The organism is Promicromonospora sp. NPDC059942, assembly GCF_042731755.1.
In the GTDB taxonomy this organism is placed as follows: domain Bacteria; phylum Actinomycetota; class Actinomycetes; order Actinomycetales; family Cellulomonadaceae; genus Promicromonospora.
Genome location: NZ_JBHWLR010000002.1, coordinates 226128 through 282333, shown reverse-complemented (window position 1 = coordinate 282333; position 56206 = coordinate 226128). Strand labels below are relative to the sequence as shown.

50 protein-coding genes and 1 tRNA gene (2 of these 51 only partly in view) are annotated in these 56206 nt (G+C 71.3%); 22 read left to right on the top strand and 29 right to left on the bottom strand.

Features of this window, described 5'->3' with window-relative positions; translation table 11 throughout:
• Positions 1–1703, top strand: the 3' portion of a protein-coding gene (locus ACFV9Q_RS03800; protein WP_377233228.1) for a BTAD domain-containing putative transcriptional regulator. Its footprint begins 1543 nt before the window's first position; the window shows 1703 of its 3246 coding nt (coding positions 1544–3246); the start codon falls outside the window, past its left edge; its stop codon occupies positions 1701–1703.
• On the opposite strand, the gene ACFV9Q_RS03795 is transcribed toward ACFV9Q_RS03800, so the two are convergent.
• The 3 genes from ACFV9Q_RS03795 to ACFV9Q_RS03785 are packed head-to-tail and all read right to left on the bottom strand — an operon-like array spanning position 1687 to position 4210.
• Positions 1687–2436 carry an ABC transporter permease gene (locus tag ACFV9Q_RS03795; protein ID WP_377233227.1) on the bottom strand — a complete coding sequence of 250 codons (750 nt, stop codon included), beginning with the start codon at positions 2434–2436 and terminating at the stop codon, positions 1687–1689. The two genes, ACFV9Q_RS03800 and ACFV9Q_RS03795, sit on opposite strands and share 17 nt — an antisense overlap.
• Positions 2433–3401, bottom strand: coding sequence for an ATP-binding cassette domain-containing protein (locus ACFV9Q_RS03790; RefSeq protein WP_377233226.1), 969 nt, complete (start codon positions 3399–3401; stop codon positions 2433–2435). The genes ACFV9Q_RS03795 and ACFV9Q_RS03790 overlap by 4 nt, the downstream gene beginning before the upstream one ends.
• Positions 3401–4210 carry a CPBP family intramembrane glutamic endopeptidase gene (locus tag ACFV9Q_RS03785; RefSeq protein WP_377233225.1) on the bottom strand — a complete coding sequence of 270 codons (810 nt, stop codon included), beginning with the start codon at positions 4208–4210 and terminating at the stop codon, positions 3401–3403. Before ACFV9Q_RS03785 ends, ACFV9Q_RS03790 begins: the two co-directional genes overlap by 1 nt.
• A 169-nt stretch (positions 4211–4379) precedes the next feature.
• Between ACFV9Q_RS03785 and ACFV9Q_RS03780 the strand changes: the two genes are divergently transcribed.
• The gene (locus ACFV9Q_RS03780; protein ID WP_377233224.1) at positions 4380–4790 is read left to right on the top strand and encodes a zf-HC2 domain-containing protein; all 411 of its coding nucleotides are present in this window, start codon (positions 4380–4382) and stop codon (positions 4788–4790) included.
• On the opposite strand, the gene ACFV9Q_RS03775 is transcribed toward ACFV9Q_RS03780, so the two are convergent.
• The 9 genes from ACFV9Q_RS03775 to ACFV9Q_RS03735 all read right to left on the bottom strand — a co-directional run bounded on the left by ACFV9Q_RS03775 (position 4739) and on the right by ACFV9Q_RS03735 (position 15723).
• Positions 4739–6403 carry a cellulase family glycosylhydrolase gene (locus tag ACFV9Q_RS03775; protein WP_377233223.1) on the bottom strand — a complete coding sequence of 555 codons (1665 nt, stop codon included), beginning with the start codon at positions 6401–6403 and terminating at the stop codon, positions 4739–4741. The genes ACFV9Q_RS03780 and ACFV9Q_RS03775 overlap by 52 nt on opposite strands.
• Positions 6404–6521: 118 nt before the next feature.
• The gene (locus tag ACFV9Q_RS03770; protein WP_377233222.1) at positions 6522–8132 is read right to left on the bottom strand and encodes an FAD-dependent oxidoreductase; all 1611 of its coding nucleotides are present in this window, start codon (positions 8130–8132) and stop codon (positions 6522–6524) included.
• Positions 8129–9211: a LacI family DNA-binding transcriptional regulator gene (locus tag ACFV9Q_RS03765; RefSeq protein WP_377233221.1), complete on the bottom strand. Its 1083-nt coding sequence runs from the start codon at positions 9209–9211 to the stop codon at positions 8129–8131. The genes ACFV9Q_RS03770 and ACFV9Q_RS03765 overlap by 4 nt, the downstream gene beginning before the upstream one ends.
• A complete protein-coding gene (locus ACFV9Q_RS03760; protein WP_377233220.1) occupies positions 9208–10296 on the bottom strand; it encodes an ABC transporter ATP-binding protein in 1089 nt (362 codons plus the stop codon). Before ACFV9Q_RS03760 ends, ACFV9Q_RS03765 begins: the two co-directional genes overlap by 4 nt.
• Positions 10293–11438 (bottom strand): ABC transporter ATP-binding protein, encoded by a 1146-nt coding sequence (locus tag ACFV9Q_RS03755; RefSeq protein WP_377233219.1) that lies wholly within the window; start codon positions 11436–11438, stop codon positions 10293–10295. Before ACFV9Q_RS03755 ends, ACFV9Q_RS03760 begins: the two co-directional genes overlap by 4 nt.
• Positions 11438–12349 carry an ABC transporter permease gene (locus tag ACFV9Q_RS03750; protein WP_377233218.1) on the bottom strand — a complete coding sequence of 304 codons (912 nt, stop codon included), beginning with the start codon at positions 12347–12349 and terminating at the stop codon, positions 11438–11440. Before ACFV9Q_RS03750 ends, ACFV9Q_RS03755 begins: the two co-directional genes overlap by 1 nt.
• A gap of 5 nt (positions 12350–12354) precedes the next feature.
• Positions 12355–13425: an ABC transporter permease gene (locus ACFV9Q_RS03745; RefSeq protein WP_377233217.1), complete on the bottom strand. Its 1071-nt coding sequence runs from the start codon at positions 13423–13425 to the stop codon at positions 12355–12357.
• A 2-nt stretch (positions 13426–13427) separates the two neighbouring features.
• A complete protein-coding gene (locus ACFV9Q_RS03740) occupies positions 13428–15089 on the bottom strand; it encodes an ABC transporter substrate-binding protein (RefSeq protein WP_377233216.1) in 1662 nt (553 codons plus the stop codon).
• Between the two features lie 181 nt (positions 15090–15270).
• Complete coding sequence (locus ACFV9Q_RS03735) at positions 15271–15723, bottom strand: hypothetical protein (RefSeq protein WP_377233215.1); 453 nt, start codon at positions 15721–15723, stop codon at positions 15271–15273.
• A 165-nt stretch (positions 15724–15888) separates the two neighbouring features.
• On the opposite strand from ACFV9Q_RS03735, the gene ACFV9Q_RS03730 reads away from it, so the two are divergent.
• Both ACFV9Q_RS03730 and ACFV9Q_RS03725 read left to right on the top strand, forming a co-directional pair.
• Positions 15889–16494 carry a DUF6879 family protein gene (locus ACFV9Q_RS03730; protein ID WP_377233214.1) on the top strand — a complete coding sequence of 202 codons (606 nt, stop codon included), beginning with the start codon at positions 15889–15891 and terminating at the stop codon, positions 16492–16494.
• 84 nt (positions 16495–16578) lie between these two features.
• On the top strand, positions 16579–17409 hold the full coding sequence (locus tag ACFV9Q_RS03725; RefSeq protein ID WP_377233213.1) for a TIGR02452 family protein: 831 nt from the start codon (positions 16579–16581) through the stop codon (positions 17407–17409).
• Between the two features lie 70 nt (positions 17410–17479).
• Here ACFV9Q_RS03725 and ACFV9Q_RS03720 read toward each other — a convergent pair whose 3' ends face one another.
• Entirely contained in the window at positions 17480–17947 is a 468-nt protein-coding gene (locus ACFV9Q_RS03720) for a histidine phosphatase family protein (protein ID WP_377233212.1), read from the bottom strand.
• Between the two features lie 71 nt (positions 17948–18018).
• On the bottom strand, positions 18019–18720 hold the full coding sequence (locus tag ACFV9Q_RS03715) for a DUF4240 domain-containing protein (protein WP_377233211.1): 702 nt from the start codon (positions 18718–18720) through the stop codon (positions 18019–18021).
• A 168-nt stretch (positions 18721–18888) separates the two neighbouring features.
• Here ACFV9Q_RS03715 and ACFV9Q_RS03710 point away from each other — a divergent pair, with 168 nt between their 5' ends.
• Both ACFV9Q_RS03710 and ACFV9Q_RS03705 read left to right on the top strand, forming a co-directional pair.
• Complete coding sequence (locus tag ACFV9Q_RS03710; RefSeq protein ID WP_377233210.1) at positions 18889–19965, top strand: hypothetical protein; 1077 nt, start codon at positions 18889–18891, stop codon at positions 19963–19965.
• Between the two features lie 105 nt (positions 19966–20070).
• Complete coding sequence (locus ACFV9Q_RS03705) at positions 20071–20520, top strand: SRPBCC domain-containing protein (RefSeq protein ID WP_377229699.1); 450 nt, start codon at positions 20071–20073, stop codon at positions 20518–20520.
• A 7-nt stretch (positions 20521–20527) separates the two neighbouring features.
• Here ACFV9Q_RS03705 and ACFV9Q_RS03700 read toward each other — a convergent pair whose 3' ends face one another.
• The 5 genes from ACFV9Q_RS03700 to ACFV9Q_RS03680 form a co-directional block, all read right to left on the bottom strand.
• A complete protein-coding gene (locus ACFV9Q_RS03700; protein ID WP_377233209.1) occupies positions 20528–21613 on the bottom strand; it encodes a protein kinase family protein in 1086 nt (361 codons plus the stop codon).
• Entirely contained in the window at positions 21600–22112 is a 513-nt protein-coding gene (locus ACFV9Q_RS03695) for an SRPBCC family protein (RefSeq protein WP_377233208.1), read from the bottom strand. The genes ACFV9Q_RS03700 and ACFV9Q_RS03695 overlap by 14 nt, the downstream gene beginning before the upstream one ends.
• The gene (locus tag ACFV9Q_RS03690; RefSeq protein WP_377233207.1) at positions 22109–22534 is read right to left on the bottom strand and encodes an ArsR/SmtB family transcription factor; all 426 of its coding nucleotides are present in this window, start codon (positions 22532–22534) and stop codon (positions 22109–22111) included. Before ACFV9Q_RS03690 ends, ACFV9Q_RS03695 begins: the two co-directional genes overlap by 4 nt.
• Before the next feature lie 159 nt (positions 22535–22693).
• Positions 22694–24337 carry a glycoside hydrolase family 32 protein gene (locus tag ACFV9Q_RS03685; protein ID WP_377233206.1) on the bottom strand — a complete coding sequence of 548 codons (1644 nt, stop codon included), beginning with the start codon at positions 24335–24337 and terminating at the stop codon, positions 22694–22696.
• 45 nt (positions 24338–24382) lie between these two features.
• Positions 24383–25471: a LacI family DNA-binding transcriptional regulator gene (locus ACFV9Q_RS03680; protein ID WP_377233205.1), complete on the bottom strand. Its 1089-nt coding sequence runs from the start codon at positions 25469–25471 to the stop codon at positions 24383–24385.
• Between the two features lie 122 nt (positions 25472–25593).
• On the opposite strand from ACFV9Q_RS03680, the gene ACFV9Q_RS03675 reads away from it, so the two are divergent.
• Genes ACFV9Q_RS03675 through ACFV9Q_RS03665 form a run of 3 tightly spaced genes read left to right on the top strand, consistent with a single transcriptional unit; the run spans position 25594 to position 28816 of the window.
• Positions 25594–26979 carry an ABC transporter substrate-binding protein gene (locus ACFV9Q_RS03675; protein WP_377233204.1) on the top strand — a complete coding sequence of 462 codons (1386 nt, stop codon included), beginning with the start codon at positions 25594–25596 and terminating at the stop codon, positions 26977–26979.
• Positions 26976–27932 carry a carbohydrate ABC transporter permease gene (locus ACFV9Q_RS03670; RefSeq protein WP_377233203.1) on the top strand — a complete coding sequence of 319 codons (957 nt, stop codon included), beginning with the start codon at positions 26976–26978 and terminating at the stop codon, positions 27930–27932. Before ACFV9Q_RS03675 ends, ACFV9Q_RS03670 begins: the two co-directional genes overlap by 4 nt.
• Positions 27929–28816, top strand: coding sequence for a carbohydrate ABC transporter permease (locus ACFV9Q_RS03665; protein ID WP_377233202.1), 888 nt, complete (start codon positions 27929–27931; stop codon positions 28814–28816). Before ACFV9Q_RS03670 ends, ACFV9Q_RS03665 begins: the two co-directional genes overlap by 4 nt.
• Positions 28817–28859: 43 nt before the next feature.
• Here ACFV9Q_RS03665 and ACFV9Q_RS03660 read toward each other — a convergent pair whose 3' ends face one another.
• Positions 28860–29960 carry a LacI family DNA-binding transcriptional regulator gene (locus ACFV9Q_RS03660; protein ID WP_377233201.1) on the bottom strand — a complete coding sequence of 367 codons (1101 nt, stop codon included), beginning with the start codon at positions 29958–29960 and terminating at the stop codon, positions 28860–28862.
• Between the two features lie 155 nt (positions 29961–30115).
• Here ACFV9Q_RS03660 and ACFV9Q_RS03655 point away from each other — a divergent pair, with 155 nt between their 5' ends.
• Positions 30116–33040: a CBM35 domain-containing protein gene (locus ACFV9Q_RS03655; protein WP_377233200.1), complete on the top strand. Its 2925-nt coding sequence runs from the start codon at positions 30116–30118 to the stop codon at positions 33038–33040.
• A 106-nt stretch (positions 33041–33146) separates the two neighbouring features.
• On the opposite strand, the gene ACFV9Q_RS03650 is transcribed toward ACFV9Q_RS03655, so the two are convergent.
• Positions 33147–34772 (bottom strand): sulfatase-like hydrolase/transferase, encoded by a 1626-nt coding sequence (locus ACFV9Q_RS03650; protein WP_377233199.1) that lies wholly within the window; start codon positions 34770–34772, stop codon positions 33147–33149.
• Between the two features lie 152 nt (positions 34773–34924).
• On the opposite strand from ACFV9Q_RS03650, the gene ACFV9Q_RS03645 reads away from it, so the two are divergent.
• Complete coding sequence (locus tag ACFV9Q_RS03645; protein ID WP_377233198.1) at positions 34925–35929, top strand: LacI family DNA-binding transcriptional regulator; 1005 nt, start codon at positions 34925–34927, stop codon at positions 35927–35929.
• A 66-nt stretch (positions 35930–35995) separates the two neighbouring features.
• On the opposite strand, the gene ACFV9Q_RS03640 is transcribed toward ACFV9Q_RS03645, so the two are convergent.
• Positions 35996–38002 (bottom strand): ABC transporter ATP-binding protein, encoded by a 2007-nt coding sequence (locus ACFV9Q_RS03640; protein WP_377233197.1) that lies wholly within the window; start codon positions 38000–38002, stop codon positions 35996–35998.
• A 129-nt stretch (positions 38003–38131) separates the two neighbouring features.
• Between ACFV9Q_RS03640 and ACFV9Q_RS03635 the strand changes: the two genes are divergently transcribed.
• Positions 38132–38695, top strand: coding sequence for a TetR/AcrR family transcriptional regulator (locus ACFV9Q_RS03635; protein ID WP_377233196.1), 564 nt, complete (start codon positions 38132–38134; stop codon positions 38693–38695).
• Between the two features lie 61 nt (positions 38696–38756).
• Here the strand turns inward: ACFV9Q_RS03635 and ACFV9Q_RS03630 are convergent, their stop codons facing one another.
• Both ACFV9Q_RS03630 and ACFV9Q_RS03625 read right to left on the bottom strand, forming a co-directional pair.
• Positions 38757–39842: a Gfo/Idh/MocA family protein gene (locus tag ACFV9Q_RS03630; RefSeq protein ID WP_377233195.1), complete on the bottom strand. Its 1086-nt coding sequence runs from the start codon at positions 39840–39842 to the stop codon at positions 38757–38759.
• Entirely contained in the window at positions 39827–40537 is a 711-nt protein-coding gene (locus tag ACFV9Q_RS03625; RefSeq protein ID WP_377233194.1) for a ThuA domain-containing protein, read from the bottom strand. The genes ACFV9Q_RS03630 and ACFV9Q_RS03625 overlap by 16 nt, the downstream gene beginning before the upstream one ends.
• Positions 40538–40670: 133 nt before the next feature.
• Between ACFV9Q_RS03625 and ACFV9Q_RS03620 the strand changes: the two genes are divergently transcribed.
• Positions 40671–41693 carry a LacI family DNA-binding transcriptional regulator gene (locus tag ACFV9Q_RS03620; RefSeq protein ID WP_377233193.1) on the top strand — a complete coding sequence of 341 codons (1023 nt, stop codon included), beginning with the start codon at positions 40671–40673 and terminating at the stop codon, positions 41691–41693.
• A gap of 21 nt (positions 41694–41714) precedes the next feature.
• On the top strand, positions 41715–42623 hold the full coding sequence (locus tag ACFV9Q_RS03615; protein ID WP_377233192.1) for an alpha/beta fold hydrolase: 909 nt from the start codon (positions 41715–41717) through the stop codon (positions 42621–42623).
• A 32-nt stretch (positions 42624–42655) separates the two neighbouring features.
• Here ACFV9Q_RS03615 and ACFV9Q_RS03610 read toward each other — a convergent pair whose 3' ends face one another.
• The gene (locus ACFV9Q_RS03610) at positions 42656–42847 is read right to left on the bottom strand and encodes a hypothetical protein (RefSeq protein ID WP_377233191.1); all 192 of its coding nucleotides are present in this window, start codon (positions 42845–42847) and stop codon (positions 42656–42658) included.
• A gap of 127 nt (positions 42848–42974) precedes the next feature.
• Between ACFV9Q_RS03610 and ACFV9Q_RS03605 the strand changes: the two genes are divergently transcribed.
• Both ACFV9Q_RS03605 and ACFV9Q_RS03600 read left to right on the top strand, forming a co-directional pair.
• On the top strand, positions 42975–43847 hold the full coding sequence (locus ACFV9Q_RS03605; protein ID WP_377233190.1) for a hypothetical protein: 873 nt from the start codon (positions 42975–42977) through the stop codon (positions 43845–43847).
• A 105-nt stretch (positions 43848–43952) separates the two neighbouring features.
• Positions 43953–44026 (top strand) — tRNA-Pro (locus ACFV9Q_RS03600).
• A 36-nt stretch (positions 44027–44062) separates the two neighbouring features.
• On the opposite strand, the gene ACFV9Q_RS03595 is transcribed toward ACFV9Q_RS03600, so the two are convergent.
• The gene (locus tag ACFV9Q_RS03595) at positions 44063–45298 is read right to left on the bottom strand and encodes an IS481 family transposase (protein WP_377233189.1); all 1236 of its coding nucleotides are present in this window, start codon (positions 45296–45298) and stop codon (positions 44063–44065) included.
• Positions 45299–45580: 282 nt separating this feature from the next.
• Here ACFV9Q_RS03595 and ACFV9Q_RS03590 point away from each other — a divergent pair, with 282 nt between their 5' ends.
• Entirely contained in the window at positions 45581–46072 is a 492-nt protein-coding gene (locus ACFV9Q_RS03590) for a GNAT family N-acetyltransferase (RefSeq protein WP_377233446.1), read from the top strand.
• Here the strand turns inward: ACFV9Q_RS03590 and ACFV9Q_RS03585 are convergent.
• The gene (locus tag ACFV9Q_RS03585; RefSeq protein ID WP_377233188.1) at positions 46047–46505 is read right to left on the bottom strand and encodes a Pycsar system effector family protein; all 459 of its coding nucleotides are present in this window, start codon (positions 46503–46505) and stop codon (positions 46047–46049) included. The two genes, ACFV9Q_RS03590 and ACFV9Q_RS03585, sit on opposite strands and share 26 nt — an antisense overlap.
• A gap of 317 nt (positions 46506–46822) precedes the next feature.
• Between ACFV9Q_RS03585 and ACFV9Q_RS03580 the strand changes: the two genes are divergently transcribed.
• On the top strand, positions 46823–47533 hold the full coding sequence (locus tag ACFV9Q_RS03580) for a hypothetical protein (protein ID WP_377233187.1): 711 nt from the start codon (positions 46823–46825) through the stop codon (positions 47531–47533).
• Positions 47534–48483: 950 nt separating this feature from the next.
• Here the strand turns inward: ACFV9Q_RS03580 and ACFV9Q_RS03575 are convergent.
• Complete coding sequence (locus ACFV9Q_RS03575) at positions 48484–50979, bottom strand: choice-of-anchor P family protein (RefSeq protein WP_377233186.1); 2496 nt, start codon at positions 50977–50979, stop codon at positions 48484–48486.
• A 201-nt stretch (positions 50980–51180) separates the two neighbouring features.
• Here ACFV9Q_RS03575 and ACFV9Q_RS03570 point away from each other — a divergent pair, with 201 nt between their 5' ends.
• Both ACFV9Q_RS03570 and ACFV9Q_RS03565 read left to right on the top strand, forming a co-directional pair.
• A complete protein-coding gene (locus tag ACFV9Q_RS03570; protein ID WP_377233185.1) occupies positions 51181–52170 on the top strand; it encodes a hypothetical protein in 990 nt (329 codons plus the stop codon).
• 146 nt (positions 52171–52316) lie between these two features.
• Positions 52317–52772, top strand: a complete 456-nt coding sequence (locus ACFV9Q_RS03565; RefSeq protein ID WP_377233184.1) for a hypothetical protein — start codon at positions 52317–52319, stop codon at positions 52770–52772.
• 46 nt (positions 52773–52818) lie between these two features.
• Here ACFV9Q_RS03565 and ACFV9Q_RS03560 read toward each other — a convergent pair whose 3' ends face one another.
• Positions 52819–54663, bottom strand: coding sequence for a SigE family RNA polymerase sigma factor (locus ACFV9Q_RS03560; protein ID WP_377233183.1), 1845 nt, complete (start codon positions 54661–54663; stop codon positions 52819–52821).
• A gap of 265 nt (positions 54664–54928) precedes the next feature.
• Here ACFV9Q_RS03560 and ACFV9Q_RS03555 point away from each other — a divergent pair, with 265 nt between their 5' ends.
• Positions 54929–55747 (top strand): hypothetical protein, encoded by an 819-nt coding sequence (locus ACFV9Q_RS03555; RefSeq protein ID WP_377233182.1) that lies wholly within the window; start codon positions 54929–54931, stop codon positions 55745–55747.
• A 147-nt stretch (positions 55748–55894) separates the two neighbouring features.
• Positions 55895–56206 carry the beginning of a BTAD domain-containing putative transcriptional regulator gene (locus ACFV9Q_RS03550; RefSeq protein ID WP_377233181.1) on the top strand. 2538 nt of this gene lie beyond the right edge of the window, so 312 of the gene's 2850 nt are visible here — the first part of the coding sequence; it begins with the start codon at positions 55895–55897; the stop codon falls past the right edge of the window.

The window sequence follows — 56206 nt, the reverse complement described above, 5'->3', positions numbered from 1 at the left end:
GCAGCCGCACCGCCCTGCCCCGCCACCGCACGCTGCGCGCCATGGTCGACTGGAGCTGGGAGCTCCTGAGCGACGCCGAGCGCACCGTCCTGCGCCGGCTGTCGGTGTTCCGCGGCGGGGCGAGCCTGGACGCCGCCGAACGCGTCTGCGCGGACCCGGCGTCGGATGTCCTGCCGGACGACGTGCTCGACCTGCTCACCGCACTGACCGAGAAGTCGCTGCTCGTCGCGGACGGCACCGCCCACGCCCCGCGCTACCGCATGCTCGGCACCATCAAGGAGTACGCGGCCGGGCGCCTGGCGGAGGCCGGGGAGGACGAGCTCGCCCGCCGGGCCCACCTGGAGTGGTGCACCGAGCTCGCCGAGACGGCCGAGCCGCACCTGCGCCGCGCCGAGCAGCTCACCTGGCTCGCCACGCTGACCGTCGAGCACGACAACCTCACGGCCGCGATGCGCGGTGCCCTCGCCGCGGGCGAGGCGGCGGAGGCCATGCGGCTGGCCGCGGGCGCCGGCTGGTACTGGTGGCTCAGCGGGCACAAGGCCGAGGGCATGGAGCTCATCGTCGCCGCCACCGAGCTGCCGGGCGAGCCGGCCGACGACGTCCAGGCCTGGGTGTACGCCCTGCTCTCGATGTTCCTGAGCACCGGGATGGGCGACGAGCACACGGCCGCCGACTGGATCCACAAGTCCTACCGGCTCAGCCGGACCAGCGAGCGCCCGCACGCCGCGCTGCCGCTGATCGTCCCGCTCGAACGCCTGCTGGTGGCCCCCGAGGAGGGCCTGGCCGCCTGGGAGTCCGTGCTGGACGACGCGGACCCCTGGGTCCACGCGCTGGCCCGGCTGCAGCTCGGCAAGCTCAAGCTCATCCTGGGCCTGGACGAGCGGGAGGCGGAGGCGGACCTCGCCCTGGCGCTGGCGGAGTTCCGGACGCTCGGCGAGCGGTTCGGCATCTCGTTCGCCCTGTCCGAGCTCGCGGACCAGGTCGCGTCGCGCGGCGAGCTCGCCGCGGCGTGCGCGCTCCACGCGGAGGCGATCGTGGTCGTCACCGAGATCGGCGCCGTCGACGACGCCATCCTGATCCGGACCCGGCAGGCCCAGCTGCACTGGCTGCTGGGCGACGCGGAGGCGAGCGCCGCCGCCATGGCCGAGGCCGAGCGGCACGCGCGCCGGGTCACGTGGCCGGGCACGCTGGGCTCGCTCGCGCTGGCCCGCGCGGAGCTCGCCCGCTGGCGCGGGGACGCCGACGCGGCGCGCGAACACCTGGCGACTGCCCGGGACCTGTGGGGCGACGACGCGGACGGGGCGCACGTGCGCGCCGTCCTGCACGACCAGCAGGGCTACCTCTCCCCCGACCTCGACGAGGCGCGCACCCACCACGCCGCCGCGTGCCGGGCCGCCGCGGAGAGCGGGCACGCGCCGATGGTCGCGATCGCCCTGGTCGGCGTGGCGGACCTGGCGCTCCGGCTCGGGGAGCACGAGCAGGCCGCGCGCCTGCTCGGGGCGAGCGCCGCGGTGCACGAGCGGCGCGACTACCGCGCCACGCCCGACATCGAGCGGGTCGAGGGGGCGGCACGGAGCCGCCTCGGCGACACGGGGTTCGCCGAGGCGGCTCGGGCGGGACGGGAGTCGGGGCTGGCGACAGGGCCGGATTCGGCGCACGAGCCGGGCTGGGAGCACCTCGCCGCGGTCACGCTCGCTTCGTGAACGTGGCACCCGCCCACACGTAGCCCACCAGGGCGATCGCGACGCACCAGCCGACGGCGACCAGCGCGGTGCCGAGCGACGGCGTGCCGGCGAGCAGCCCCCGGACGGTCTCGATGATCGGCGTGAACGGCTGGTACCTCGCGAACTGCGCCAGCCCGGGGCCCATCGTGTCTGCCGGGACGATCGCGCTGCTGAAGAACTGCAGCATGACCAGCGGCACGGAGGCCAGGCCCGCCGTCTCGGGCGACTTCGCGGCCAGGCCGAGCGCGACGGTCAGCCAGCCGGTCGCGAACCCGAGCAGAACCACCATGCCGGCCACGCCCAGCCAGTCCAGGGGTCCCGCCGCGGGGCCGAACCCGAGCAGGAACGCCACCCCGAGCAGGGCCGCGACGGCCACGACGTTGGTGAGCAGGCTGGCCACGACGTGGCCCGTCAGCACGGCGCTGCGCGAGACGTCCATGACCTTGAACCGGTTGATGATCCCCTTGGTCATGTCGGAGTTCACCGCGGTGGCCGTGGACCCCAGGCCGTAGCAGACGGCCAGCAGGATCAGGCCGGGGGTCGCGTAGTCGATGTAGTCGACGCCGACGTCGAAGGCGTCGCCGAACATGTAGACGAACATCAGCAGGATGATGATCGGCATCAGCACGGCGTTGAAGACGGCGGTCGGGTTGCGGGCGATGTGCTTGAAGTTCCGGCGCAGCATGACGACGGCGTGGGGCGCGGCGCTCATCGGGCGGCCTCCTTCTCGGTCACAGGGGCGGTGGTCGGGGCGGTCGTCGCGGCGGCGTGTCCCGTCAGGGCGAGGAAGACGTCGTCCAGGTCGGGGGTGTGCACGGACAGCTCCTCCGCGCTCAGGGAGTACTCGTCGAGCCGGTCCAGCAGGGTGCGCAGCGACCGGGTGCCGCCGTCGCCGGGCACGCGCAGGCTGAGCGCGTCGTCGTCCCGCGTGGCGTCCGCCAGGACCCGGGCGGCGGCGTCGAGCTCCGCGACCGTGGCGAACCGCAGCCGCACGTGGGTGCCGGGGATCTGGCGCTTGAGCTCGTCGGCCGTGCCCTGGGCCACGATGCGGCCCTGGTCCAGGACGGCGATCCGGTCGGCGAGCTGGTCGGCCTCCTCCAGGTACTGCGTGGTCAGGAAGATGGTCACGCCGTCGGCCACCAGGTCGCGGATGATTGCCCACATGGTGCGGCGGCTTCGCGGGTCCAGGCCCGTGGTCGGTTCGTCCAGGAAGATGATCTCCGGGTCGCCCACCAGGGTCATGGCCAGGTCGAGCTTGCGGCGCATGCCGCCCGAGTAGGTCGACGCCGGCTTGTGCGCCGCCTCGGTCAGCTCGAAGCGCTCCAGCAGCTCCGCGACGGACCGGCCGCCGGCCCGGCCGTTGAGATCGACCATGAGCTGGAGGTTCTCAGCCCCCGTGAGCAGCTCGTCGACGGCGGCGAACTGGCCGGTCACGCCGATCGCGGCGCGCACTGCCTTCGCCTCGGTCGCGAGGTAGTGGCCGGCGACACGTGCCGTGCCGCCGTCGGGCCGGGTCAGGGTGGTCAGCAGGTTCACCGTCGTCGTCTTGCCGGCGCCGTTGGGGCCGAGCAGCGAGAAGATGGTGCCGGCCCGGACGTCGAGGTCGATGCCGTCGAGCACCACCTTGTCCTTGAAGGTCTTGCGCAGTCCCGAGACCGCGATCGCGAGGTCGCGCATCACATGACCCCCAGCATCAGGGCGATCGTGCCGCCGGTGGCCATGAGCAGCGTGGTGCCGGCGTGCATCCCGATGGACAGCCGCAGGTCCTGCTTCTTCCAGACGAACCACGGGCCGGGGAAGAAGAAGATCACGCGGGAGAGGAACACCCAGGGCGACCAGAGGTGGTAGAGCGAGAAGAGGACGGTGCTCAGCACCGGGGCCCAGGCGCCGAGGTGGGCCAGGCGCGGCATCAGGAAGCCGCGGAACCAGTACTCCTCGATGAGCGGCAGCGTGAAGCCCGTGAACGGGATGGACGCGGCGAGCGTGATGATCATGACCGTGCGGTCGTTGCCCTCCAGGTACGTGGTGGCACTCGCGCCGACGTCGTCGAACGGGAGCCACGTGAAGAAGGCCTCGAAGACGGCGGTGTCCAGGACGGTGAGCACCGAGGACAGCACGATGAACCAGGCCATGAGGCCGGCGATCATGCCGATCAGGCGGCCGCGCGGGACCGGCTTGTCCAGGTAGCCGAGCACGCCCCGCAGGGTGTACCGGCCGGTGCGGTAGCGGCCGAGCCAGAGCAGGCCGAACTGGAGCGGGTAGAGCACGATGACCAGGGCGATCGCCCAGCCGAGGAACGACGGGTAGTCGATGGCCCGCACCAGCGGCTGGGCGACGAGCAGGTAGACGGCGACGATCAGGACACCGGGCACGAGGTGCAGCGCGATGGACAGGGGCAGCGAGTGGCGCTCGGCGAGCAGCAGCTCGGCGACGCGGTTGGTACGCGTGTCTTCGACGAAGGCCGTGGGGCCGGACAGGTTCTCCATGCCGAGGATGCTGTCGGCACCCGCGGACACGACGCTGACACGGCCCTGACACGGCTGTCGGACCGCCGTCAGCACGTATCACCCGTTCGTTTGCACAACTCCTGGTGTGCAGTGGCACTATTTGCCCGGCCGGTCCGGCCGGACACTCTACGCAGAGGGGGCAGTGCGCGTGACGAACACGGGTGCGCGTCGGGCTGACGTCGCCAGGCTCCGCACCGCGTTGGCCGGGCTGTCGGACGACGCCGCACCGTCGAGCAGGACCGGGCCGTCAGCCGCCGGACGGTTGGGCGACCGGGCACCGCGCCCCGAGTGCCGCTCGACGCGGGCCTCGATCCACGACTACCTCTCGGGGCGGCTGCTCCCCTACCGCCGGCACCGGCTGGAGCGGCACCTGGACGGCTGCGCGGCGTGCATCCGCGCGTTCATCGACGTCCGCCAGGTGTCCTGGAACCGCAGCGCCCTGGACCGGCGGCTGGTCGCCGAGGACCACCGGGGCGGGCGGCACCGCCGTCCGCCCCGGCGCTCGGGTCAGCCCGCCCGGACCGCCACCTCGAAGACCCGGGCCACGTCCGGGGTGTAGTTCGACGGGTCCGTGATCACGAGCCGCACCTGGTCGACGGCGGCCGCCGGGCCGGACACGCTGACCAGGCCGAGCGTGTTGTCGTCGAAGGCGCCCGCCTGCTGCCACCCGGCGGAGGTGTGCACCTCGACCGTGAAGTCGCGCAGCACGTTCACCGAGCCGCCGCCGATGAACCCGCTGTACACGTCGACCTGGTCGACGACGGTGGGCGCGTCGAGCGTGATCGTCAGGGTGGGCGTGGTGTCCCCCGCCGCCGACAACCAGCGGCCCGCGTTGGTGCAGTCGCCGTCCACCGCCTTGGCCGCGCCGGTGGTGGCGCTGTTGGACGACGACGCGACCGCCGTGGCCCCGACCGCCGCGTGGTCCGCGCACGGCGACGCGTACGGCTGGTCGGCGAGCCACGCCTTGATCATCGCGCCCTGGTGCTCGCCCCCGAGCAGGTTCCAGTCGTGGTCGAACATCTGCGGCTTCCAGTAGTTGTCGAAGATCCACGCCGTCCAGCTGATGTGCGGCCGGGCGTCGAGGTACTGGCGCAGCGGGATGCCCCAGCCCGACGTCGTGCCCTGGGTGACGGTCGGGTCGGAGAACTCGCCGGGCGGGTTCCAGCCGAACTCCGTGAGGATCACCGGGATCTGCTGGGCCGCGTTGCCGAACTTGGCGTCCAGGTTCGCCGCCGTCGCGTCCCCCTGGTTGGGGTACAGGTGGTAGACGTACGCGATGTCGTTCCCGGCGATCGGGTCGGCCGCCGCCTGGTTGACGTACGTGCTCCACTGCGGGCCGCCCATGAGCAGCAGCGTGTCGGGCGCGACGGCCCGGATGTCGTCGACCACGGGCTGAATGTACGCCTTCCAGGTGGCCCAGCTCGCCGGGGCGACGGGCTCGTTGAACACCTCGTAGATGACGTTCGGCACGTCGGCGTACAAGGGCGCCACGTAGTCCCAGAACTCCGCGACCGTGGACTGCGGCACGCCCGTGCTGCCGTAGTCGGACACGTAGTGCAGGTCCACGATGATGTAGATGCCCAGGTCCACGGCCTGCTGCACGTACGGGTCCACGTACTGGGCCACGTTGTCCTCGACGCTGAGCGACCCCCAGACCGTGACGGGCAGGCGCACGACGTCGGACTGCCAGCCGTCGGACACGGTCATGTCGATCACGTCGGAGATCGGCCTCGGGTGGCACTCGGGGCACTCGGCGTTGTGTCGCGGCGCCAGCACGGACACGCCCCGGAGCTGGACGGGGGTGCCGGCGGCGTTGACGATCTTGTTGCCGGAGGTGCCCAGCCGCGAGACGGCGGCGGGGGCGGCTTCCGCGGCCGGGGCGACGTCGGGCGAGAGGGCGGCTTGCGCGACCTTGGCGCGCTGGACGGCAGCGGGAGCGATGTCGGCGGGCGCGGCACCGGCGGCTCCCGACGCCGGGACCACCAGGCCCAGACCGGCCACGACGAGCGCGAGCGTCGCGGCGGCGAGCGCGTGCCGCCGGGGCGGCCGGGCGGCGGGTCGGGAGACGGGCGGAGCAGGGCTGGTGGGCTGGGGCGCGCGGCCCCCGAACAGGATGTTTCGCAGCACGATGGTTCTCCGTTCTTCGTTGAACGAGCGGTCGAGCTCCGTCATGAAGAGCAGCACAGCTGAGATCGGTCGGATGCCTTGAGATCGGTCGGTCGATCGACCGATCTCAGGTCATCGGACCGATCTCGGCGAGTTCGGTCACCTGCCTCTGATCACCTCCCCCTCAGTCGCGGTGCGTGCGGATGTGGTCCGGCCAGGCGAGCGTGATGCCGAGGGTGTCGGTGAGCAGGCGCTGGTAGTCGGCGAGCCGCTCGGGGTCGCTGCGCACCTTGCGGGGCGGCAGGCCGCGGTCGAGACAGAACGCGACGAGCGCCCCGACGGCCTCGCCGATGCCCCACTCCACGGGATGCAGCCGGTAGCAGCCGTTGGTGATGTGCGTGGTGCCGATGTTCTTGCCGGCGGGGAGCAGGTTCTCCACCCGCACCGGCACGAGGGCGCCGAGCGGCACCTGGAACGGGTACGCCTCGATGTCCACGTAGGTGCGGCCGGCGGTGCTGGGGTGCAGGTCGATCCGGTAGCGGCCGAGCCCCACGGTGTCGGGGAAGACCTCGCTGCCCGCTCCGTCGGGCCGCGCCTGGACGCCCACGTGCTGCTCGGTGACGGTCAGCTCCGCCTTGATGCGGCGGGCCTCGCGGATGTACGGGGTCTTGGCCAGGCCGTCGGGCGTGCCGGTCACGTCGGGGCGCAGGCGCAGGCCGGGGTAGCCCGTGCCGCCGTCTGGCCGCGGGGCCTCGGTCTGGAGCCAGTGCAGGAACGAGAACGACAGCTCCCGGGAACCCGCGAGCGCCGCCGCGCGGGCGGCGTCGTCGACGCCGGGGCCGAGCAGGGGCGCCGCCCAGTAGTCGATCTGGGGCCAGTTGACGATCGTGACGTCGCGGACGGCGCCGTCGGCGAAGTTCTCGCGGGCCAGGACGCGGCGGAAGGTCCACAGCGGGAAGTGGGCGTTGCGGGCGTGGTCGGCCTCGAACAGGCGCGAGGTGCGCGGCTGCAGGGTGATGGGCACGACGTCGTCGAAGGAGAGCTGCGGGCCCGGCCAGAAGGGTGCGACGGCGGTGCGCCAGTGGGCGTAGCCGGCGGGGCGGTCGACGGTGTGGTCCTCGCCGGGCCGGTGCTCCAGGGCGAAGCACCAGGAGATGGCCTGCTGGTCCAGCGGGTCGGCGACGGCGGGGGCGTGCGGCTCGCCGGTCTCGTCGTGGCCCTCGGCGCCGACGACGTGCTCGACGTCGGCGAGCTCCAGGAGGTCGCCGAGCTCGGTGGCGTCCACGACGTAGTCGGCGTGCACGGTGGTCTCGTGGCCGTCGCGGGTGTCGCGCAGGGTGACGGCGTCCACCTCGTCGCCGGAGGTGTGGGCGGCGACGGGCTCGTGGCACAGCAGCAGCTCGATCTGCCCGCCGGCGCGCCAGGGCGCGATCATCTCCTCCAGGACGGCGGCCGCGACGCGCGGCTCGTGGCACAGGTGGCTGACGATGCCGAGGCCGGGGTCCAGCAGCGGGTCCGCGGCGGCGCGGGGGGTCAGGGGGTAGTTGCGGCGGTAGTAGTCGCGCACCCGACGGCGCAGCTCGGCGTACCCGGGCGGGGCGTACCGCTCCTCGATCCAGGTGTGCTCGTCCGGGGGCACGGCCTGCGCGGTGAGCTGACCGCCGAGCCAGTCGGTGGGCTCGGTCAGCACCACGCGCCGGCCCAGCCGGGCCGCGGTCAGCGCGGCGGCCACGCCGCCCATGCCGCCGCCCACGATCAGCACGTCCGTCTTGCGCTCGCCGTTACCCGCGCTCATCCAGGGTTCCCCTTCGTCGGTGCTGCTGGTCCGGCCGGCGGCGCGGCCACGGTCTCTCCGTCGACGACGACGCACTCCACGAGCACGTCCGCGACCGGCTCTCCGGGCTCGTCGAGCATCCCGACGAGCGTGTCGATGGCGACGCGGCCCACCTCGCGGCGCGGGATCTGCAGGCAGTCCCAGCGCACTGCGGCGTCGGGGGCCACACCCTCCAGGACCGCGACGGAGACGTCGCGCGGCACGGTCAGCCCGCGGGCGGCGAGCTGCTCGGCGAGCGGGTGGGCGAGCCACTCGGCGTCGGCGACCACGGCGGTGACGGCGCCGGCGGCGACCGCGTCGAGCCAGACGGCGTCGAGAGCGCCGTCCTCCAGGCCGGGGCGCGCGGGCGAGAGGTCCCGCAGGCCGCGCCGCGCGACGGCGGACTCGTAGCCCCGCCGCCGGTCCGCGTACGACTCCTCCTCGATGCCGGCGCGCAGGTAGGCGACCCGCTCGTGCCCGAGGTCGGCCAGGCGGTCGACGATCGCGGCGGCGGCCGACTCGTAGTCGGGCACGACGCACGTGATGCGCGTTCCGGGCACCTCGCGGCGGCCGATGTGCACGAACGGGTAGCCGTCGGCCTCCAGCCGGGCCAGCTCCGCACGGTCGGCGGCGACGCCGAGCAGCACCGCGCCGTCGGCCACGTTGAGGCGGTTGACGCCGTCGCGGTACACGCGGCGCCGTCCGTCGCTGCCGCCCGTGGAGGTGAACAGCACCAGGTCGTGGTCGATCTCCTCGGCCCGCTCCTCGATGCCGAGCAGGAACTCGAAGTAGAAGTCCTCGCGCGCCCGCGGGAACACCGCCTCGAAGGTGTGCACGCCGAGCAGGCGGTTACGGCCGGTGCGCAGCTTGCGCGCCGTCGGGTTGGGCACGTAGCCCAGCTCCTTGATCGCGTCCTGGATGCGCCGGACCGTGGCCTCCGGGATGCGCGCGGCATCCGTGTCCCCGCCGATCACGCGGGACACCGCGGACTGCGAGACGCCGGCCAGCCGGGCGACGTCGGACTGGCGGGGCGCCCGGGCGCGGCGCGGGGTGGTGGTCACTCGTTCTCCTGGGTCGGCTCCGGGGTGGCTTCCGGAAGGGTGCGGTCGGCGGCGTGCAGCCAGCAGCGGGCCCAGCGGCCCTCGCCGAGGTCGGTGCGCGGCGGCGCCTGCGTGCGGCACACGTCCATGGCGAACGGGCACCGCGGGTGGAACCGGCAGCCGGCCGGCGGGTCGATGAGGCTGGGCGGCTCGCCCAGGCCGTCGGCGTCGGCGTCGAACAGCGCCTCCCGGTCACGCGCGCCCCGGCCCGGGTCGGGCGACGACTCCACCAGCAGCCGCGTGTACGGGTGCTGCGGGTCGGCGATGACCTGCTCCTTGGGCCCGCCCTCGACCATCTCCCCGGCGTACATCACCACGATGTCGTCGCACAGGTAGCGGGCGCTCGCGATGTCGTGCGTGATGTAGAGCAGGGCCAGGCCGTCCTCGGTCCGCAGCCGGTCGAGCAGGTTGAGCATCTCCAGGCGGATGGACACGTCGAGCATCGAGATGGGCTCGTCGCCGAGCAGCACCTTGGGCTCCACGGCCAGCGCGCGGGCGATGACGACGCGCTGCCGCTGCCCGCCCGAGAGCTCGTGCGGGAACTTGTCCACGTACTGCTCGGCGGGCGTCAGGGCCACGCGCTCCAGCAGCTCCCGCACCCGCCGGTCCAGCTCCGCCTTGCCGCGCACCCCGTGGTGCAGCCTGAGGGGGCGCTCCAGGTTGTGCCGCACCCGGTGCAGCGGGTTCAGCGAGCCGAACGGGTCCTGGAAGACGATCTGCACGTCCTTGTGATACCCACGCTCCACGCGCCCGCGCCGCTGCCGCACGGGCTCGCCCTCCAGCGCGATCTCGCCGCTCGTGGGCGTGTAGAAGCCGGCCAGCAGCCGGGCCAGCGTCGTCTTGCCGCTGCCCGACTCCCCCACGAGCGCGACCACCCGGCCGCGATGCAGCGCCAGCGAGGCGCCCTCCACGGCGCGCACCACCGAGCGGGCGCCCACGGCCGAGCGCACCTCGAAGTGCTTGGTCACGTCCACGGCCTCCAGCACGGGTACGTCGGGCGCCCCGGCGCCGGTCGCGGACGGCGTGGGAACGGTCGTCGCGGTCATTGGGATCCTCCTTCGGTGCGGACGGTCACTGGGTCGGACGCCGGGCCGGACGCGACGCCGGTCGGCCCGGACGCCGAGTCAGGTGCCGGGTCCGGTCGCGCGGTCGGGTCGTGCAGCCGGCAGGCGACGGCGTGCCCGCCCGTCGTCACGAGCTCCGGCAGGTGCGTGTCGCACCCCTCGAAGCGGTCCGCGCACCGCGGGTGGAACGGGCAGCCCGACGGCGGACGGCGCAGGTCGGGCGGCGTGCCGGGGATCCCGGTGAGCCGGGTCAGGGGCGCGTGCAGCGGCGGGAACGAGTCGCGCAGCCCGCGCGTGTAGGGGTGGCGCGGGTCGTCGTAGAGCTCCCGCGCGGTGCCGAGCTCCACGATGCGCCCGGCGTACATGATGGCGATGCGGTCGGCGAGCTCCAGCAGCAGGGACAGGTCGTGCGTCACGAAGACGACGGCGAACCCCAGCGTCCGGCGCAGCCGCAGCACCTGGGCCAGGATCTGCCGCTGCATGACGACGTCGACCGCCGTCGTCGGCTCGTCCATGACCACCAGCTCCGGGCCGCACGCGAGCGCCAGCGCGATGCTGGCGCGCTGCCGCATGCCGCCCGACAGCTCGTGCGGGTAGCTGCGCGCCCGGTCCCCCGAGATGCCCACGGTCGCCAGCAGCTCGGCGGCGCGCGCCCAGGCGGCGTCCTTGCTCAGCGTCCGGTCGTGGGTGCGCAGCGCGTCGGCGAACTGCGCGCCGAGCCGCATCACGGGGTTCAGGGCGTCCATGGCGCTCTGCAGCACGATCGACAGGGAGGTCCAGCGCAGCGCCCGCAGGGCCTTGGGGCTCGCGGTGACCAGGTCGACGGCGGCCCCGCCGTCGCGCGGCTGGAAGACGATGCTGCCCGCGGTGGTGACGGCGGGCGGCCGCTGCAGCCTCGTGAGGGCAGTGATCAGGGTCGACTTGCCGGAGCCGGACTCCCCCGCCACGCCGAGGATCTCGCCGCGGCGCAGCGTGAAGGTGACGTCGGCGCAGGCGCGCACCGGGTCGCCGTCGGTCACGTACTCCACGGTCAGGCCGGTGACGCGCAGGACGTCGCCTGTGGTGCCGGTGGTGTCCTGCTCGGCGTCGGACTGCTCGGTCTCAGGCACGAACTGGGTGACCATCAGGCATCGCTCCCTACGGACGTCTGCTGCGCGCGGCGCACCACGGAGCGCCGCACCGTGCGCAGCTTGGGGTTGGCCAGCTCGTCGACGCCGAAGTTCACGAGCGTCGCCGCCGTCGCGACGAGGGCGATGCACAGGCCCGGGGGCACGAACCACCACCACATGCCGCGCAGCACCGCGCTCTGCTGCTGGGCTGCCTGGATCATGGTGCCCCAGCTGATCGCGCCGGAGTCGGAGATGCCGAGGAACGCGAGTCCCGCCTCGGCCATGACGCCGCCGATGACGCCCGACAGGAACATCGCGGCGATCCAGCCGGTCAGGTGCGGCAGCACCTCGTGGAACAGCAGCCGGTGGTGCGGTTCGCCGAGGGTGCGCATGGCGAGCACGAAGTCGCGGTTGCTCACGCTCATGGCCTGGGCGCGGATGGTGCGGGCGCCGCCCGACCAGCCGAAGAACCCGATGATCAGCGCGATCACCCACAGCCCCGTGCCCTGCATGTACCCGGCCACGATGAGGATGAGCGGCAGCACCGGCATGACGATGAACAGGTTGGACAGGAAGTTGAGCCAGGAGTCGGTACGACCGCCGAAGTACCCGGCCGGGAGCCCGACGAGGATCGCGAGCGCCGTGCCGATCACCGCCGAGAGGAACCCGACGAACAGCGAGCCGCGGGCGCCCTCGATGGTCTGGGCCAGCACGTCCTGGCCGAACTGGGTGGTGCCGAGCCAGTGCTCGGCGCTGGGCGGCAGGCCGATGGCCGTCAGGTCGTTGGCGCGGGGGTCGAGGCCGGGGATGCTCGACGTCAGCCACGGCCCGAGCAGCGCGAGGAGCACGAAGAAGCCGATGACGGAGAGGCCGACGCGGACCTTCCAGCCTCTGACAAGACCTGCACCGAGGAGTCCTGATCTCATGGCGCTCACCCCTGTTCCCGGATGCGCGGGTCGAGCACCACGTACAGGGAGTCGGCCAGGAGGTTGGCGAGCAGGGTCGCGAGCGTCACGATGAGAAAGACCCCCTGCATCATCGGGTAGTCACGCTTGTTGAGGGACTCGAACAGCAGGTAGCCGATGCCGGGATAGCTGAACACGGTCTCGGTCAGGAGCGCCCCGCCGATGACGCCGCCGAGCGCCATCGCGAAGCCGGTGAAGCTCGGCAGCATGGCGTTGCGCGCGGCGTAGCGCAGGATGACGCGGCCGCGGGAGAGGCCCTTGGCCTGGGCGAGCAGCACGTAGTCCTCCCGGACGGTCGTGACCGTCATGTTTCGCATGCCAAGGAGCCAGCCGCCGAACGCGGAGAACACGATGGTCGCGGCGGGCAGCGCGCCGTAGTGCATGACCGAGGCGAGGAACGGCAGGTTGAAGCCCTCGGCGAGGTTGGCGTCGTAGCCGCCCGACAGGGGGAACCAGCCGAGCACGAACCCGAACACCCACAGGGCCAGCAGCGCGACCCAGAAGTACGGCACGGACGACAGGAACGCCGTCAGCGGCGTGAGGATCGAGTCGAGCCGGCTGCCCGCCTTCCAGCCGGCGATCACGCCGAGGCCGGTGCCGAGCACGAACGCGAGCACGGTGGTGGTGCCGACCAGCAGCAGCGTCCAGGGCAGCGCCTCCAGCACGAGCTCACTGACGGGCACGGGGAAGTTGACGACGGAGACGCCGAGGTCGAACCGGGCGAGCTGCCCCAGGTAGCCGAGGAACTGCTCGCCGAGATTCTGGTCGGGGTCGCCGAAGATCGCCCGGATGCTCTCCAGGGTCTCCGGCGGCACCTGCTGCCCGCTGACCCGCTGCAGCTCCTCCACGATCGCGGAGGACGGGTCCCCCGGCATCAGGCGCGGCAGCAGGAAGTTGAGCACGATCGCGGCGGCGGCCGCCGCGACGTAGAAGCCCAGCCGGCGCAGCAGGAACCCCCAGCGGCGCACCGCCCGCACGGCCGCGGGCCGGCCGACCGGCGCCGGGCGAACCGGCGCGGGCGCCTCCGTCGTCGTCATGGTCAGCCCTCCGCCGGCTCGAGGCCGAGCAGCGTGAGGATGAGGTCCGGCCCCATCCCGACGAAGGGGATGTGGTCGAAGTTGTCCGGCGTCGGCCAGCCAGACCAGCGCGTCGCGTTGATCTCGACGAAGTAGAAGTTGTCGTACAGCGGGCTGAACGGCACCTCGTCCACGACGAGATCCTGCATCCGCAGGCCCAGCTCCTTGAGCTCCGCCTCGTCGTCGGTGCTCTCCATCGCCGCGATGATCTCGTCGGCCTCGGGGTTGGAGAAGCGGCCCTGGTTGAGGGTCGCCTTCTCCCCCACCGGCACCACGAAGTCGCCGTCCAGGAAGCCGTAGACGCCGTAGATGCCGGCGCCGCCCGTGGACGCCGCGGTGATGTCGAAGTCGCCCAGGTTCATCGCGTCGTAGTAGCCCGCGGTGGGCTGCCCTGCGGGCTTGACCTCGACGCCGAGCGTGTCGCGCCAGCCGTTGATGAGGATGTCGGCGTAGCTGCCCCAGGCCCAGTCGTTGTTGAACAGGATGGTCGGCTGGTAGCTCTCGCCGTCCTTGACCAGGGCGCCGTCCTTGACGGTCCAGCCGCCGTCGGCCAGCTCGGCCTTCGCGGCCTCGGCGTCGACGGGCCACGGGTCGGCGAGCTCCGGGTTGATCCAGTCGGCGTAGACCGTGGCGTTCAGCCCGGTGGGTCCGGCCTCGGTGCCGGGACGCTGGAGCGTGGTGGTGATCGCGGTGCGGTCCATGGTCATGGCCAGCGCGCGGCGCACGTGGACGTCGTCGAACGGGGGCCGGCCGGCGTTGAACATCGCCGACATTGCGCCGCCGTTCGGGTAGAGCTGATACAGGTTGTGCTCCGGGTCCTTGGCCGTGTACTCCTGCTCGCCGTTGGCCCAGGAGCCCTGCGCGATGTCGATGTCCCCGCGCAGGAGCTGCGCCTTGGCGGCGTCCGCGCTGGTGGGGATGATCTTGTAGGTCGACATGGGCAGCTCGCCGCCCCAGTAGTCGTCCCGCGCGGTGAGCGTGACCTGCTGCGGCTTGAACTCGGTGAGCGTGAACGGCCCCGTGCCGACGGGCTCCGGGTTGGTCCAGGTGTTGAGGTCCTGGTCGCGCCAGATGTGCTCCGGCACCATGGGCAGCAGGATGTTGGCGAACTGCTTGACGGTGGCGAACGACGGCTCCACGAACGTGACCGTGAACGTCAGGTCGTCCACCTTCTCGGCCTTCTCGTAGGTGACGCCGGCGATCGAGAACTCCGGCTGCTCGATCGGCAGGTTCAGCGAGAAGACGGCGTCGTCGGCCGTGAAGGGCTCGCCGTCCGAGAAGGTGACGCCGTCGCGCAGGTGGACTGTCAGCGTGGTGCCGGCGTCGTCGAACTCCCAGCTCTCCGCGAGCCACGGCTCGACCACGGCGCCGTTGCTGTAGTCGACGCGCATGAGCGGCTCGTAGACCAGCTCCATGTTGGGCGCCTTGTCGACGGCGGGGCCCACCACGTTGTAGTTGTGGACGAACGTGGTGCCGCCGTCCGTCTTGCCGTAGATCATCGTGTCGTCGCGCCCGCCCGCGGTCCCGTCGCCGGACGACGAGCCGCCCGCACAGGCCGAGGTGAGCAGGACGAGTGAGACGACCAGCGCTGAAACGCGCCGCCCGAACGATCGTGCGTGTCCCATGCCAGATCCCTTCCGCTTCGTCGAGGTGGATCACCGCGCATCTGCTGCGCATGTCTGCTCATACGTATGAGCAGCGGCTCGCAACGGTGCGGAGGGTTGCTCTTACGTATGAGCGAGGACATTAGGGGCGGGTCGGGCGGGGTGTCAACACCCTCGTGCTGGAGGTTTTGGAACGCGAGGTTCAGGGGAGCTCGCGGGCCTCGGGCGGCAGCTCGTCGTCGACCGCCGCCCGGACGAACTGGACCAGGGAGTGCTCCGGACCGAGGGTGAACCGCTTGGAGACCTTGAAGACCGGGTAGGCGCCGAACTGAGGGCTCTGGACCGCGGCGGTGCGCTGGTCGGCGTCGTAGGTCCAGTGCGCGTCCGTGCCGTGGCGCACGATCACCTCGCCCACGTAGGCGCCCATGCCGAGGCTGAAACCCTTGTCGAGGTCCGCGGGGGACGCAGACTCCAGGAGGGTGCCGATCAGGACCTCAAGCGCGGTGATCGACTCGACGGTGTAGTCGAAGAGGTCGGCGGCACGAGAATTCACGACGAACTCGTCCGCGAGACGGCGCATGAGCTCCGCCGTCTCCGCGTCGCTGGGCGGGCGGACGTGGCCGGATGCCTTGGGTTTCCTGCGCCACCATGCCATGCGGTCATCATGTCAGGGCGCCGGCGAGGTGCGCTTCTAGCCCGTCATTGGGCCCCGAATCAGCGTGATTTCGGGCCCAATGACTGGGTAGAAGCGCACCTCTTCGCGCACGCGGTGCCGTTCGGCGGGTGAAAGTTTCCTGTTCTGGAAAACTGGAATCTTGACATGACGCTCCGCCAGGCGGAAGCATTGAATACGCCGCGGATCGACAACCACAGGGAAGACTCAATGCAGGCCACTTCCGTACTGAAAGGCTTGGCATTCGGCCGCCTTTTCGAGACGTTCGAACGGAGTGCCTTTCGGTTGGAGACCCTGGCCGAGTACGACGTCGAGGACGAGCCGGAGGAGATGGCCCGGTTCCTCGCCGGCAAGGACATGGGTCCCCACTGGCTCGACAATCCCTGGGTCCGCTCGATGACGAACAAGGGCAAGGCGATCTCTCGCGTCCATGTCCTGCGGTCTCCGCTGACGGATTATCTGCGCTACGAGCTGTCCACGTACCCCGGAAACATCAGGGCCGGCGAGACGATCGGCATCATCGACCTGGCCGACCAGCAGGTGACCGGCCTGCCCGACCACGACTTCTGGATCTTCGACGACCGCACCGTCTACCGAATGCACTACACGGCCGACGGAAAGTTCCTCGGCGGCGAGCTCTTGCCCGAGGAACGACTCCAGGAATACCTGGCATGGCGAGATCTGGCACTGGCCCATGCCGTGCCGTTCGCGTCCTACTGGGACCGAAAACTCATGACCACAGATCCGGTCTGAAATACCTCGCGGACCTCCCCCGGCCCGACAGCTCGCAGACAAATTGATTGACCGGCTCCGTTTCCGGCAGCCAGGATTACAGCCGTGACCTCGTCGAACAGGAGCCGGGACCGGTTCCGCGCCCTCGCGGCCGAGACCATGGACGCCGTCCGCGCCGGAAGCTACAGCGCACACGGACAGCGCGTCGACATCGCCGACCAGGTCGTGACCGCCGTCGCGGAGACGCGCCTGATCCTCCCCGACACACCGGTACTCGAGGGCGCCGCCTGGTCCGGCCCCACCACGGTCGAGGTGCGCGACGAGTCCAGCCTCGCGGCGGCCCGGCGTCTCGGCCCGGGCACCGCCTGCCTGGTCTTCGCCTCCGCACGCAACCCGGGCGGCGGGTTCCTCAACGGCGCCCAGGCTCAGGAGGAGGCGATAGCGCGCAGCTCCGCGCTGTACGCGACCCAGACCACCGTGCCAGAGTTCTACGAGCACCACCGCCGCGAGACGTCCCTGCTCTACAGCGACCGGGTCATCCTCTCCCTCGACGTCCCGGTCATCCGGGACGACGACGGCGCCCTGCTCGCCGAGCCCTACCCGGTCACCTTCCTGACGGCGGCGGCGCCGAACCGCTCCGCGATCGAGCGCAACCAGCCGACCGCGGTGGGCGACGTCACGGCTACCCTGGCCCGCCGGGCCGTACGGGTGCTCGACGTCGCCGCCGCCCACGGCAGCCGCCGGATCGTCCTCGGCGCGTGGGGCTGCGGGGTGTTCGGCAACGATCCCGCCGACGTCGCGTCGACGTTCGCCGAGGCGCTGGCCGAGCGACCGAGGTTCGAACACGTCGTGTTCGCGATCCTCGACTCGCGGCCGGGGCAGCCGGTGCTCGGTGCTTTCAAGGGGCGCCTGCAGACCTCGGTGGCCCGGCCGTGAGCCCAGTGCTCGTGCGCCGCGTCGTCTACTCCACGGTGATCACGTCCGGCATCGCCAGGGCACGCCACCGCTACAGGTCTGGGTCGGTCCCGGTGAGCTCGGCGGCCAGCAGCGTCCACGCCGTCCCGTGGCCGACCAGCACGACGTCGCGCCCAGGATGCTCCGCGACGATCTGCCGCACGGCGTCGGCCACCCGTGACCGCGTCCGGCTGATCGGCTCCCAGCCCGGACGCACCTCGGAGTACGGAGTCGCGAAGGCCTCACGAATGACGTCCACGAAGTCCGGTACCCATCCGGTGCCTGAGCGGTCGTGCTCCCGCAAGTCGTGCATCACCGGAACGTCCCGCCCGGTCAACAGAAGTGCCGTGCGCGCTGCCTTCGGCTCGGGCGAGGTGAACCAGACGGCGTCGTCAGACCACGGCGCCCGCGCAGCCAGGTCCGCGATCTGGTGCTCGTGCTCAGGGTCCAGGACCCACGTCGACGCCGGGACGGTCGGGTCGAGGATCGGGCGGCCGTGCCGGACCAGGTAGAGAACCACCGCGCAAGGCTATGCCGCGCTCCGGAAGCGCTCCGACGGCGCCGCGCCCGGATGAGCACGGCCATCGCTCGCTAGGACAGGGTTTCACCGGCGGCTTCCCGGCCACGAGCCACGCCCTGATGGAATGCGGAAAGTCCCGTGGTGCCGCGCGTGGGCCGGCAGGTTGCTTCGGGAAGCCGAACCTTCGGCGTCCTTGGCTTCAGCCGATGAGAAAACCGTTCTGCCAGGCGAGGGAGTTGTCGACGAATCGCAGCGGCGTCGATGAGATCCCATGACTCGTCTGGCTGTACTCGCTCGATCCCCACCGTTGGGATGTCGTTCTCGGCATCAGACATCACGTCCCAGAAGTCGTCCTCGTCCGCCCCGCCTGTGACACGTGACCAGGCCTCGACAGCACACGAGGAGATCGACTCGAACGAGATCTCCGGATTCGAACCGTCGACGAGCGGGTGCTCGACCAGCAAGTCCGGATCAGCCGTCGCCGCCTCGAAGGTGCTTCTGCCCAGAAGGATCAGTCCGTCGCGGAAATCCATGAACGTGTCGTCACTGACATAGCCCTCGATCAGGAACATCGCCGCCGCCATCGTCTGCGTGTCCGCCTGATGTGAGAGGGCGGTGGCCACAACGCAGAACGCAACGATCTCCGGTGCGCTCAGACTCCCCGCCAGTACGTCAACGACGCACTCACTCAAGGTCTCGTGGTCCCAGGCGCCATCTGCCTCAGCACGCGCTCGGACCTCATCAACCACCCGCCAGACCGTCTCGACATCCACGCGGTGAACGGTAGCCAGGCTCACTGACATGCTTGGCGTGACCACACCTCCTGCATTGCGGCCAGGCGCAATCGATCCCAACGGATCATCCTGTTCGGGTGACACCGACGCGGCAGTCGTCGAGCATGCTGGCTCCGGGCCCAGCGGCGACGAGGCAGGAGAACCACCATGAGTGAGCCGACACCGATCAACCGCATCTTCCGTCGCCCCGCCGACACCACGGAGTCGCGCGAGTCGTCGGCGCTGCTCGCCGGCGCGGTCGCCTTCGTGCTCGGGTTGCTCGTCGGGCTCATCGTGTTCCAGGGTCGCGACGTGCCGATCTCCGGACGCGGCTCGATCGGCGACTTCGCCGCGATCGGCGGGGCACTGGTCGCGATCGCGGCGGTCCTCTTCGGCTGTGTGTCGCGGCGCGGCCAGATCCGGCGCGAAGCGGCCGACGACAGGGAGCGACCGCGCCTGCGCTGGTTCGACGTCGCGGCCCTTGCCCTGGCGCACGCCGTCATCGCTCTGCTGGGGTGGATCGGGCTCGCGTCGATCGTGAGCAGGAGCTTCGTCGGAGCGACCGCCTATCCGACGTCGGCCGCGGTACTTGCCGGTGTGGCCCTGGCCGTGACCACCTACCTGACCTTCCTCTCCGCCGTGAACCTCACCCCGATGACACTCTCGCTCGTCCTGGCGGTCTTCCTCACCGTCGGCGCCTTCGCGAGCATGCTCAGCGCCACCGACCCGTTGTGGTGGCAGGAGAACCTCAGCGCTCTCGGGATGACCGACGACATCTCCGCCATGGCGTTCAACCTGACCCTCATCGTCGCCGGCGTGCTGGTCACGACCATCGCGCACTACGCGACCGCGTACCTCCCGCACTCGACGCCCGCGGAGGCGCGGGGCCGCAGCCGCGTCCGGACCGCGCTCGTACTCATCGGCATTCTCCTGGCATGCGTGGGTATCTTCCCCGTCGACGAGTTCCTGGCCGTGCACAACACGTCCGCCACCGGAATGGTCGTCGTGTACATCACTCTCGTCGTGAGCCTTCGCCGCCTGCTCCCGTCGATGCCCCGGGTGTTCGTCCTGCTCGGCTACACCTACGTCGCGGTCATCGTGGTCCTGGCGGTCTTCTTCATCACCGGGTACTACAACCTGACGGCCGTCGAGCTGGTCGCGGCCATCCTCATCTTCAGCTGGATCATCGTGTTCCTGCGCAACACCGGTGCGGTCGAGAAGGATGTCCACCCCGGCGGCCGGTGACACGCCCGGCCCGCCGTCGTCATGCGCCCCGCCGATTCCCGGGCACGATAGGGGTGCCGACCGACACGCTACGGTCAGATCCGAGAACCAGCACGGAGGACAGCGATGAGCATCGAGACCCCGCGTCACACCGCCACGGCGACCACCCACATCGCCGAGCCACCCGGGCGGGTCTGGGCCGAGCTCACCCACCCGGGCGCGCGGTGGATGCTGGGCGCCAACGTCGAGACCGACTACCAGCCGGGCAGCCCGATCGTCTTCGAGGGCCACTTCTTCGGCCGGGTCTTCGCCGACAAGGGCACCGTCATCGCCGTCGACCGGCCGCGGCTGCTGCACTTCACGCACTTCGCGCCGCTCAGCGGGCTCGCGGACGTCCCCGAGAACTACCACGAGATCCGGATCGAGCTCACGCCCGACGACGGCGGCACCCGCGTCACCGTGACCCAGGAGAACATCGACACCGCGCAGCACGCGACCGCCTCCGAGGGCCACTGGAAGGACGCGCTGGCCACGCTCGCCCACCGCGACGACGGGTCGGGCCCGACCCACTGGTGAGCCCGGCCTACCCCGGCCGCCCGATCCGGTCCCGCCCGATCCGGCTGACTGCCTCCAGCGGGTACGGCGTCTCCCGGCTCTGCCGCTGGAACGCGCGGTAGAAGTCCCCGACCACCGCGGCGACCGGCGCGTGCCGGAGCAGCGCCGCCGCGAGCGCCGGTGGAACTCCCTCCGGCGGCACGCCCTCGGCACACGCGCGGACGAACGCCCTGCGCTCCTCGGGTCCGTGCCCGTACAGCGCGACGGCGAGCCAGTTCACCAGGTGCGTGGCGGCGTAGTACCGGTCGTAGTCCTGGTGCTCGTCGAAGAAGGCCGACTCGCCCGGCGTGAGCTCGAAGCCGGAGGAGATCGCCAGGCCGTAGTCGGCGAAGTAGAGCCGGTCGCCGTCGGTCAGGATGTTCTGGAAGTGGGCGTCGAAGTGCAGCAGCCCGCGGGCGTTCATGAACGCGATGCCGGCCGCCAGCTCGTCCTCCACCAGGGCGCAGGCCCGCTCGGCGGCCTCGTCCCCCGCCCTGACCTGGACGTCCAGCCAGTCGTGCAGGTTCTGCGGGATGTACTCCAGGAACAGCACGAGGCTCGCGGAGGACTGCTGCACGGCCTCGATCCGGTGCCGGATCTCGGGCCCGCCGCCCCAGTAGGCGACGGCGTGGTCGACGTCGGCCAGCTCCTCGGGGAGCGGCTGGCCGGCGTCGGGCAGCTCCCGCCAGTGGTACATCAGGGGGAAGCCCTCGTACTCCCCGGCGAGCACCCAGTCCGTCGTCATGACCTGCGCGGCCAGCTCCCGCCAGGCGCCGAAGCCCGGGCCGCCGATGATTCCTACCCCGTAGTGGCAGAAGTCCGGCAGCCCGAACAGGTTCGCCGTCGAGCCGACGTTCTCCGGGCGCCGTTCGAGGTCGGTGAGCCGCACCTGCTTGACGAACACCGGCATGCCCTCGACGTCCAGCAGCACGGTCGCGCCGCCGATGCCGGAACCGATCGCCGTGCCGGCGTCGACGAGCTCGCGCAGCCTGCGGTCGCTGCACCGCGACAAGGCGGCGGACACGGTCCCGTGCGCGGCCAGGCGGGCGCCGCGCGACCGGTCAGGAGTCGTCAACTGCGCCGCCCGGCACGAGCGCGGCGTAGCCCGTGCTCATCGGCATGTAGTCGGTGTCGAAGCCGGCGAGCGTCGGCGGTTCGCTGCCCTCGATCGCGGCGACGAGGCGGTCCAGGTACCACTCCCAGCCCGGCCCGGTCTCCGGCAGGGTCTTGGGATCGAGCTCCTTCTGCCGCAGGGTCAGCGTGGTGCCGCCGTCCACCTCCGCGAGCTCGGCGCTGAGCCGCCAGTTCCCGAACTCGTCCTCGGCGCTGACCGCGAGCAGCCGCGGCGGCTCGCACGCGTCGACACGAAACTCGGCCGGTGCGCCGGGCTCGGCCTCGGCGTTCATAGTCACCAGCACGCGGCCCGACGACGGGTCGCCGGTCCACGTGCCGAACCATCGGGCCAGGCGCTCCGACTCGGTGACGCTCGCCCACACGTCGTCGATCGGCACACCGAACCGGCGCACCAGCACCAGGGTCCGGCCGTCGTCCTCCAGGGTTCCGGTCAGGTTCATGCGATCCGCTCCTTCGCGCTCGTATCCGGTGTGGTCGTTGCTTTCGGGGCGGACGGCGCTTCCGGGGCGGACGTCGCTGCCGGGGCCGACGCCGCCCGACGGCGGTCCCGTGCTGCCCGGCGCACCTCGGTGTCCAGCGCGTCGAGGTGGCCCGCCGTGATCGGCGCCGGCCGCGCGGCGAGCGCACCCAGCAGCGCGCTCACCTCCGACAGCGGCCCGGGTTCGAGCGCGTACCGCCGCTCCCGGCCGTCGTCGGTCCCCCGCACCAGGCCGGCATCGCTCAGCACGCGCAGGTGCTTGCTGATCGCCGGACGCGACACCGCGTGCTCGGCTGCGAGATCCACCACCCGCGCCGGGCCGTCCGCGAGCCGCAGCAGCAGGTCGCGGCGGATCGGATCAGCGATGGCCCCGAAGACGTCCACGGAGCAATGGTAACCGATGGGTTACCAATTTTCGAGCGCCCCACCGCGCCAGACCGTCGCCTCGGGGCAACGCCTACGCCCCTGAGGGGGTAACGCTGAGCTAGCAATGTTTGCTCAGCGTTACCCCCTCAGGGGAGTGATCCTTGCCCGCCAGACAGCTCAGTCGCTCAGGCCCTGGGGCACGAGGTCGGCCAGCCGCACGTCGACCACCGCACCCCCGCCCTCGGCGAAGACCTCGACGCCCACCGCGTCAGAGCCGGGGAAGACAAGCTCGCTGACCACGACCTCGCCGTCGTTCGCCAGCACCTCCACGCTCATGGAGTCGGTCAGCACGTCGAGGATGAGCGCCCCGTCGACCAGTCGCACCGGCACGCGGCGCGGAGTCGCGAACCCCTCGTGCGCGACGACCCCCGACGCCGAACGGTCGAGCACCAGCTCGCCCGTCGTCCGGTCGTAGCCGATGCGCGTGCCGCACGCGTCCCCCACCAGCACGCGGATCCCCGCGAGCGACGCGGATCCCGGCACGATCCGGGCCCGCACCCGCTGCTGGAGCCCGCCACCCCGGCCGACGACGACGGTCGCCGTGCCGTCGGACGCGGCGCCCTCCTCCGCGGCGCCCTCCTCCGCGGCGCCCTCCCCCGCAGCGCCCTCCCCCGCAGCGCCCTCGCCCGCAGCGACCTCAGCTGCCGCACCGACCCGCACGCCGTCGGCCACCGCCACCTCCCGCTCGGCCCGGCCGATCTCCGGCGAGAACCGGCTGACCAGTCGCGGGACGCCGCCGACCGCGCGCAGGCCGAGATCCCGCGGCGCCGACATGATGCCCTGCCACGGCGACGTCGGTGCCCGGAAGGCCTGGCCCATCCAGCCGATCAGCACCCGGCGGCCCGCCGGCTCTTCCGTCAGCCCGACGCCGCCCGGCTCACCCGCCAACCCGTTGAACGACGCCGCGGCGTAGAAGTCGGCGCCGTGGTCGACCCGGCCCGTCGGGACGGCGGCGTCCTCGACGAACCGCTCGCCGTCGAAGTCCCCGACCACGTAGTGCTGCCCCGGCCCGCCGGTGCTGAGCACCAGCACCCACCGCACGCCGCCCTCACCACCGGCGAGGGCAACGCCGGCACCCTCCACGACCAGCGGGAACAGGTCCGGGCACTCCCACATCTCCGGCAGCCGGGCGCTCTCGAAGGTGCTCGTGGTGCGCCACCGCAGCAGGTCGTCCGAGACGTTCACGACCAGGCGCGAGGCGTCGGCGTCCACGGCAACCATCACCCAGTGCCCGCCCTCGGGCGGCCCGAACCAGAACACCTTGGGGTCGCGGTAGTCGGTGCGGTCCCGGTCGTGCACGGGGTTGCCCGCGTACTTCTCCCAGGTCTGCCCGCCGTCGACGGAGAAGGCGACCGACTGCGCCTGGTTGTCCCCGTGCACCGGGTGATCGCGGTAGGCGCTGGTGTAGATCGCGACGAGCGGCCCGTCCCCCGCGACACCGGTCCCCGCAGAGCCGGCCCCCGCAGCACCCAACCCCGACGTGTTCGCGGCGTCGACCACGGCGGAGCCCGAGAAGATCATCTCGTGCTCGGTCGCGGGGATCGCCACCGAATGCTCGGTCCAGGTCAGCAGGTCCGACGACGTCGCGTGCCCCCAGGCGATGTCGCCCCACTCCGGGCCGCCCGGGTTGTGCTGGAAGAACAGGTGGTAGGTGCCGTCGTGGAAGAGCAGGCCGTTGGGGTCGTTCATCCAGTTCCGGGCCGGCGAGAAGTGCAGGCGCGGGCGGTAGGGCTCGGTGACGACGGGTTCGCTCGTGGGCATGGACGCTGAGGCTAATCAGCGTCCATGCGGGTCGTCAATAGGTATTTATCGTGGGCGCGCGGTCGACTCCCGGACCACCAGCGGGCAGTCCACCATCTCCGCGTGCGGCGTCCCGGCCGGGTCCTTCATGAGCAGCTCGGCCGCGCGCAGGCCCATCTCGCGGTGCGGCAGGCGCACCGTCGTCAGGGCCGGGTGGATCGCGTCGGCCAGCGCCTCCTGGTCGTCGTAGCCGACGATGCTCACGTCGTCCGGCACGCGCAGGCCGCGCTCGTGCAGCGCGAGGAGGGCACCGAGCGCCATCTGGTCGTTGCCGCAGATCAGGGCGGTCGGCCGGCCGGCGTCGAACAGCTCGTCGGCGAGCCGGTAGCCCGACCGGGAGCCGTAGTCGCCGTTCCGGCGCACCACGCGGGCGGGGTCGACGCCGGCCGCGCGCAGGGCGTCGTCGAGCCCCGCCTCACGCTCCCCGGCGGCGAAGTCGGCAGCGGGGCCGCCCAGGAACGCGATGTCGCGGTGCCCCAGGTCGAGCAGGTGGGCCGCGGCCCGCCGTCCGCCCTCGCGGTCGTCCGGCAGCACGGTCCCCTCCCCCGTGCCACCCGACTCCGGCCAGCACCCGACGAACAGCTCCCGCGTCTCGCCCAGCGCGCGGTTCACAATCACGGGGCCGGTGCCCGCGGAGGCGTGCACGATGCCGGTCACCCCGCGGTCCAGCAGGTCGGCCACGGCCTCGTCGCCGTCGTGGCCCTCGACGTCGATCACCATGCAGACGTGCCCGGCGGCCCGCGCCGCGCTCTGCATCCCGGCGAGCAGCGCGCCGGCGAACGGGTGGGACGCGACGCCGTAGGAGACCACGCCGAGCGTCGTCGACCGGTTCAGGCGGAGCTCCTGCGCCCGCCGGTTCAGGCGGTAGCCGAGCGACCGGGCCGCCTCCAGGATGCGCTCGCGCGTCTCGGCCGCCACCGGGATGTCGCGCCGGTCGTTGAGCACGAACGAGACGGTCGACTGCGAGACCCCCGCGGCACGGGCCACGTCGTTCATCGTCGGCCGGCCGACCCTCGCCGGCGTCCCCGCCCGCTCAGCCTTCGCCGTCGTCCCCGCCCCGCCCACCTTCGACCCTGCCCCTGGCACTTCTGTCATCGGTACCTCCCGCGTGCAGACTACCGCCGCCCGAATCGGTCAATACCTATTGACGACGCCGCGACGGCTCTGCTTCACTCATCGCCCAATAGGAATTGACCACCTCAGAGAGGAGGGGACGGATGCCATTGCCGCCACTGTCCCGACGGTCGCTGCTCCGGGCCGGGGGTGTCGGACTCGCGCTCGCCGCGACGACAGCCCTGGCCTCGTGCGCACCGCCGTCGGACCCGAAAGCCCTGAAGATCGCGTTCTTCGGGGACCAGAGCGGGGCGGACGAGCTGCGCGCCCGGCTGGAGGAGCCGGTCCGCGCGCTCGACCCGACCATCCGGCTGGAGATCAACGCGACGCCCGGCACGGACTGGAACGAGTTCTTCGCCAAGCTGCTCACGCAGATCGCCGCGGGCAGCCGCCCCGACATCGTGAGCGTCGCCACCGAGGGCGTGCAGCTCATGGCGGGGCGCGGCCTGGCCGCACCGCTGGACGACCTCGTCAAGCGCGACCTGGACGAGCTGCGCGACTACTTCGACGACGTCTCCCCCGCGCTGGTCGAGGCGATGATGTACGACGGCAGCCTGTTCCTGCTGCCGCTCGACTACAACGCCGGGAACATGTACTACAGCCCGCTCCTGTTCGAGCAGGCCGGCCTCGACCTGCCCGACCCGCACTGGACCGTCGACGACTTCTACGACGCCGGCCGGGCCATGGCCCGCATCCCCGACATCAACGCCTACGACTGGGTCGTGCGGCTGTGGGGCAGCTGGACCTCGTTCCTCTACGCGAACGACGGCAACCTGCTGGCCGAGGGCCGCGCGCCCGGCGGCGAGTGGTTGTGGGACGCCGCCTACGCGGGCAACCCCGCGGCCGCGGGCCGTGGCGGCGGCTGGGCCTGGGGCGACCCCGTGGCCAACTCCCCGGCCGCGGTCGAGGCCCTGGAGCTCATGATCGAGCTGCGCAAGGAGGGCATCGCGCCCTCGCCCGACGTCGGCGGCGGCCAGACCTCGCAGGCCCTGTTCGCCGCGGGCCGCGTGGGCATGAGCGTCGGCGGCGGCTTCTGGGCCGGCGGCCTGCACAACGCCGGCATGGCGCCGGGCTCGTTCGACGTGCAGTACTTCCCGCGGTGGAAGTCGCAGCGGCACCTGTTCGGCACCGCCGGATACGCGATCCTGGAGACCTCCGACAAGAAGGACCTGGCCTGGGAGGTCGTCAAGCGGCTGACCTTCCCGGACGCGTTCGACGTGCTCTTCCCCGGCAACGTGACCACGCCCGCACGGCAGTCCCTGTCGACCGCGAAGCGGTACGAGAGCACCGGCCCCGAGCACTGGGACGTCTTCAGCACCACGCTCACCGAGTTCCCGGAGACGGCGCCGATCCCGGCCCCGATCTACTTCAACGCCCTGTCCACCGCGCTCAACCAGCGCACCACCGAGGCCATCGCCACGGGCGACGCCCGGGCCGCCCTCGACGGCCTCCAGATCGACCTGGAGACAGCGGCGGGAGCGGTCGGATGAGCGCCGTCGCGCCCACGCGGCGTCCCGCACCCGCCCGGCCCGCCGACCTCGTCCGGCGCACCCCCGCCGCGCGCCGCAGCCGCCGGGCCGAGGCCGCGTTCGGCTTCGGCATGATCGGCCTGGCCGGGGCGGCAATCCTGCTGTTCACGATCGGGCCGATCCTGGCCTCGTTCGGCCTGTCGTTCTTCGCCTGGGACGTCATCACGCCGCCGCGGTTCGTCGGCCTGGACAACTACGTCGCGATCGGCAGCGACCAGCGCGTCGTGCACTCCTTCGGCGTCACGCTGGTCCTGGCCCTCTCGATCGTGGTGCTCCAGGTCGCGATCGGGCTGTTCCTGGCCCTGCTCGTGGACCAGCGCCGCCGGGCCTCGACCAAGGCCGTGTTCCGCACGGTGTTCTACCTGCCGCTGCTGGCGTCCACGGCCGCCGTCTCGATCTTCATGACGTACATGTTCAACGAGCGGTTCGGCGTCGTGAACTACTACCTGCGTCTGCTGGGCGGCAGCGGCGTGCCGTGGCTGACCAGCGACGCCGGAGCGGTGGTGACGATCGTCTTCGTCGCGGTCTGGCAGTCGGTCGGGTTCACGTTCGTGCTGTTCGTCGCCGCCCTGGCCGGGCTGCCCCGCGACGTCATGGAGGCCGCCGAGATCGACGGTGCCGGGCCGGTGCGCTCGCTGCTGCGGATCAAGCTGCCGCTGATCAGCCCGACCGTCTTCTTCGCCTGCGTGATCGGCCTGATCAACGCGATGCAGCTCTTCGACCAGGCCTTCATCATGACCAAGGGCGGGCCCGGCACGGCCACCACGACCATCACGATGGTCATCTACCAGACGGCGTTCCAGAACCTGCAGTTCGGGTACGGCTCGGCCATCTCCATGGTGCTCTTCGCGGCGCTCCTCGCGCTCACCGGACTGCAGTTCACTCTCTCCCGGAGGCTGGTGTTCTACTCGTGACCGCTCCCTCGATCTCCCGGCCGGCCCAGGTCTCCCGGCCGGCCCTGCTCACCCGGTCCTCGCTGACCCGCCGGATCGGCCGCGCCGTGGGCCTCGTCGTCCTGGTCCTGGCCGCGATGGTCGCCTTCGGGCCGCTGCTCTGGACGCTGACGACGTCGCTCCGCGAACCCGCCGACTCCTTCACCAACCCGCCGGTCTGGCTGCCGCTGGACCCCGACTTCTCCAACTACGCCGCGGTGTTCTCGCAGGTCTCGCTCGGGCGGTTCTTCCTGAACAGCGTGATCGTCACCGGCCTCATCGTCGGGGCGCAGATCATCACCTGCACCCTGAGCGGGTACGCGTTCGCCATGGTGCGCTTTCCAGGGCGCGGCGCGATCTTCGCGCTGTTCCTGGCCACCATGATGGTGCCCGTCCAGACCACGATCATCCCGGTGTTCGTGCTGATCAGCCGCATGGGGCTGTCCGACAGCCTGGCCTCGCTGATCCTCCCGGCCATCGGCAGCGCGTTCGGCACGTTCCTGATGCGGCAGTACTTCCTGCAGATGCCGGTGGAGCTCGGCGAGGCGGCGCGGGTGGACGGCGCCTCCCGGTTCCAGGTGTTCCGCCTGATCTACGCGCCGATGGCGACGCCGGCCATGGCCACGCTCGCGATCCTCGCGTTCACCGGGTTCTGGGCGGAGTTCTACCGGCCGCTGATCTTCCTGCAGTCGCAGGAGAACTTCACGCTGCCGCTCGGGCTCGTCACCCTCCAGGGCACCTTCGGCACGGGCAGCATCTCGGTGGTGCTCGCGGGCGTGATCCTGTCCATGATCCCGAGCGTCATCCTCTTCGTCGTCGCCCAGCGCCGGTTCGTCGAGGGCATCACCGCGGGCTCGTTCCGCTGACCGGCCGGGTCTCCCCGCGGGGCGTCGTCGGACGACGGCGGCGTCACCCGCGGGGAGGCCCGACCGAACCGCGCTCGACCAGGTGGACGTCGAGCGAGACGGGCTCGCGGGGGCGCTTGCTCTGCGCGGACCCGGGCGCGGCCCCCGCGGGATCGATCTCCGCCGACTCGATCTCTGCCGGCTCGATCTCTGCCGGCTCGATCTCTGCCGGCTCGATCTCCTCCAGGATGATGCGCGACGCCTCGGCGACCTTGGCCGCCATGTCCTGCGCGACCGTCGTCAGGCCCGGGGTCGTGTACCGCGCGAAGTCGAGGTCGTCGAACCCGATCACGGACACGTCGCCGGGCACCGAGCCGCCCGCCTCGACGATGCCCGCCATGATCCCGACCGCGAGGTGGTCGGCCGTGGCGAACACGCCCGTCACGTCCGGGTGGTCGCGGCGCAGCCGGAGGCCGAGGCGGCGGCCGTCCTCGAACGAGGTCAGCACCTCCTCCGCCTCGATCGCCCGCGGGTCGAGCCCCGCCGCCAGACACGCCTCGCGGAAGCCCGCCCACCGCTGGCCCACCACGCCGAGGCCCTGGTAGGGCGGCCCGGCGAACAGCACGTGCCGGTGTCCGGCGTCGGCCAGGCGCGCGCCGGCGAGGCGGCCGCCCGCGTGGTCGTCGCTGCGCACTCCGATGGTGCGCGGGTTCGCGGAGTAGCTGTCGATGGCGACGACGGGCACGGCGTCGACCCGGAGCCGGTCGATCTGCTCGTCGGTGAACTCGACCAGCACCACGCCGTCGAGCGACCAGCCGCGCACGGTCTGCGCCACCTGGTCCTCGTGCTCGATGCCGCGCAGCAGCACGTGGTAGCCGCGGTGGCGCAGGTGGGTCTCCATGCCGCCGACGACGGCGACGGTGTGCGGGCTGACCAGCAGGCTGTTGTTCTCCCCCACCGGGACGAGCGCCGCCACGATGTGCGAGCTGTTCGCCGCGAGGCTGCGGGCCGGGATGTTGGGGACGTAGCCGAGCCGGGCGGCGATGCCGAGGACCCGCTCGATGGTGGCGGGCGAGACGCGGGCGCGCTTGCCGTTCATCACGTTCGAGACGGTCATGACGCTGACGCCGGCCTCGTGCGCGATGTCGCTCAGTCGCGTGGTCACGCGCACCTCCCCCGTCGGCTTCCGGCTCCAGCCGCATCTTAGGTGGCCCTTGACCGGACGGTCGGCGTGCCCGTACCGTTCCAGCGAAGTTTACCGCTAAACCTCGTCGTTCATCGACGACACAGCACGTGCGCATCCCGGTCGAAGGAGATCTCATGCCGCGCAGAACTGACACCCGCACGTCCCCCGCCTGGCGCAGACGCCTGGCCCTGCTGGCGGCCCTCGCGGTCGCCGGCTCCGCCCTCGTGGCCGCGACCGCGGCCCCGGCGGGCGCCGCGACCACCCGCTACCAGGCCGAGCAGGCCGCCCTGACCGGCGGCGCCATCGTCGCGACCGAGCACGCCGGGTACACCGGCTCCGGCTTCGTGGGCGGCTTCACCGACGGCAACAAGGGTTCCGCGACCAGCACGTTCGCGGTCACCGCGGCGGCGTCCGGCTCGCACACACTGGCTCTGCGCTACGCCAACGGCACGGGTTCGGCCAAGACCCTCACGCTCCTGGTCGACGGCGCCGCCCAGCAGGTCACGCTCCCGGCGACGGCGGGCTGGACCACCTGGGCCACGCAGAGCACGGCCGTCACGCTGACCGCGGGCAGCCACTCGGTCGCCTACCGGTTCGGCAGCGCCGACTCCGGCAACGTGAACCTCGACGCCCTCGACGTCAGCGACTCGGGCGGCTCCACCGGCGCCGACCACGGCCCCGGCCCGACGTTCGAGGCGGAGGCCGCGACGCTCGCGGGCGGCGCCGTGACCGCCACGGACCACACCGGCTTCTCCGGCAGCGGGTTCGTGGGCGGGTTCACCGACGGGAACGCCGGCTCGGCGTCGGTCACGTTCAAGGTGCAGGTGGCCGCGGCGGGAGCGAAGGACCTGACACTCCGGTACGCCAACGGCACCGGCTCGGCGCGCACGCTCTCGCTGTACGACGGCGCGACAAGGCTGACGCAGCTCTCCCTGCCCGCGACCGCGAGCTGGGACACCTGGGGCACCGTCACGCACACCGCGACGCTGAGCGCGGGCAACCACGACCTCCGGTTGGCCTACGCCTCGGGCGACAACGGCAACGCGAACATCGACAAGCTCGACGTCGCCGCGAACGTGCCGCCGCAGCCCGCGGGCCCGGGCGAGGCCGAGAACGCCTACCGCTCCGGGAACGCGGCCGTGGCGACCGCCACCGGCGGCTTCACGGGCGCGGGCTACGTGGGCGGCTTCACGACGGCAGGCGCACGCGTGCTGCGCACGGTCCAGGCGGGTTCGGCGGGCACGGCGACGGCGACGATCCGGTTCGCGACGCCCGCGGGTGCGCGCACGCTCGACCTGCTGGTCAACGGCCGGGTCACGGGCCAGGTGAGCTTCGCCGCGGGCAGCGGCTGGCGCACGATCACGGCGAGCGTGCCGGTCCGGGCGGGCGTCAACACGGTGGGCCTGCGGGCGGCGGGCTCGGGGGCCGACGTGCTGGTCGACAGCCTCGCCGTCTCGGGTGAGACGGATCTGGCCGCGCGCGGCGCGTCGACGTCGTACACGCAGTACGAGGCCGAGGCCGGTTCCACCACGGGGACCAAGCTGACGCCGTCGCGCACGTACGGCACGGTGCAGGCGGAGTCGAGCGGCCGCAGCGCCGTGCGGCTGGACGCCGTCGGCGAGAAGGTGGACGTGAACCTCACCGCCCCGGCGAGCGGGCTGGTGGTGCGGTACTCGATCCCGGACAACGCCGCCGGGACCGGGCAGACGTCGCCGCTGGCGGTGTACGCGAACGGGACCAAGCTCAAGGACGTCACGCTGACCTCGGCGCACTCCTGGCAGTACGGCGACTACCCGTTCCACAACGACCCGTCGCTGGGCGGCGCCCACCGGTTCTACGACGAGCTCCGGTTCGAGATCCCCGAGCAGCCGGCCGGCACGGTGCTCCGGCTGCAGAAGGACTCCAGCGCCGTTGCGCAGATCGACGTCGACCTGGTCGAGGCGGAGCGGGTGGCCCCGGCACTGACCGCGCCGTCGGGCGCCGTGTCGATCACGGCGCACGGCGCGACGTCGGGCGGCGGGGACGACACGGCGGCGATCACTGCGGCCGTCGCCGCGGCGAAGGCCGCGGGCGTGCCCGTCTGGATCCCGGCCGGCACCTTCCACGTGAACGACGCGATCCGGGTCTCGGGCGTGTCCGTGCTCGGCGCGGGCCCCTGGCACTCCGTGATCGTGGGCACCGGCCATGCGGGCGGCTTCTACGCGACCGGGGGCGGCGTGACCATCGCCGACGTCGCGATCTTCGGCTCCGCCACCGTGCGCGAGGACGCCGAGGGCCAGGCCGCGATCGAGGGCGACTTCACGAGCGAGACCCTGCTGCAGAACATCTGGGTGCAGCACACCAAGGTGGGGCTGTGGGTGCGGCCGGGCTCGCGCGACGTGCTCGCGGTCGGGCTGCGGGTGCGCGACACGTACGCCGACGGCGTGAACCTGCGCTCGGGCGTGACCAACACGCAGGTCACCCAGTCGACCTTCCGCAACACGGGCGACGACTCGCTGGCCATGTGGTCGGACGGCGCGGCCGTGAGCGGCAGCGTCTTCTCGTTCAACACCGTGCAGGCCCCGGCACTGGCCAACGGCCTGGCCGTGTACGGCGGCGGGGGCGGCAACCGGGTCGAGGACAACCTCGTGGCCGACACCGTCAACGCGGCCGCGGGCATCGCGATCAGCACCCGGTTCGGCGTCCCGTTCACGGGCACGACGACGGTGGCGCGCAACACGCTGACCAGGACCGGCAGCCGGGAGCCCAACTGGCCGGCCGAGCTCGGCGCGCTGTGGGTCTACGCCGACGTGCACGCCATCGACGCGCCCATCGTGATCCGCGACATGACCATCCAGGACAGCACCTATGCGGGCGTGCTGATGTCGTGGCAGAAGTCGATCCAGCAGGTGAGCCTCGACCGCGTCGCGATCACCGGCTCGGGCACCTACGGCATCGAGCTGCACGCCGCGGGCAGCGCGACGTTCGCGAACACGACCGTGTCCGGGTCCGGGACGGCGGGGCTGCTGAACGACATGGGCTTCGTGCTCAACCGGCTCGGGGGCAACTCCGGGTTCTGATCCTGGTTCGCTGGTCGGGCGGCTGATGCTGGCCGGCGGGCGGCTGGCGACCGGCTGACGGGCGGCTGTCCGCTCGGCGGTCAGTGCTGCGGGTCGCGGCCCGGGCTCACCTCTGGTGGGTCCGGGCCGTTCCGTCGTCGGCGTCGGCGTCGAAGACCCAGTTATGGGGCGCGCGCCTGGCCGTGTACGCGCCGGTGGGCAGCTCGTCCTGCGCGCGGAGCATCCACTGGGTCAGGCGCCAGAGCAGGTCGGCGCGGTCGACGGCGTGGTCCGGGTCGTCGAAGAGGTCGTGCACCTCGGTCGGGTCGGCAGCCAGGTCGTAGAGCTCGCCGCTGCCGTCGCTGTGCACCACGAGCTTGAGGTCACCCCGCCGCAGCATCCGCGAGCGCCCGCTCTGGGTGACGGTGTTGAGCTCGTCGAACGTGCGGCCCGCATACGGGAAGTGCAGCGGCGGACGGTCGTGGGCGCCGTAGGTGAGCCCGCCGAAGCCGCGTTCGGCGTAGACGTCGTCGAACTCGCGGGACGTGCGCTCGCCGTCGAGCAGGAGCGGGGCGAGGCTGCGGCCGGTGACGCCATCGGGAATCGGGGCGCCGACCAGCTCGGCGAGCGTCGGCAGGAGGTCCACGATCGAGACGAGCTCGGGCCGGGTGCGCGCGACGACCGGGCCGCCGCTGAGGAAGAACGGGATGCGCATGAGCACCTCGGGCATGCCGGCGCCCTTGCGCTGCAGCCCGTACTCGGCCACGTAGTCGCCGTGGTCGCTGACCATGACCACGAGCACGTCGTCGCCGAGCGTGGCCCAGACGTGCTCCATGAGGCGGCGCACCTGGTCGTCCAGGAGGCGGAGCTGGCCGCAGTAGTTGGCGCGGTAGCGGGCGCGCTCGTCGTCGTACCCGGGGCGCTTGGCCTCGGTGAGCTCCCGGAGCCAGGCCCAGTGCCCGCCCTTGGCGGCGGCGACGTCCGGGCCGTGCAGGCGGTCGGGGATCTCGTCGGTGTCCCACCTGCTGAAGTACGGCTCGGGCACCTGGTACGGGTTGTGCGGCTCGGGGAACGAGACCCACAGGAAGGTGGGCCGGTCGGCGGCGGCCCTGGTGGTGGAGCTGCCGGCCGGGTGGCCGGCCGGGCTGCCGCTCGGCGTGCCGGCGGGGTTGTCGACGTGGCCATCGGTCGGCATGGAGGCCGCCTCGGTGACGGCCTCGATCGCGTCCGACACGATGCGGTACGGGAGGGAGTCCTCCAGCGGGAACGGCGTCGGCTCGTGGGCGACGCCGTGGTCGAGCTCGTCGAGCCAGCGGTCGAATGCCTCGTGCCCGGGCGTGTGCTGCGGCCCGCCGGTGTGCCAGTAGGGCCCGCTGTAGGCGTCGAAGTCGTCGGGGCCGCGGTGCATGTGGGGCTTGCCCGCGAAGATGCGGTGGTAGCCCGCCTCCCCGAGCACGTCCAGCAGGTCGCGGTCGTAGCGCGCGGAGCCGGGGGTGCTGTTCTGGGTCACGCCGTGCGCGGACGGGTAGCGCCCGGTCAGGAGGCTCACGCGGGCCGGCACGCACAGGGGCGAGCTGGTGTAGCCGCGCTGGAAGTCGGTGCCCCGGCGCGCGAGCTCGTCAAGGAACGGCGTGGTGTCCACCGGGAACCCGGAGCGGGCCGACAGGTCGGCCCGGTGCTGGTCGGTCATGATCAGGACGATGTGCGGCGGGGCCGACGGCGCTGCCGTGCCCTGCTCGGTGTCCGCTGCCATGTCTTCCTCCCGCGGTGCCTTGCCACGATGCAAGTCGATCGCCGCACACTATCCAGTAGGCTTGCCGCGAGGCAAGGACGCTGCCGTTGAGCAGGCCGAACACGGTCGGTGGACGCGGCACAGCGGTTCGACGCGGACGCAAGGAGGCCACCGTGGGTCGACGCGAGGACGTCGCCCGCCTCGCGGGCGTCTCGCCGCGCACCGTGTCCAACGTGGTGAGCGGCACCGTCAACGTCGCCGCGGCCACCCGCGAGCGCGTGCTCGCCGCCATCGAGGAGCTCGACTACCGACCGAGCGAGATCGGCCGGATGCTGCGGTCGGGCCGCACCGGCATGGCCGCGCTCGTGGTGCCCGACCTCGACAACCCCTACTTCGCGGAGCTCGCCCGCAAGCTCATCGAGGCCGCCCGGCACCACGGGTACACGGTCATGATCGAGCAGACCGACGGCGACCGGGACCGCGAGCGCGAGCTGCTCGCCCGCGCCGACACCAAGGCCGTGTTCGACGGCCTGATCGTGAGCCCGCTCGGCCTCACCGACGACGACCTGAGCAAGTCGTCGCGCACGCAGCGGCCCGTGGTGCTGCTGGGCGAGGAGCCGCACCCGGGCTTCGACCACGTGCACATCGACAACTTCGTGGCCGCGCGCGACGCAGTCGAGCACCTGCTGGCCACGGGACGGCAACGGGTCGTGGCGGTCGGCGCGCAGCGGGCCGAGGGGTCCTCCAGCTCCCTCCGGCTGGCCGGCTTCGAGGCCGCGATGGGCGCGGCACCGCACGCCTTCGCCGACGTCGCCTACGTCGACGGGTTCACCCGGCGCGGCGGGGCCGACGCCACCCGTGCACTGCTGCGCGGGCGCACCCTGCCCGACGCCCTGTTCTGCTTCTCCGACCTGCTCGCCCTCGGTGCGCTGCGGGCGCTGCACGAGGCGGGGGTCGCCGTGCCCGAGCAGGTCGCCGTGGTCGGCTTCGACGACATCGAGGACGGCCGGTACGGCACGCCCAGCCTCACGACCGTCTCGCCCGACAAGGGGGCCATCGCGCAGGCCGCCATGGACGCGCTGGTGCGACGGATCGGCGGCGACGAGCGCGATGCGGTGCGCGTCATCGCACCACACCGGCTGGTCGAGCGGGAGAGCACCGGGGCGGGCGACGGCTAGTACAGCCAGTCACGCCCCGGCAGGCAAGTCACGCCCTGGTCCACCAGGCAGGCCCCGGTCCACCGGTCAGGCCCCGGCCGGCGTGGGCACCGCCTCGCCGGGAGCCGGCCCGCCCGGAGCCGCCTCGCCCAGAACCCCGTTGCCCGACACCGCGTCGCCCGACACCGCGACGCTCGCGTCCAGCCGAAGGGCCGCAACGAGCTCGCGGTAGAGCTCGTCCCTCGCGAGGAGCTCGGTGTGGCGACCGGTCGCCCGGACGCGCCCGCGCTCCAGCAGCACGATCTGATCGGCGTCCATGACGGTCGAGATCCGGTGGGCGATCGTCACCACCACGCCGGTACTCGCGACGTCCCGGATCGCCTCGGCCAGCGCGGCCTCGGTGAGGCCGTCGAGCTGCGCCGTGGCCTCGTCGAGCAGCAGGATCTCCGGCCGGGCCACCAGCGCCCGCGCCACCGCGACCCGCTGCCGCTCGCCGCCCGAGAGCTGCGACGCGCTCACCTCCGTGTCCAGCCCGTCGGGCAGCACCGCGACCCGTTCGGTCAGCCGCAGGGCGTCGACCGCGGCCCAGATCTCCGCGTCGGTGGCACCCGGGGCGGCGTAGGCGAGGTTCTCGCGCAGCGTGCCCGGCACGATCGGGGTGTCCTGCTCCACGTAGGCGATCCGGGACCGGATCTGGTCCGTGCTCAGCCCCGCGTAGGGGCGCCCGTCGAGCTCGACGTGCCCGCCATCAGGGTGCAGGAACCGGAGCAGGAGCGACATGATCGTCGTCTTGCCCGCCCCCGAGGGGCCGACGATCGCCGTGTGCCCGCGCCGCGGTACGTCGATGCTCACGCCGTCGAGCGCGGGCGGCCGGCCGGCGCCGGCGCCATCCGTACCGGCACCGTCCGTCCCGGCACCGTCCGTCCCGGCGGCCCCCGCAGCGATCCTGCCCGCACCGACCCCGTTCGTGGCCGGGTACCGGTAGGTGACGTCGCGCAGCCGCACCAGGGGCGGCTCGGCGTCCGCACCCGCCATGGCGCCGGAGCCCTGCACCGCACCGTCCCAGCCGGCCGCCGAGGCCGCCGCGGCGTCGTCCTCCGCCTCCAGCGCCATCTCCTCGACCTCGCTGATCCGCGCGGCGGCCGCGAGTCCGGACTGCAGCGACGTCAGCGACATCGTCAGGAGCATGACGGGCATCATGAGCTGGAACACGTACAGCAGGAACGCCACGAGCGTGCTCACCGTGATGGCATCCGTCGAGACCCGCCATGCGCCGACGCCGAGCAGCAGCATCACCGCCAGGTTGACCGCGACGCCCGTGATCGTCCAGGACACGTTCTCGAGCTTCACGGCGCGGATGCCGCTGCGCGCCGAGGCCTCGGCGTGGGCGGAGACGCGGCCGGTCTCCCGCGACTCCGCCCGGGCCGACTTCACGGTCCGCAGCGCACGGATGACACCTTCGAGGCGCCCGCCGAGCGCGCCCACGTGCTCCTGCGCCTCCTGCTGCGCGCGGGACAGCCGCGGCATGAGCGCGACCACGCTGATGCCCGCCAGGATCAGGACGGCGACCGTCACGCCGAGCAGCACGACGTCGAGGTAGGCCATGAGGACGATCGCGCCCACGAGGCCGATCACGCCGTTGACGAAGTTGACCACGCTGGACGTCGTCGCCTCGCGGATGAGCAGCGTGTCGGAGGTGACGCGGGTGACCAGCTCGCCGGGCTGGCGGGCGGTCACCTCGGGGACGCGGGCGTGCAGCAGGTGGCGGACCAGGCCGGTGCGGGCCGCGAGGATGATCCGCTCGGCCAGGGTGCCGAGCATGATGCCCTGGACCAGGCCGACGACCGTCCCGGCGACGAGCAGCACGGCGAGGATCGTGATCGGGGTGGCCAGGGAGGCGGACGTCTCCAGCCCGTCGAGCACCGCCTTGGTCACCAGCGGTGTCGCGAGCTCGGTCGCGGTGCCGACCGCGCCGAGGAGCAGCGCCACGACGAGCACCGCCTTGTGCGGGCGGGCGTAGGCCCACAGGGCGCGGATCTTGTCGCGAGTGCTCCGCTCGCCCGTCGCACCGGCCTTCAGCCTTCCGTCTGACACGTCACCGCTCCGTCCGCTCGTGGCTCGCTCGTGCTGAACCGGCTCTACAGCCGTGATCCATTCTGCGACACACCTGTCGCATTCCGCAACTGGATTGTGCCACCAGGCGTGACGGCCTACCCTCGGCCTGTGACGACGACCGAGCAGAACGAGCGCGGCGCCCGCGCCCGCACGAGGTCCGCTGTGCTGGACGCGGCGGCGGCAGTGTGGGCGCACGACTTCTCGGCGTCGCTCAGCGCCATCGCCCTGCGCGCCGACGTCAGTCGCTCGACGCTGCACCGCTACTTCACCGACCGGCAGGCGCTCATCGACGCCCTGCTGCTCGACTCCCTGGCCCGGCTGGAGACGTCCGACGACGCCGCGGAGGCGGCCCTTCCCGCGATCGAGGTGCTCGAGCACTTCCTGCGCGCGGGGGTCGAGATGGGCGACCGCGTGATCTTCCTGTTCGCGGACCCGAACAGGTTCGAGGGCAACCCCCACTGGTCCGCCGACGACGGCGACGAGGAGATGCGCGCGCTCGTGGACCGGGCGCGCGCCGAGGGGGCGATCGGCGCAGGGATCCCGACGTCCTGGGCCCTCAACCTGTTCTACGCGCTGCTCTACACCGCGGCCGAGGTGAGCAACCAGGACCTGCCGCGGCACGTCGCGGCCGACCTCGCGGTGCAGTCGTTCCGGCGCAGCGTGGCGCCCTGACCCGGGCCTCGCCGAGGCGAGGCGAGGCGAGGCCCGGGTCAGCGCCGAGTCAGCGCCCTGGTCAGCGCGGCGCGTCCGACAGCGGGACCGCCGCCGGGCGCTCGCACCGGCTCTCGACGGCGACACTCGTGCCGCGGTCGGCGGCCGCGAGCAGCGCGGTCATGATCTCCAGCACGTGGTACGCGAGCTCGCCGTCGGCCCGCGCGGGCACGCCGTCCGGCGTCGTCGCGAGGTCCGCGACGCCGTAGCCGCGCCCCGCGTCCCGGTAGCCGGCGCTCGGCGGCAGGGTCTGCCAGGAGCCGCCGAGCTCGTGCAGCTCGACGTCGCCGTCGAACTGGTTGGGGTCGGGGACCACGAGCGAGCCGGCCTGGCCGTGGACCTCGATGTTCGAGGCGCGCGTGGCGACCGAGTCAAAGCTCATCACCAGGGTCGACAGCGCGCCCGAGACGTGCCGGAGCACCCCGGTCACGTGCGTGTCGACGTCCACGGGAACGGTCTCCCCCGCCCGGGGGCCGGACCCGATGGTGCGCGTGGCACGCGTGTGGCTCGCCGCGCCGACCACCGACTCGACCGGGCCGAGCAGCGTGACCAGCGCGGTCACGTAGTACGGGCCCATGTCCAGCAGCGGGCCGCCGCCGGGCTGGTAGTAGAAGTCGGGGTTCGGGTGCCAGCGCTCGTGGCCCGGCGTCGTCATGGTGGCGGTCGCGGCGACCGGGAGGCCGATCGCGCCGTCATCGATGGCCTTGCGCGCCGTCTGCACGCCCGTGCCGAGCACGGTGTCCGGGGCGCAGCCCACCCGCACCCCGGCGTCCCGCGCGGCGTCGAGGACCGTGCGGGCCTCTGCCGGCGTGACCGCGAGCGGCTTCTCGCCGTACACGTGCTTGCCGCCGGCGATGGCCTGCAGGGCGATCTCGGCGTGGGCGGCGGGGATCGTGAGGTTGAGGACGAGGTCCACCTCGGGGTCCGTCGTCAGCTCCGCGACGGTCAGGGCGCGCACGCCCTGCTCGGCGGCGACGGCCTTCGCGCGGTCGGCGTCGAGGTCGGCGACGGCGACCAGGCGGACGGCGTCCAGCCGCTCGAACGTGGACAGGTACTGGCCGGCGATCGCCCCGACCCCGACGATCCCGACCTTCAGCGGCTGGCCCACAGGATTCCCCTCTCGATGACGGTACGGACGTTCGGGTCGTCGACGACGGACAGCTCGTGGCCCGGCGTCGAGACGAAGATGCGGCCCGCACCCCACTGGCGGGTCCAGATCGCGGGGCAGGTGACGGGCCGGTGCCACGGGTCGAAGTCGCGTGCGGCGAGCGTCGTGGTCGCCAGCACGTCGTTGTACTCGTCGGACAGCACCCAGTACTGCTCGGTCGTCAGCTCGAAGTCCGAGATCCCGGCGACGATCGGGTGGTCGGCCCGCTCCGGCACGATGTCGATCGTGTGCCGCAGGAAGTTGTCGGCGGCCTCCCCCGCCAGCTCCGCGCGCGGCGCCTTGGGCGGGTGGGTGGCGAACTGGCCGCCGATGAGCTGGAGGTAGTCGGAGCTGTTCCGGTAGGAGTCGGCGATGCCGCCGTGCCACCCCGCCAGCCCTGTACCCGCCGCGACCGCCGCGATCAGGCCGCTCAGCTCGGCGTTCTCGATGGTGCTCATGGTCACGGTCTGCACGATGACGTCGACGCCGGCCAGGTAGTCGGCGTCGGCGTACACCGCCGTCGAGTCCTCGACCCGGACCTCGTAGCCGTGCTCGGCCAGGAACGGGAGGAACGAGTCCGTGGTCTCGACGGGCTGGTGCCCGGTCCACCCTCCGCGCACGACCAGTGCGCGTTTCGTGCTCGACGTTGTCGTCATAGGTGCTCCGCTCCAAAAAGTTGCGCAACTCGTGGCTCGATGAAAGTGCCAGCGACCTTGATACACGAGGACTTTTGCCGGATCAAGCCCCAATAAGTTGCGCAACTTTTGATGCCGCCGCTACGGTCGCCGCATGCCGAACCCTCGCCGGACCACGCTCGCGGACGTCGCGCAGGCGGCCGGGACGACGGTGCCCACCGTCTCCAAGGTGCTCAGCGGCCGCTCGGACGTCTCGGCCGGGACCCGCGACCGGGTCATGCGCATCGTCGCGGAGCTCGGGTACCGCGGCAGGTCCGGCCGGGACGCCGTGCCGCGCGGCGAGAGCTCGCTCGTGGACCTCGTGCTGAGCGGGGTCGAGGGCACGTGGGCCAACCGGGCGCTGAGCGGTGTGGAGCAGGCTGCTGAGGAGGCCGGCCTCGACGTCGTCGTCTCCGTGGCCCGGCCGCCCGACGACGCCTGGCTCACCCGCCTGCTCGCGCGCCGTCCGCGCGGCGCCGTGCTCGCCCTGGTCGACACCAGCGCCGAGCAGCTCGCGACCCTCGCCGCCGCGCGGGTGCCGATCGTGCTGCTGGACCCCGTGCGCCAACCGCCGTCGTCCGTCGCGAGCGTGGGCGCGGCCAACTGGGCCGGCGGGCGGGCCGCCGCCGAGCACCTGCTGGCGCTGGGGCATCGCGAGCTCGGGATCCTGGCCGGGCAGCGCACCCACCTCTACAGCCAGGCTCGCATCGACGGGTTCCGCTCCGCCGTCACGCAAGCAGGGCTCGACCTGCCCGACGACCGCGTGGTGCACACCGACTGGCGGCGCGAGCGCGCCACGGAGCAGGCCCTCGACCTCCTGCGCGGTGGGACGACGCCGACGGCGCTCTTCGCGTGCTCGGACACCATCGCGCTCGGGGCGTACGACGCCGCCGCCGCGCTCGGGCTGCGCATCCCGGAGGACGTCAGCGTGGTCGGCTTCGACGACCTGCCCGAGGCGCGCTGGCTCAGCCCCGCGCTGACCACGGTGCACCAGCCCATCGCCGAGATGGGCGGGGCGGCGCTGCGCATGCTGCTGCGGATCAGCGGCGGCGTGCCGCGGGAAGCGCCCCGGGAGGAGCTCGCGACGCGGCTCGTGGTCCGGGGGTCGACGGCGGCCGCCTCGGTGTCACAGGTCTGAGCGGTATCCGGTCATGGGGGCGTGACCTCGAACATCACCGTCTCCCTCGGTACTCACACCATCGCCGTCCAGCACCAGGGCGCCGTCGTCGACCAGCGTTACCACGTCGCCGGAAGCGGCCCCGTGTGCGTCGTCCACCCGGGCGGGCCCGGGATCGGCTGGGACTACCTGCGCATGCCCGAGCTGGAACGGACCATGACCATGGTGTACGTCGAGCCCGTCGGCACCGGGGCGTCGGGCCGGCTCGCCGACCTGCGCGGATACAACCTGGCCACGTACACCCACTTCCTGCACGCGGTGGTGGAGCACCTGGGGCTGCCGCGGGTCATGGTGCTCGGGCACTCCCACGGCGGGTTCGTGGCCCAGCGCTACGCGCTCGACCACCCCGACCGCGTGGCGTCGCTGGTCCTGTACGACACCTCCCCGGTGACCGGTGACGACTTCTGGTCGACGGCGGTCGCGAACATGGAGCGGTTCGCGAAGCGACACGTTGCCGAGCATCCCGAGGTGGCCGGCTACGTCGCCGGCCTGACGGGCCGGCCCGAGCCGTCCGACGACGAGGGCGCGACGGAGGTGCTGCGCAGGATCTCGCCGGCCTACTTCCACGACTACTGGGGCCACGAGTCCGACTTCGCCGTCGGGCGCAACGCCCTGCGCATGTACGCCGCCCCGGCCTGGGGCGAGGGCCCGGCCTTCGACGTGCGGGAGGAGCTGCCCGCGATCACGGCGCCCACGCTGGTGGTGGTCGGCGACGACGACTTCATCTGCGGTCCGCGCTGGGCCCGGATGATCCACGAGGCCGTGCCGCACTCGCGGCTGGCGGTCCTGGAGCGGACCGGGCACCTGGGCCACATCGAGAGCCCCGGGAAGTTCACGGCGGCGGTTTCGGCCTTCCTTACCGCGGTGGGTGGGGTCGCCTCAGTGAACTGATCGGGCGCGGAGGACGGCCCTGTCCGGGCGGGTCAGCCGCCCGGACAGTCGCTGTCGCCGCCCGAGTACTCGACGCAACCGGACGCCTCGCGCCTCCAGGCACTGACGAACGTCCAGACGACGGCGGTCACGACCACCGGGGCGACCACGGCAGCCGCCACCACCTCGAGCACCGGCGTGCGGGGTGTCGTGACGACGGAGCGGTCGGCGCTCGCGGCGGGCATGGGCCGACTGTACTGGTCAGCATCCGCCCTGACCCGCAAAGATGGGGTCGCACGGTTCGCGGACCAACGAGGGTCAGGGCAGCCCCGCCCGGTCGTCGCCGAGCGACGTGCCGAGCGGGAGGCAGTCATGACGGACGCTGTGGCACCACGGGACGCGGCCCAGGCGGAGGTGTGGGAGCACCGGCCGATGTTCTCCGCGACCGACAAGGGGTCCCGGATCACCTGGCTGGCCCCGGGCCGCTCCCCCGCACGTGTCACGCCGCGCCTGTGGGCGACGGCGCTGCTGTGCCTCGTGGCCTGGGCCGCCGCGACGGCGGCCGGCTCGTCGGTCCTGTGCGGCGCGACGTCGACCGAGTGCACGGTCGCTGTCGGCCAGGGCTGGCTGATCGGCGCGGCGCTCGTCCTGGGGTATCTGGCCGTCCTGGCCACGGTCGACCTGGGCGAGCGGGCGCAGGACCATCTCGGCCAGCGGCGGGCCGCGTCGATGTTCTACCTGGCGCCGCTGCTGACGGGGATCACCGTGGGCGCGGCGGTGGGGACAGACCTTGCGCTGGGTGCGGACCAGCGCGTGAGCCAGGTGCTCGATGGCGTCCCGGGCACCGAGGCCGTGCTCGTGTCGGCGGTCGTCGCGGTGCTCGCCGCCCTCTGGGGCGTCGTCGTCCTGGTGCGGCTGCCGGGCGCCCTGCGGCACGCCCGGCGCCGCCAGGAGACCATCGAGCGGCTGCGCCGCGACGGCCACCGACACGCCGGCCGGGTCCGACTCGGCGACGTCCGCATCTGGCTGCACAACGACCCCGAGCTCACCGTCACCGTCACCTACGACTCCCCGGCCGGCAGCCACGAGGTGGCGGGCTGGATGCGGACCTCGCCGGACCGCGTGCCGAAGGACGGCAGCAGGGTGGTGGTGCTCACCGATCTGCGCGGCGCCGTGCACGTCGAGCTCGACCGCGACGGGGAGGTGGCGTTCGAACCGCCAGAGCGGTATGCGCCGAGCGAGTAGGTGGTCGTCGCGCATCTGGTCGGGCACAGCCCCCGAGGTGGGGTAGTATTTCCGTCGGCCCCAAGGGGCCAAAACCGGTAGCCTTGAGCATGCTCAAGAACACCGCGGGCTGTGGCGCAGCTTGGTAGCGCACTTGACTGGGGGTCAAGGGGTCGCAGGTTCAAATCCTGTCAGCCCGACAGTGTGATGTCGCAGGACATCGCGGACAGCCGGACCTACGAAATCGTAGGTCCGGCTGTTTTTTGTTTCCGTGCGGGTCCGGGTGGGCGGCCGGTGGGTTGGTAGTCCTTGGCCGGGTCCAGGATCAGGCCGCGGAGGATCTCGCCGGTGGTGGCGTCGATGATCTGGATTTCGAGGTCTTCGGCCAGGATCAGGACGTAGGTTCCGGTGTAGGTTCGTCCGATTCCGATGTGGTGCAGGCGTCCGGCGTGGCGCAGGGTGACGGTCCCGGCTTTGTTGACGCGGTCGGTGCGGACTCGGTCGTGGGTCTCGCGGACCGGGTCGATGCCCGGGGAGGCTTTGGGCCGGGCGGTGTAAGCCGTGGCCGGGGTGGCTCGGTGCGGCAGGGACCGGTGCGGGCGTCGGTGGTTGTACTCCTGGACGAAGGTGTCGAGCAGGGTCTGCAGCTGGGCGAGGGTGGTCGGCTGGGCTGGTTGCGCGCGGAGCCATTCCTTCATCGTCTGTTGGAAGCGTTCGACTTTCCCGCAGGTGGTGGGGTGGCCGGGCCGGGAGTTCTTCTGCGTGATGCCGCGGTGGGCGAGCTCTTTCTCCAGCGCGGTGCGGCCGCCCTGGCGGCCGTGGCCGGCCAGGCGAACGGTGTAGACCATGCCGTTGTCGGTCAGTGTCGAGGCGGGGTATCCGTGCTGCTCGGCGGCTTGTCGGAAGGTGCCGGCCACGATGGGTGCGGTGATCGTCGCGTGGGCGGTGATGTGCAGGGCGTAGCGGGAGTGGTCGTCCAGCCAGGTGATGATCTCGACATCGGTGCCGGGTGTCCCGTCGGGGCGGGTCAGGCGGTAGTGGGTGAAGTCGGACTGCCAGGTCTCGTTGGGTTGCTCGGCCTGGAAGCGGATGTAGGAGCTCTTGGGGCGTTTCTTCGGCTCGCGGGTGATGGCGCCCTCGCGGGCCAGGATCCGGTGGATCGTGGCCCGGGACAGAGTCGTGTCGTGGTGGTGGGTCAGGTGCCAGGCGATGGTGTCCGCGCCGGCGTCCAGGCCTTGTCCGGTCAGGTCCTTGCGCAGGGTCAGGACCTGTTGCACGACGTCGGGCGGGGTCGCGTTCGGTGTGGTGCGGGGGCGGCGGGAGCGGGGCTGGAACGCGGCTTCGCCCTGTTCGCGGTAGCGGGCCAGGAGTTCGTAGATCCAGGAGCGGGACACGTTGTGCTCGCGGGCGACCTGGGCGACGGGTTGATGGGCGCGGGTAACGGCGGTGATGACCAGCCGGGCCTTGGACATACCCGCTCATCGTGCTCATCGGTGTCCGGGATGTCCTGCGACACGCTGTCCGGGATGTCGCGAGACAGGTGTCCGGGATGTCCTGAGACTCAACACTGTCAGCCCGACAGATCGCCCCTCACCTGTTCACGCAGGTGAGGGGCGTTTTTCGTTGCCTCAGAATCCTCGCTGCGACGGGCGTCGGAACGGGGCTTGTCCCCGATCCGGGTTCATGCCGGCTCCGCGTCGTCGGCAGCCGGCGCAGTCGGTAGCGCGCTGCCGGCTGCCCACCAGGCACCGAACGTGGTGCCGGCGACAAGCTCCCCTCTGAACCCCATCGAGGGCGTGTCAGACCCGGAGGGCTGGTTGCGCCACGATCGCGAGTTGCAGAGCTGGGCAGCAGTCGAAAATGGGAAGCCCGTCGGCCAGATCACGCTTACCCGGGCCGAGCCTGGCGATGACGCCGCCCGGGTTTGGCATAAGCACACTGGCGGCGAGATACGTCGCTTGGCGATTCCCGCACGGCTATTTGTACACCCCGATCATCGGGGCAACTGGGCCGGCCGCCTCCTCATGGAAACCGCGACGAAGTTCGCGCAGACCCGAGAACTTAGCATCGCTTTCGACGTCATGCTTAAGGACCATGCCGCTATCCGGCTCGATGAGCGCCTCGGTGCCGAGCGAGTCGACAAGCTCTCACACCAATACGGCACCGGGAAATCCGAGCCCGCTGTCGTATATACACTCTCGCCGCTAACGCGGCAAGTTCTCACTCGACTAGCCACGCGGCAATAAGTAGTATCGATGCGAGCAATGCTAAACCCATTGCCAAACGGATGCGATTGTACTTTCTCGCTACGATGAGGCTTAGCCGCCAGAGTTGGTGGCGGGTGCGGGACTGTGGATCGAGCGGAGTCGCGTCGAGCGCGGTAGCGAGGTCGACCAGGTTCTCGAAGGTGGCGACATGTCCCCAGTAAAATACACCGCGGCTCGAATCCACAGTGGTATATCGCGGCCAGAGCGCAGCACCAGCCACGATTATCGCCAGTACCGCAAAGGCAGCACCGACCCACCACAGCAAACGCTCAAAGCCGACCAGCCCGGCCGGCGTCCAGTCCCCCGCTATCAATCCCGAACCCAGGGCCCCGAACCCAATTCCGAGCACAGCCGTCGTTACCGACGCCTTCTGGTCAGCAATAACCACTTCTTGACGCGCCTCCGCAAGCATCGCCTGCTCAGCAATGTCACGAGCCTCACGGGCTCTTCGGCGTTCAGCACGTCGAGAAGCACCGCGATCAACCCGAGCCCTTAACCGAACTCCTGGTTGCATGGAGGAGGACCTCCCTCTCAAGTCAGCATCGACATGGACCCGAAGGGTGAAAAGGTTCACTGGCGGCTAGTTACACCAGCCTGGTGCGGCGAGTACATCGAGTTCACCCGGCCATCTCGGGCGAACTCCGGCATTCTAGACTACGTTGCCGCTCTGTCCGATCGCTCCAACTAGCACGCGAGACCCTTCGCGCGCGCCCCGAGGGAGAGCAGTGCATGAGTTTGCGTAGTGACCTCGAAGCGTATACAAAAAAGACGCATGATGACGTGTGGCAACAGAGAAAAGGCCGGGTCGTACCAAGCGATGACAGCATCACGCTAGGTACGGATTCCGTAGAAATCGACGCCACCGTTCTCTACGCCGACCTCGCAGAATCGACCTCTATGGTCGCCCAAGAGAAGAACTGGTTCGCCGCAGAGGTTTACAAGAACTACCTCTACTGCGCAGCGAGGATCATTAGGGCCGAGAACGGCACGATCACTGCGTACGACGGAGACCGTATTATGGCCGTCTTCTTGTCGGATAATCAGAACACGCAAGCTGTACGTGCCGCAATGAAAATTCAATGGGCGACGGCCCAGATTATCCAGCCTGCGATTGACGCAAAGTATAAGCTCCCCGGCTCGGGCTACACGACGTCGTTCAAGATCAAGCAGAAGGTCGGAGTCGACACATCCATCTTGTTGGTTGCGAAGACGGGGATTCGCGGTCACAACGACCTAGTCTGGGTCGGCAGCGCCGCCAACAACGCCGCGAAAATGGCAGCCCTCGACGCCGGGTTTACCACATACATCACGCGGGACGTCTACCGCCAGTTGCCGCAGTCGAGAATCGTCGACGGCGAGGGGAAGAATATGTGGAGAGTCGTTACCACCGATCTCGGGCACGAAGTGATCGGCACGACCTATCGGACTTCGATCGACTAGCCAGTTCACTCTTCGCCGACACCAGAGCGAGCATGTTGTGAGGACTTTCTTTACTGGCTCAAGCCGCGGCTTCGCCGCGCGGGGCGCGCGACAGGGGAGCCGGCCCCCGCGCGGGCTCGCTGCGCGCACCCCCATCGCACCCTGGTCGTGCCGGCACGACGCGCCCCAACATGACGAAGACGGCCTCGGCCAGGTGACCGAAACCGTCTCTCTTCGCGCAGCTCGCGCCCGTCGTCGTCCTTCCCGTAGATCGCGGACGGTCACGGCGGCCGGTACCCGTAGCAGGCTACTCGATCATCCGCCTAACAAACGCCCGCCCGCGCTCCCCCGTGCTGGCCTGATCGGTGGTCCAAATACTCTTCACGAGACGGGCAGCGACCGGCTCTCGAAGTCTCTTATCAACGCCGAACCGCATCAAGGGCGCTGCGCGTCACCACGTGATCGACTCAGTCCACCCTTAACCCGATCGGACGTCGACAAGACGTGGCAGGGAGCCTGACGATGCCCACCCACGGCCCCACCGGATGTGTCCCCGATCTGTCCCCAACGCCCTGCACGCGATGCACGTCGGAACACCCTCCCGCTCACAGCAGCCGCAGAAAATCAGGGGCGAGCACCCGTCAATCCATCTGGGGTCAAGGGGTCGCAGGTTCAAATCCTGTCAGCCCGACAGATCGCCCCTCACCTGTTCACGCAGGTGAGGGGCGTTTTTCATGCCATCGCCGCGCTATCCCGTAGCACTCCCCGCCCGATCTTGGCGCCAGTTTGTGGCCGCCGGGCCATAGACGGCGCGCCACCGTCTGCCGGCCCTCAGCGACCGGATCCAGGTAACGGACAGTCATGACGGGTCCTGTTGTGCGCCCAACGCCCCGCCCCTCGCTCACGGCGAACGAGGCGTGCGGACGGGGGACCGAGCACCGCCATGCGCTCGGTCCCCCGCCGTGCTGATCTCAGCCGAGGCGACAGTTACCCACCACCACCTCCTGGCCCGCAGCGCGAACCCGAATTGCGTTCTGCACGAGGCGCCCTTGCGAGTCAGTGGTGCTCTCGTTGTACGCGACCTCGGCCAGCCCGAGCACCGAGAGCGTGCCGGAGCCTGCGCCGATGGGGATGCCGTTGATGGTGCCGACCAGGGAGTCACGTTCGATCCCGTCGGCGTCCGCCGTACAGGTGCTCTGGATGTCGGTGATCCGTACCAGCCCGTTCAGCAAGGTCACGTCGGCAACGCTGGTGGCGACTTCAGTACGGCCTGTGGTCGCGCTGACCGTGCAGCTCACGTTCAGCGCGCCGACGCGACCAACGAGCGTGTTCAGGGACGCCGTCGACTGGTCGTCGTCGGGCGGGCAGCCCACGTCGGGGATGCGGTCGACCTCCAACAGGCCGGTGGCTCCGATCGCGTACCCGGCGCCGGGCACATAGACGACGACGTCGACAGTCCCTGTTCTGGTCCCGCCGTCGTCATCCGTGATCGTGGCGGTGATGGTGCGCGGGCCGAGGCCGTCGAAGCCGTAGACGTGCTCCGCGGTACAGGTCCCGCTGCCAGGCCGCTGCGTGACGATCCCCTCGGCCGTTCCGTCGCCGTCGCCGTAATCGACACGACAGCTATGGGTGTCGTTGGTGCCGGGGTCCGTGAATGTCACGCTGACCGGTGTGGGCTGTCGCCCGTTGATCAGCTGGCCAGGCGCAGGCGTCGTGACCTGGGCGGCAGGCGCGACGTTGGTCACCGTGAGCGTTGCACTGTCGCTCACAGGCGACGGCTCACCGTGTCCGTCGTCGGCAGTCAGGGTCACGGTGAAGGGTCCGTCGTCCGTGCAGGTGATCGCGGTGCCCGGCACGGCAGCGTCACCGAAGGCGCAGGTCGCCCCGGGGTCGACCCCAGGCCCGGGCTCGACCGACCAGGTGATGGACGGGGTGTCGTCCGGATCGGTGACAGTGCCGTCGAGAGTAACCGGCGCCCCCTCGGCCCCGGTGGCGTCAGGCCCGGCGTCGACCGCGGGCGGTGTGTTGCCGGTCCCCGGCATGTCCGGGATGTCTCCGCCGCAGGGCAAAGCCTGTGGTCCGCAGCCGGTTTGGACCCAGAAGCGATCGCCGTGCACGATCCGGTCGAACGAGTACCACACGCCGAGCATCGCGCCCGCAGACCTGTTGTGGCTGCGATTCAGGGCGCGAGCCGAGTAGCTGTACTCCGTGTCGTCGTCGTAGGACCCGAGGGCCGCGCCCTGGAAGGTGCTGCGGTAGGGGTACTCGTCGCAGTCCATCCGCTTGCTGGCGTAGTCGGGGTCCACTGCGAGGCAGGTCGCCACCGCGACGTCGTGGTTCCGCCTGTACCGAGTTGGCTCGTACTCCGGACGCATGCGACTGAGACTTTCGCGTGGCCTGAAGAGGGAGTTACCAGGAATGATCCGATCGCCAGGGTCCGGGTTGATCAGGTGTGGCTTGGTGAACGCCTCGAAGATGTGAAAGGCCTCCTGCGTGATCCGCCCGTCCTCCATGTCGATGTAATGAACGGGATGGACGTCGTCGAAGATGCAGCCTCCGCTCTCGTTCGCCGGAAGGTAGGAGGCGCTGTCGCAGCGGTAGGTCACTTCGAACTCGTCGGTCTTGGGCGAGCCTGCGGCAATTATTCGGGCCGAGAGGAAACTGACGAGGTCGTCCTCGTGGAACGGTGGTGTGCTCCCGCTGGGAAAGGAATTCTCCATGGAGAAGTTCTCGTTGAACACCCAGTCGGAGCTCGCCCACTCGGCGAGGGTCTTGGTCACGGGCCCCTGGGCGCCGTCGTTCTCGCAGGAGGCCTGCCCCTGGCCGTCGCACACCATGTCGACGGTCATGGGTGCGATCGGGTCGAGAACGGGACCTGAGGGAGAGATCCGGTACTGGAACCTGGTCCAGAGGCTGTCACGGCTGCCCCATCCGACCAGCGTCAGGTCAAAGGTCGTCTCTCCGGTCGGGCTGTCGTAGCCAATCTCACCCTTGATGCACATCGAGTAGCGGTTCTTGTACAGCGGAGTCTCGCGTTCGTCCGGATACTCCTGGGCGCAGGAGTCGAGCGTAAACTCACCCGGCTCGGGCAGCTCACCAGGCGCGACGTCGTAGGCGTCCTCGTCGTCCCACCACCACTCCTCCTCGTCAGCCGCCTTCGCCCTCGGCCGCGCAGCGTTGTCTGCAAGGTCTTCGGGCAGAATTGTCGGCTCCGCGACGTTCGTGGAGTTCGCCTGTACCGCCGCCGCTTCCTTGAGCGTCCGGCTCGGTCCGGCCGCGACGGCCTCCTCGTAGGAGTCGAACGTTCGCCAGCCTGGAGCTGTCGCGCTGGGCTCCGGCCGGACGTCGAGTTCTGGTTCCGCCCCGACGGCCACACCCGTCATCACTGTCGATACCACGACGCACATGGCGCACAGCGCCATCGTTCGCCGGGCACGTTGCCTGATCTCTCCGGTTGCCGTTGCCATGGTGCCCCCTCGCCTGACACGGTGAACACATCTCGTGCGCCCACCGTTCGGATCGTGCCTGGCCGAGAGCATCGTTACCCCTGGAGACCGTTTACGCACCGTACTTCGGGGCTGGCCGAACGACGACGGTCGCTCCGTAATCCCCACGGTCCGTACCACCCCCGCCGAACTGGTTCCATCAGCGTTGTAGGGTCCGTGGCCATGGGTCCGACGAAGACGCCGCTGGTCAACGAGGTGGACTGGTCGCGGTTGTTCCACGCCTACGGGGTCGCGGCGGACACGTCGCGACATCTCCAAGGCCTCGTCTCCGACGACGATGCAGCGTTCGCAGACGGGCTCGACCACCTCCACGGCGCCGTGCTCCACCAGGGCACCGTCTACCCGGCGACAGTGCCCTCGCTTCGGGTGGTGGCCGGGATGCTGCACGACCCGGCACTGCGCCGCCGCGACGATCACGGGAAGTCGCGCCTGGCGTCGCTGCTGGAGTGGATCGACGCAGTGGGAGACAGCGCGTCTTGGCACGAGGACACCCACGAGTCAGACACCCCCGAGCCCACGGACGAGGACGTCGACGCCTTCTACCGGGCGATGGCGGCGGACGACGAGTCGGTGTGGGACTCCGAGGTCAACGACTACCTGTGGGGCCGGTCGATCGCCGAGCTGCCGGCGGCGTGCGGCGAGGCGCTGACATCGGTCTCGACGTACCTGACCGACGACGACCCCGCGATCCGCGCCTGTGCCGCTCTGTCGCTCATGGACTCGGCCGAGGCGACCGCCCTGCTCGTCGAGGCGCTGCACGACCCGCTTGCGGCAGACGTGTGGTTCGCCCGCCGCCCCTCATGCTTCGACATCCGCGTCCACTTCGCCCTGGTGGCGAACCTCCTGGCCCGCGACGCCGGGCTCGCCGAGCTCCTGCCCGCGTTCCTGCCCGTGATCCGAGCCGCAAAGGGCCGGCTGTGGTCGAACATGACCTGGGGCCCGATCCTGCTCAAGGCATTTCCCGGCGTGGAGTTCCAGCCGGGTGTCCGCCCCGACCCTCCGCGGAACCTGGACGAGGCTCAGAAGGCGGTGCTGCGCGAGCTGGTCGCCAACAACGACCTGTGGGACGGCGGCGACGGCAACGCGAACCTCGCACGGATGCGCGTCGGGCTGCCCGACGACCGCGACGCGGTGGCCGCCCTCGCCTCCTGACGAATGGGCACCGTCCTGGGGTTCGAGCCGACCTCCTGGGGCAGGAGATCGTGAGAGCGGGCCGAGTGTCTTACCGTGCACGACGGTTCCGCCCTGCCTACCCTCGGAAGGCGTTGGGGAAACTCCCAGCGACAGACAGGGGGCAGATGAAGATGCGACGATTCATGGGTATGGCGCTGGGGCTGGTACTGACGGCGACGGTCGGCCTCACCACCGCCGCTCCTGCGTCGGCATGGACCTACGAGGCGAAGCACTGCGTGGGCGACCTCGTGGACCGGTGCGTGTCACTGCGCAGGAACTCCGACGGGACCGTGTACGCCCGCGGGTCGGGCCGCGACGACAAGGACCGGCCCGGCGACTACAGCGTCCGGATGCTAGAGGTCAACTACTCCTATGTCCGGGACGGGAACCCGCCGGCCGGCACGACCGTCGTCACCTACGGGGACGCCGGCTGGAACGAGACCTACGAGTGGATCGCGACCAGGGCCCTCCCTGTGCCGTGCGGCACCTCCGTGGGCGCGAGCGCCAAGGTCGAATGGATGGACGAGAGGACCAAGGAGCGCACGACCGGGTGGGTGAGCACGTCGGCCGTCATCTGCTGACCTGAACGACGTCGAGCAGCAGGCCGGTCCGCGTCGCCCCCGGACGTCAGCTCCCGGTTCCCGCGATCCGCGCCAGGTGCTCGCGCAGGGAGCCTCCACCGGACTCCAGGGTGACCCACGACAGCCACTCCCCCGCCACGGCGACCTCGACCACCTGGCCCTCCAGCCGGTACGCCCGGCCGTCGAGGAGCAGATACCCGGTCCCCTCGTTGTCCCGCGTGCTCGTCCACGCCACCGCCCGGCCGTCGACGTCGATCCCCCCGGCCTCCCCGTCCAGCTCGACCAGCGTCATCGCCCCCGTCTCCCGGTCGAACACGTGCAGGTCACCCGCCACGCCCCACGCCAGCAGGGCGTCCGACGCCGCCAGCTCCGTCACCGTCTCGAGCGGGTAGCCGGCTGCCGGCGCAAGTCCCACGGGCACCTGCCGGACGCCGTCATCGCTGCGATCGGCAAGCTTGATGCCGGTGCGGACGTTGTTCGCCGCCCAGACGACCGCGTCCGGCGTGACGGCGAACGCGGTAGGGCCGGAGGCCAGGATCTCCGTCGCTCCGGTCGCCAGCGGGACCTGGACCTGCTCGATCTCGCCCTGGTCCGCGATGCGCTGGAGGTACAGGGACGCGCTGCTCAGCGCGATCCGGTACCCCAGCGGCACCGGTTCGCCGGACGACTCCATGAGCGTGCGCACCTCGGGGTTCCGCACGTCGTCGACGACGCGGATCGCCCAGGGCGACGACTCGCTCTCGCGGTTCGCCACCTCCAGCCAGGCAACCCTGTTGCCCTGCCGCGCGACGTCGGCGATCTCGGCGCGGTGTCCGTCAACCATGCCGTTGACGGCCACCGGGCTGGTCTCCCCCGTGGCTGCGCGCAGCTCCAGTGCCAGCTCCTGGTCGGGGTCGCCGTCGCCTTCGCCGTTGTCGGAACCCGGGGCCATATCGGCGAAGGTGATGACCGAGCCGTCCGCCGCCAGGGTGCCCGGCATACCTGCACCCGCTGTCGGCCCGCCCACCCTGACGACGACTCCGGCCTCCACGGCGTCGGGCGCCGCCCCCGCGTCCACGGCGAGCACGCACCGCCCCTCCAGCCAGGGCCGGACATCCTGGTCCGACGTCCCTGCCGGGCAGTCACCGGGCCGAGGGCCGGCGTCGCCGTCGGGCCGCTCCAGGCCCACGAGCGAGCGGAACCACTCGCTGCCCGGCAGCGCGACCGGACCCACGCCGGGGAGCGAGATCGGGCCGGCCAGGAAGAACGCCACCAGGAGCGCCGCCACGCCACCGAGCACTCCCTGCGCGGTGCGCCGCCTGTGCAGGGCGGCCCGGCTCTCGCCGAGCGTCTCCGCCGCGTCACGGTGCGGCACGGGGATGTCCGCCAGGTCCGCGCGCTCCAGGATGGTGCGCAGGTTCTCCAGTCCACGTGCGTTCGCCGACTTCACCGTCCCCACCGACCTCCCCAGCTCATCGGCGACCTGCGCCTCGGACAGGTCAAGCAGGTGCCGCATGACCACCACCCGGCGCTGCTGCAGCGGGAGCTGCGCCAGCGCGTGCACCAGCTCGGCCCGGACCGCGACGCGGGCGGCGTGGTCCGGGGTGTCGGGAAGCCGGATCGCGTCGTCGCCGGGCAGATCGGTGCGGCTGCTGCGGCGCCAGGTGTCGGTCCGCAGGTTGACGAGCACACGGCGGGCGTAGGCGCGCGGTTCGGTGTGCACCCGGTGCCACGACCGGTAGACACGCTCGAACGTGCCCTGGACCAGGTCCTCGGCCCGGTCCGGGTCGCCGCACAACAGGAACGCGGTGCGGAAGAGGTACGGGCGGGCGTCACCGACGAACGCGACGAACTCCTGGTCCTTGGTACGGACCACACGGACCTCGGCCCGCTCCGGTGTGTGGATGCTCATGTTCCCCATGACGCGTCCCCTCGCGGGAAGGTTCAGCCGAAACCCCGGACATCGCGGTCGACGACCCGGATCCTAGGCCGACGGCCAGTTCGCCGGCGAGCCGTTGGGGCCCCGTCGCGCACAGGATCCCACCAGTTTCGGAGCGTCCGACCGCCGGTCCGGCTATGGTCGGAAGCGCCCCGCGGCCGCCGGATGACGCAGGTCCGTGGCGTGCCGCCCAGGGCAGGTCTCTTCGTCGGCGGGTGTCTTTCTGGGGGTGGTCACCTTGAACGTCAGGGCTACTGCAAGGTCGGATACGGGGACGCAGGCATTCCCCAACCTCGACTTCTCCGCGTTCTCCGATGCCGGCAGGCTCTCGTGGCAGCGGAACCAGCGGGTCTTCGAGGCGCTGGCGCGCCTGGAGATCGAACGCTCCCGGGTGGCGAGCCTGGTGGAGCGCAACCGGCCGGTCGCGGCGCGCGTCTTCGGCCGGGGCACGCGGGGGATCAACGAGACCATGGCGCGGGCCGCGGGAACCTGGCGGACGCTCGAGTCGGTCCGGCACTCCGGCACCGTGCAGCAGCTCGCGACGAGCCTCCCGAACAACGCGCACTTCGTGGAGCACGGCCTGCGGATGGTCAGCGTGTGGAACCACTCCGGGGTCGATCCCGAGGCCCGCCTCATGCTGTCCGGCGAGGATCCCGCGCTGTACTACTTCGGCTTCGCCCCGGTGCAGATGAAGATCATCGACGGGACCAGCGTCCTGCTGGACGGTCCCAGCCTCCGCGGCGATCGGACCGTCATCGAGGTGCGGGACGACGCGTGCCTGCGGGCCGCCCGTTCCTACTGGGACGCCGTGGTGGCCACCATGTACCCGTGCGACGCGGAGACGGCCGCACTCGTCGACCTGTCCGTGCGGCAGCGCCGCATCGTCACCCTGATGATCACCAGCTCGTCCGACGACCAGATCGCGCGGAAGCTCGGCGTGAGCGTCCGGACCGTCCGGGCCGACATCGCCGCGGTCCTCGACCTCCTCGACGCGCCCACGAGGTTCGTCGCCGGCCTGCGGCTCCGCGAGCGCCTGGGCATGGCGGGCCTGCGGTAGACGACGCATGACGGGCCGGGTTCGTTGCCCCGTCGTCGGTGCAGGTTCCTGCAATCTGCGTCCTGGCCCCTGTGGCACGCTCCGGCACGGCGGCGCCCCGGCACCGCGCGTACGACGAAGCCGCTGCACGGTCGAAGGGAGCGTCGGATGCGAGTCAGGGTCCTCGGTCCGGTCGAGGTGTCCGACGGGAAGGCATGGTCGCCGGTGGCGGCTGCCCGCTGCCGCGCGGTGCTGGGTGCGCTCGTCGCGCACGGGCCGCAGAGCGTCCCGGTCGAGAGCATCGTGCAGGACGTGTGGGGCGACGCCCCGCCCAGGTCCGCCGTCGCGCAGACCTACGGGTACGTGCACCGGCTGCGCCAGATGCTCGGGGACCTCGACGGCACGGCCCTACGGCGGTCCGACGTCGGCTACCTCCTGGTCGAGCAGCACGCGGGCGTCGACGCCCGGCGTTTCGAGGCG

Excerpts from the sequence above, each read along its gene's own strand:
- ACFV9Q_RS03680 (WP_377233205.1), bottom strand. The coding sequence starts at position 25,471 with ATGACAGAAGTGCCAGGGGCAGGGTCGAAGGTGGGCGGGGCGGGGACG.
- ACFV9Q_RS03770 (WP_377233222.1), bottom strand. The coding sequence starts at position 8,132 with ATGAGCGCGGGTAACGGCGAGCGCAAGACGGACGTGCTGATCGTGGGC.
- ACFV9Q_RS03625 (WP_377233194.1), bottom strand. The coding sequence starts at position 40,537 with ATGACGACAACGTCGAGCACGAAACGCGCACTGGTCGTGCGCGGAGGG.
- ACFV9Q_RS03670 (WP_377233203.1), top strand. The coding sequence starts at position 26,976 with ATGAGCGCCGTCGCGCCCACGCGGCGTCCCGCACCCGCCCGGCCCGCC.
- ACFV9Q_RS03785 (WP_377233225.1), bottom strand. The coding sequence starts at position 4,210 with ATGGAGAACCTGTCCGGCCCCACGGCCTTCGTCGAAGACACGCGTACC.
- ACFV9Q_RS03795 (WP_377233227.1), bottom strand. The coding sequence starts at position 2,436 with ATGAGCGCCGCGCCCCACGCCGTCGTCATGCTGCGCCGGAACTTCAAG.
- ACFV9Q_RS03650 (WP_377233199.1), bottom strand. The coding sequence starts at position 34,772 with ATGGCAGCGGACACCGAGCAGGGCACGGCAGCGCCGTCGGCCCCGCCG.
- ACFV9Q_RS03745 (WP_377233217.1), bottom strand. The coding sequence starts at position 13,425 with ATGACGACGACGGAGGCGCCCGCGCCGGTTCGCCCGGCGCCGGTCGGC.
- ACFV9Q_RS03580 (WP_377233187.1), top strand. The coding sequence starts at position 46,823 with ATGAGTTTGCGTAGTGACCTCGAAGCGTATACAAAAAAGACGCATGAT.
- ACFV9Q_RS03570 (WP_377233185.1), top strand. The coding sequence starts at position 51,181 with ATGGGTCCGACGAAGACGCCGCTGGTCAACGAGGTGGACTGGTCGCGG.
- ACFV9Q_RS03585 (WP_377233188.1), bottom strand. The coding sequence starts at position 46,505 with ATGCTTGCGGAGGCGCGTCAAGAAGTGGTTATTGCTGACCAGAAGGCG.
- ACFV9Q_RS03605 (WP_377233190.1), top strand. The coding sequence starts at position 42,975 with ATGACGGACGCTGTGGCACCACGGGACGCGGCCCAGGCGGAGGTGTGG.
- ACFV9Q_RS03730 (WP_377233214.1), top strand. The coding sequence starts at position 15,889 with ATGACGCTCCGCCAGGCGGAAGCATTGAATACGCCGCGGATCGACAAC.
- ACFV9Q_RS03575 (WP_377233186.1), bottom strand. The coding sequence starts at position 50,979 with ATGGCAACGGCAACCGGAGAGATCAGGCAACGTGCCCGGCGAACGATG.
- ACFV9Q_RS03755 (WP_377233219.1), bottom strand. The coding sequence starts at position 11,438 with ATGGTCACCCAGTTCGTGCCTGAGACCGAGCAGTCCGACGCCGAGCAG.
- ACFV9Q_RS03610 (WP_377233191.1), bottom strand. The coding sequence starts at position 42,847 with ATGCCCGCCGCGAGCGCCGACCGCTCCGTCGTCACGACACCCCGCACG.
- ACFV9Q_RS03560 (WP_377233183.1), bottom strand. The coding sequence starts at position 54,663 with ATGAGCATCCACACACCGGAGCGGGCCGAGGTCCGTGTGGTCCGTACC.
- ACFV9Q_RS03750 (WP_377233218.1), bottom strand. The coding sequence starts at position 12,349 with ATGAGATCAGGACTCCTCGGTGCAGGTCTTGTCAGAGGCTGGAAGGTC.
- ACFV9Q_RS03595 (WP_377233189.1), bottom strand. The coding sequence starts at position 45,298 with ATGTCCAAGGCCCGGCTGGTCATCACCGCCGTTACCCGCGCCCATCAA.
- ACFV9Q_RS03775 (WP_377233223.1), bottom strand. The coding sequence starts at position 6,403 with ATGACGGAGCTCGACCGCTCGTTCAACGAAGAACGGAGAACCATCGTG.
- ACFV9Q_RS03675 (WP_377233204.1), top strand. The coding sequence starts at position 25,594 with ATGCCATTGCCGCCACTGTCCCGACGGTCGCTGCTCCGGGCCGGGGGT.
- ACFV9Q_RS03655 (WP_377233200.1), top strand. The coding sequence starts at position 30,116 with ATGCCGCGCAGAACTGACACCCGCACGTCCCCCGCCTGGCGCAGACGC.
- ACFV9Q_RS03735 (WP_377233215.1), bottom strand. The coding sequence starts at position 15,723 with ATGGCATGGTGGCGCAGGAAACCCAAGGCATCCGGCCACGTCCGCCCG.
- ACFV9Q_RS03685 (WP_377233206.1), bottom strand. The coding sequence starts at position 24,337 with ATGCCCACGAGCGAACCCGTCGTCACCGAGCCCTACCGCCCGCGCCTG.
- ACFV9Q_RS03760 (WP_377233220.1), bottom strand. The coding sequence starts at position 10,296 with ATGACCGCGACGACCGTTCCCACGCCGTCCGCGACCGGCGCCGGGGCG.
- ACFV9Q_RS03710 (WP_377233210.1), top strand. The coding sequence starts at position 18,889 with ATGAGTGAGCCGACACCGATCAACCGCATCTTCCGTCGCCCCGCCGAC.
- ACFV9Q_RS03565 (WP_377233184.1), top strand. The coding sequence starts at position 52,317 with ATGAAGATGCGACGATTCATGGGTATGGCGCTGGGGCTGGTACTGACG.
- ACFV9Q_RS03790 (WP_377233226.1), bottom strand. The coding sequence starts at position 3,401 with ATGCGCGACCTCGCGATCGCGGTCTCGGGACTGCGCAAGACCTTCAAG.
- ACFV9Q_RS03705 (WP_377229699.1), top strand. The coding sequence starts at position 20,071 with ATGAGCATCGAGACCCCGCGTCACACCGCCACGGCGACCACCCACATC.
- ACFV9Q_RS03620 (WP_377233193.1), top strand. The coding sequence starts at position 40,671 with ATGCCGAACCCTCGCCGGACCACGCTCGCGGACGTCGCGCAGGCGGCC.
- ACFV9Q_RS03740 (WP_377233216.1), bottom strand. The coding sequence starts at position 15,089 with ATGGGACACGCACGATCGTTCGGGCGGCGCGTTTCAGCGCTGGTCGTC.
- ACFV9Q_RS03695 (WP_377233208.1), bottom strand. The coding sequence starts at position 22,112 with ATGAACCTGACCGGAACCCTGGAGGACGACGGCCGGACCCTGGTGCTG.